Annotated in this window: 49 protein-coding genes and 1 pseudogene (1 of these 50 only partly in view); 13 read left to right on the top strand and 37 right to left on the bottom strand. The window is 42.7% G+C overall.

What is annotated here, in order from left to right:
- Window positions 1-388: 388 nt before the first annotated feature.
- Window positions 389-826: a cupin domain-containing protein gene (locus NI389_RS00500; protein ID WP_308361097.1), complete on the bottom strand. Its 438-nt coding sequence runs from the start codon at window positions 824-826 to the stop codon at window positions 389-391.
- 67 nt (window positions 827-893) lie between these two features.
- A complete protein-coding gene (locus NI389_RS00495) occupies window positions 894-1820 on the bottom strand; it encodes a DUF4062 domain-containing protein (protein ID WP_308361096.1) in 927 nt (308 codons plus the stop codon).
- Window positions 1821-2142: 322 nt separating this feature from the next.
- Here NI389_RS00495 and NI389_RS00490 point away from each other — a divergent pair.
- A pseudogene (locus NI389_RS00490) lies at window positions 2143-3101 on the top strand (integron integrase).
- 453 nt (window positions 3102-3554) lie between these two features.
- On the opposite strand, the gene NI389_RS00485 reads toward NI389_RS00490, so the two are convergent.
- The 4 genes from NI389_RS00485 to NI389_RS00470 all read right to left on the bottom strand — a co-directional run bounded on the left by NI389_RS00485 (window position 3555) and on the right by NI389_RS00470 (window position 8071).
- Window positions 3555-5147 (bottom strand): AbgT family transporter, encoded by a 1593-nt coding sequence (locus tag NI389_RS00485; protein WP_308361095.1) that lies wholly within the window; start codon window positions 5145-5147, stop codon window positions 3555-3557.
- 131 nt (window positions 5148-5278) lie between these two features.
- Window positions 5279-6487, bottom strand: coding sequence for an ABC transporter permease (locus NI389_RS00480; RefSeq protein WP_308361094.1), 1209 nt, complete (start codon window positions 6485-6487; stop codon window positions 5279-5281).
- Window positions 6480-7265 carry an ATP-binding cassette domain-containing protein gene (locus tag NI389_RS00475; RefSeq protein WP_308361093.1) on the bottom strand — a complete coding sequence of 262 codons (786 nt, stop codon included), beginning with the start codon at window positions 7263-7265 and terminating at the stop codon, window positions 6480-6482. Before NI389_RS00475 ends, NI389_RS00480 begins: the two co-directional genes overlap by 8 nt.
- Window positions 7262-8071 carry a DUF3025 domain-containing protein gene (locus NI389_RS00470; protein ID WP_308361092.1) on the bottom strand — a complete coding sequence of 270 codons (810 nt, stop codon included), beginning with the start codon at window positions 8069-8071 and terminating at the stop codon, window positions 7262-7264. Before NI389_RS00470 ends, NI389_RS00475 begins: the two co-directional genes overlap by 4 nt.
- A 153-nt stretch (window positions 8072-8224) precedes the next feature.
- Here NI389_RS00470 and NI389_RS00465 point away from each other — a divergent pair, with 153 nt between their 5' ends.
- On the top strand, window positions 8225-9859 hold the full coding sequence (locus NI389_RS00465) for a M28 family metallopeptidase (RefSeq protein WP_308361091.1): 1635 nt from the start codon (window positions 8225-8227) through the stop codon (window positions 9857-9859).
- 80 nt (window positions 9860-9939) lie between these two features.
- Window positions 9940-11100 carry a putative manganese transporter gene (locus NI389_RS00460; protein ID WP_308361090.1) on the top strand — a complete coding sequence of 387 codons (1161 nt, stop codon included), beginning with the start codon at window positions 9940-9942 and terminating at the stop codon, window positions 11098-11100.
- A gap of 285 nt (window positions 11101-11385) precedes the next feature.
- On the opposite strand, the gene NI389_RS00455 is transcribed toward NI389_RS00460, so the two are convergent.
- The 7 genes from NI389_RS00455 to seqA all read right to left on the bottom strand — a co-directional run bounded on the left by NI389_RS00455 (window position 11386) and on the right by seqA (window position 19523).
- Window positions 11386-11970, bottom strand: coding sequence for a GNAT family N-acetyltransferase (locus tag NI389_RS00455; protein WP_308361089.1), 585 nt, complete (start codon window positions 11968-11970; stop codon window positions 11386-11388).
- A gap of 89 nt (window positions 11971-12059) precedes the next feature.
- The gene (locus NI389_RS00450) at window positions 12060-13616 is read right to left on the bottom strand and encodes a dihydrolipoyllysine-residue acetyltransferase (RefSeq protein ID WP_308361088.1); all 1557 of its coding nucleotides are present in this window, start codon (window positions 13614-13616) and stop codon (window positions 12060-12062) included.
- 9 nt (window positions 13617-13625) lie between these two features.
- On the bottom strand, window positions 13626-14603 hold the full coding sequence (locus tag NI389_RS00445; RefSeq protein ID WP_308361087.1) for an alpha-ketoacid dehydrogenase subunit beta: 978 nt from the start codon (window positions 14601-14603) through the stop codon (window positions 13626-13628).
- Window positions 14603-15820, bottom strand: coding sequence for a thiamine pyrophosphate-dependent dehydrogenase E1 component subunit alpha (locus NI389_RS00440; protein WP_308361086.1), 1218 nt, complete (start codon window positions 15818-15820; stop codon window positions 14603-14605). Before NI389_RS00440 ends, NI389_RS00445 begins: the two co-directional genes overlap by 1 nt.
- Before the next feature lie 379 nt (window positions 15821-16199).
- Window positions 16200-17237 (bottom strand): succinylglutamate desuccinylase, encoded by a 1038-nt coding sequence (gene astE, locus NI389_RS00435; protein ID WP_308361085.1) that lies wholly within the window; start codon window positions 17235-17237, stop codon window positions 16200-16202.
- Between the two features lie 65 nt (window positions 17238-17302).
- Window positions 17303-18943, bottom strand: a complete 1641-nt coding sequence (gene pgm / locus NI389_RS00430) for a phosphoglucomutase (alpha-D-glucose-1,6-bisphosphate-dependent) (protein WP_308361084.1) — start codon at window positions 18941-18943, stop codon at window positions 17303-17305.
- Window positions 18944-18962: 19 nt separating this feature from the next.
- Window positions 18963-19523, bottom strand: a complete 561-nt coding sequence (gene seqA / locus NI389_RS00425) for a replication initiation negative regulator SeqA (protein WP_308361083.1) — start codon at window positions 19521-19523, stop codon at window positions 18963-18965.
- Between the two features lie 132 nt (window positions 19524-19655).
- Between seqA and NI389_RS00420 the strand changes: the two genes are divergently transcribed.
- From NI389_RS00420 to fur, 5 genes are all read left to right on the top strand, one after another.
- Window positions 19656-20432: an alpha/beta fold hydrolase gene (locus tag NI389_RS00420; protein ID WP_308361082.1), complete on the top strand. Its 777-nt coding sequence runs from the start codon at window positions 19656-19658 to the stop codon at window positions 20430-20432.
- A gap of 85 nt (window positions 20433-20517) precedes the next feature.
- Window positions 20518-20739, top strand: coding sequence for a DUF2788 domain-containing protein (locus NI389_RS00415; protein ID WP_208843154.1), 222 nt, complete (start codon window positions 20518-20520; stop codon window positions 20737-20739).
- 2 nt (window positions 20740-20741) lie between these two features.
- The gene (gene ybfE / locus NI389_RS00410) at window positions 20742-21020 is read left to right on the top strand and encodes a LexA regulated protein (RefSeq protein WP_308361081.1); all 279 of its coding nucleotides are present in this window, start codon (window positions 20742-20744) and stop codon (window positions 21018-21020) included.
- 15 nt (window positions 21021-21035) lie between these two features.
- The gene (fldA, locus tag NI389_RS00405; RefSeq protein ID WP_208843153.1) at window positions 21036-21563 is read left to right on the top strand and encodes a flavodoxin FldA; all 528 of its coding nucleotides are present in this window, start codon (window positions 21036-21038) and stop codon (window positions 21561-21563) included.
- A 107-nt stretch (window positions 21564-21670) separates the two neighbouring features.
- Complete coding sequence (gene fur, locus NI389_RS00400; protein ID WP_208843152.1) at window positions 21671-22117, top strand: ferric iron uptake transcriptional regulator; 447 nt, start codon at window positions 21671-21673, stop codon at window positions 22115-22117.
- 96 nt (window positions 22118-22213) lie between these two features.
- Here fur and glnS read toward each other — a convergent pair whose 3' ends face one another.
- Window positions 22214-23881, bottom strand: a complete 1668-nt coding sequence (glnS, locus tag NI389_RS00395; protein ID WP_308361080.1) for a glutamine--tRNA ligase — start codon at window positions 23879-23881, stop codon at window positions 22214-22216.
- A gap of 236 nt (window positions 23882-24117) precedes the next feature.
- Between glnS and NI389_RS00390 the strand changes: the two genes are divergently transcribed.
- On the top strand, window positions 24118-25188 hold the full coding sequence (locus NI389_RS00390; RefSeq protein ID WP_308361079.1) for a DUF3083 family protein: 1071 nt from the start codon (window positions 24118-24120) through the stop codon (window positions 25186-25188).
- A gap of 28 nt (window positions 25189-25216) precedes the next feature.
- Here the strand turns inward: NI389_RS00390 and NI389_RS00385 are convergent, their stop codons facing one another.
- The 9 genes from NI389_RS00385 to sdhC form a co-directional block, all read right to left on the bottom strand.
- The gene (locus NI389_RS00385) at window positions 25217-27073 is read right to left on the bottom strand and encodes a GGDEF domain-containing protein (protein ID WP_308361078.1); all 1857 of its coding nucleotides are present in this window, start codon (window positions 27071-27073) and stop codon (window positions 25217-25219) included.
- Window positions 27074-27154: 81 nt separating this feature from the next.
- On the bottom strand, window positions 27155-28027 hold the full coding sequence (gene sucD, locus NI389_RS00380; RefSeq protein WP_308361077.1) for a succinate--CoA ligase subunit alpha: 873 nt from the start codon (window positions 28025-28027) through the stop codon (window positions 27155-27157).
- Complete coding sequence (sucC, locus tag NI389_RS00375; protein ID WP_208843147.1) at window positions 28027-29193, bottom strand: ADP-forming succinate--CoA ligase subunit beta; 1167 nt, start codon at window positions 29191-29193, stop codon at window positions 28027-28029. Before sucC ends, sucD begins: the two co-directional genes overlap by 1 nt.
- 175 nt (window positions 29194-29368) lie before the next feature.
- Entirely contained in the window at window positions 29369-30853 is a 1485-nt protein-coding gene (odhB, locus tag NI389_RS00370; RefSeq protein WP_308362592.1) for a 2-oxoglutarate dehydrogenase complex dihydrolipoyllysine-residue succinyltransferase, read from the bottom strand.
- A gap of 10 nt (window positions 30854-30863) precedes the next feature.
- Window positions 30864-33677, bottom strand: coding sequence for a 2-oxoglutarate dehydrogenase E1 component (locus tag NI389_RS00365; RefSeq protein WP_308361076.1), 2814 nt, complete (start codon window positions 33675-33677; stop codon window positions 30864-30866).
- An 86-nt stretch (window positions 33678-33763) separates the two neighbouring features.
- Complete coding sequence (locus tag NI389_RS00360) at window positions 33764-34480, bottom strand: succinate dehydrogenase iron-sulfur subunit (RefSeq protein WP_208843145.1); 717 nt, start codon at window positions 34478-34480, stop codon at window positions 33764-33766.
- A 10-nt stretch (window positions 34481-34490) separates the two neighbouring features.
- On the bottom strand, window positions 34491-36263 hold the full coding sequence (gene sdhA, locus NI389_RS00355; protein WP_308361075.1) for a succinate dehydrogenase flavoprotein subunit: 1773 nt from the start codon (window positions 36261-36263) through the stop codon (window positions 34491-34493).
- On the bottom strand, window positions 36264-36611 hold the full coding sequence (gene sdhD, locus NI389_RS00350) for a succinate dehydrogenase, hydrophobic membrane anchor protein (protein ID WP_208843143.1): 348 nt from the start codon (window positions 36609-36611) through the stop codon (window positions 36264-36266).
- Window positions 36602-36979: a succinate dehydrogenase, cytochrome b556 subunit gene (sdhC, locus tag NI389_RS00345; protein ID WP_208843142.1), complete on the bottom strand. Its 378-nt coding sequence runs from the start codon at window positions 36977-36979 to the stop codon at window positions 36602-36604. Before sdhC ends, sdhD begins: the two co-directional genes overlap by 10 nt.
- Before the next feature lie 397 nt (window positions 36980-37376).
- On the opposite strand from sdhC, the gene NI389_RS00340 reads away from it, so the two are divergent.
- The 3 genes from NI389_RS00340 (at window position 37377) to NI389_RS00330 (ending at window position 40383) form a co-directional block, all read left to right on the top strand.
- Window positions 37377-38663 (top strand): citrate synthase, encoded by a 1287-nt coding sequence (locus tag NI389_RS00340; protein ID WP_308361074.1) that lies wholly within the window; start codon window positions 37377-37379, stop codon window positions 38661-38663.
- Between the two features lie 96 nt (window positions 38664-38759).
- On the top strand, window positions 38760-39977 hold the full coding sequence (locus NI389_RS00335) for an aminotransferase class V-fold PLP-dependent enzyme (protein ID WP_308361073.1): 1218 nt from the start codon (window positions 38760-38762) through the stop codon (window positions 39975-39977).
- Window position 39978: 1 nt separating this feature from the next.
- Window positions 39979-40383 carry a SufE family protein gene (locus NI389_RS00330; RefSeq protein ID WP_308361072.1) on the top strand — a complete coding sequence of 135 codons (405 nt, stop codon included), beginning with the start codon at window positions 39979-39981 and terminating at the stop codon, window positions 40381-40383.
- A gap of 18 nt (window positions 40384-40401) precedes the next feature.
- Here NI389_RS00330 and tcdA read toward each other — a convergent pair whose 3' ends face one another.
- The 7 genes from tcdA to NI389_RS00295 are packed head-to-tail and all read right to left on the bottom strand — an operon-like array spanning window position 40402 to window position 47560.
- Window positions 40402-41196, bottom strand: a complete 795-nt coding sequence (tcdA, locus tag NI389_RS00325) for a tRNA cyclic N6-threonylcarbamoyladenosine(37) synthase TcdA (RefSeq protein WP_308361071.1) — start codon at window positions 41194-41196, stop codon at window positions 40402-40404.
- Between the two features lies 1 nt (window position 41197).
- Window positions 41198-41860: a TIGR01621 family pseudouridine synthase gene (locus NI389_RS00320; RefSeq protein WP_308361070.1), complete on the bottom strand. Its 663-nt coding sequence runs from the start codon at window positions 41858-41860 to the stop codon at window positions 41198-41200.
- A complete protein-coding gene (kdsB, locus tag NI389_RS00315; protein ID WP_308361069.1) occupies window positions 41850-42611 on the bottom strand; it encodes a 3-deoxy-manno-octulosonate cytidylyltransferase in 762 nt (253 codons plus the stop codon). Before kdsB ends, NI389_RS00320 begins: the two co-directional genes overlap by 11 nt.
- Entirely contained in the window at window positions 42599-42796 is a 198-nt protein-coding gene (locus tag NI389_RS00310) for a Trm112 family protein (RefSeq protein WP_308361068.1), read from the bottom strand. Before NI389_RS00310 ends, kdsB begins: the two co-directional genes overlap by 13 nt.
- Window positions 42786-43760: a tetraacyldisaccharide 4'-kinase gene (lpxK, locus tag NI389_RS00305; protein WP_308361067.1), complete on the bottom strand. Its 975-nt coding sequence runs from the start codon at window positions 43758-43760 to the stop codon at window positions 42786-42788. Before lpxK ends, NI389_RS00310 begins: the two co-directional genes overlap by 11 nt.
- Window positions 43760-45499, bottom strand: coding sequence for a lipid A export permease/ATP-binding protein MsbA (msbA, locus tag NI389_RS00300; RefSeq protein WP_308361066.1), 1740 nt, complete (start codon window positions 45497-45499; stop codon window positions 43760-43762). The genes lpxK and msbA overlap by 1 nt, the downstream gene beginning before the upstream one ends.
- A gap of 60 nt (window positions 45500-45559) precedes the next feature.
- The gene (locus NI389_RS00295) at window positions 45560-47560 is read right to left on the bottom strand and encodes a DNA internalization-related competence protein ComEC/Rec2 (protein WP_308361065.1); all 2001 of its coding nucleotides are present in this window, start codon (window positions 47558-47560) and stop codon (window positions 45560-45562) included.
- Between the two features lie 228 nt (window positions 47561-47788).
- Here NI389_RS00295 and NI389_RS00290 point away from each other — a divergent pair, with 228 nt between their 5' ends.
- Entirely contained in the window at window positions 47789-48298 is a 510-nt protein-coding gene (locus NI389_RS00290) for a DUF2062 domain-containing protein (protein ID WP_308361064.1), read from the top strand.
- Window positions 48299-48443: 145 nt separating this feature from the next.
- On the opposite strand, the gene NI389_RS00285 is transcribed toward NI389_RS00290, so the two are convergent.
- The 7 genes from NI389_RS00285 to NI389_RS00255 form a co-directional block, all read right to left on the bottom strand.
- Window positions 48444-50183 (bottom strand): DUF3466 family protein, encoded by a 1740-nt coding sequence (locus NI389_RS00285; RefSeq protein ID WP_308361063.1) that lies wholly within the window; start codon window positions 50181-50183, stop codon window positions 48444-48446.
- Between the two features lie 8 nt (window positions 50184-50191).
- A complete protein-coding gene (gene uup, locus NI389_RS00280) occupies window positions 50192-52096 on the bottom strand; it encodes an ATP-binding cassette ATPase Uup (protein WP_308361062.1) in 1905 nt (634 codons plus the stop codon).
- Between the two features lies 1 nt (window position 52097).
- On the bottom strand, window positions 52098-52328 hold the full coding sequence (locus NI389_RS00275) for a glutaredoxin family protein (protein ID WP_308361061.1): 231 nt from the start codon (window positions 52326-52328) through the stop codon (window positions 52098-52100).
- Window positions 52321-54432, bottom strand: coding sequence for a bifunctional 23S rRNA (guanine(2069)-N(7))-methyltransferase RlmK/23S rRNA (guanine(2445)-N(2))-methyltransferase RlmL (rlmKL, locus tag NI389_RS00270; protein ID WP_308361060.1), 2112 nt, complete (start codon window positions 54430-54432; stop codon window positions 52321-52323). The genes NI389_RS00275 and rlmKL overlap by 8 nt, the downstream gene beginning before the upstream one ends.
- Window positions 54433-54555: 123 nt before the next feature.
- Window positions 54556-55086, bottom strand: coding sequence for a cell division protein ZapC domain-containing protein (locus tag NI389_RS00265; protein WP_308362590.1), 531 nt, complete (start codon window positions 55084-55086; stop codon window positions 54556-54558).
- Window positions 55087-55207: 121 nt separating this feature from the next.
- On the bottom strand, window positions 55208-56218 hold the full coding sequence (gene pyrD / locus NI389_RS00260) for a quinone-dependent dihydroorotate dehydrogenase (protein ID WP_308361059.1): 1011 nt from the start codon (window positions 56216-56218) through the stop codon (window positions 55208-55210).
- 135 nt (window positions 56219-56353) lie between these two features.
- Window positions 56354-57671, bottom strand: partial view of an NAD-glutamate dehydrogenase gene (locus tag NI389_RS00255; RefSeq protein WP_308361058.1) — the 3' portion only. It continues 3521 nt past the right edge of the window; the window shows 1318 of its 4839 coding nt (coding positions 3522-4839); its start codon lies beyond the right edge, outside the window; the stop codon is at window positions 56354-56356.

The following is a 57671-nucleotide window of genomic DNA, read 5'->3' as shown; positions in this document are numbered from 1 at the left end:
TTGGCTAAACTTTGCGAGGCACGAGCACAAGCCAAGCTTTTTTGTGTCCGTACTTAATGCGTTTGTTATATGTTTTTACCTTACTTTAGAAAAGGTTGAATGAAAAGCCGATTTAAGAAAGTATGTTAACCAAACCAGCAAGTAACTTCCCCCACAACTATCCAAAACCTGCCTTTTGAGCCGCACTTTTGGAGCAAAAATAGCATCAGATAATGACGGCGAAAAACACATGAACGTGATACTAAACTAGAAAAATAAGCAAATCCCGCAAGCCAAATTACCTAAGAACTTGTGGGGGCATATAACGCCCGCATTTGCAGCTGGTTTGAAACGCAGCAGAAAACCAGTCCGACTGCATGCGCTTGTTAAGCCTAGCATTTCAGTGTGGCTAGACTATATGAATTTTATATTTTTCAATAAACGCCTGTCTGTCTGAATCAGTGGGCGGATTATCATTTGTGAATTTGGATATATCTCTAATAAATCCCTCTGAAGGGCCTGATGGAGCATTGATGACGAGCAAATGGCTGTCTGTAATGGCCTTAAAACGCCTTTTTACGTTAGGGCCTGCAATAACAAGGTCACCTGCATTTGCTACAAATTCCTCGTTTTCTACACCAAACTCAATTTCTCCTGAAATTAGATAAAAGATCTCATCATCAATTTCATGGAAGTGCCAAGGAGCCTCATTCCCTTTGGGAAGCTTGCTATCAAAAATAGATACTCTGTTATCAGTATCAGAACCAGATGCCAGAATGGAGGTGATTTCACCTTGATCAAGATTGTATCTTTCGGCATTGCCGGCTTTGACGTGCTTATATCTCATTTTATATTCTCGATTTATCAAATAGGCTTAACGCCGCATTCAACGGCTTGTCCGTTGCAATGCTTTGTTAACCTATTTCTCTCTTAAGTTCTTCATAGTCCATATTTGCATGTATATGATCTTTCATTTCCGTTACAAACTCATCATCAAATCCAGCTATCTTCAGGAATTCTCCGACTGAGTTCGACTTCTCAAATGCATCATATAACTTAACGATGCCCACTCCTTTAGGTGACTTATCAAGGAAGTAACGAATCATTTCATGATTTCCAAACAGTCGCATATATCTACTCTTCAAAACTTTATTTGACGAAGTGATAATCTGTTCGAAGTTTTCAGGCTGGAGCTTTTCCATAATTGACTCTGTATAGTTTTTAAGAACAGAGCTTAGATCTTTTAATCCAGAAACTTGTGCAGATAGATCCTCGAGATCCTTGTCACGCTTCTTCTCTGACAGCATATCCGCGAAAAGCCCTGCCCATTGATCTTTAAGCCATGAAGATAAATCATCAAACTTCTCGAAATCTCTTATCAAATTATTTCTTTTTTGAGCGTATATCTCATCGATCAGCTTAAAAATATTAACGTTATCAACATGGGCATACTCGATATTTTCATTTTTTCTATTTTTCTTGTAGGTGTGATATTCAGAATGAACATTTTTTTCTATAAACACATAGATTGGAATGTCATTCTTTCGAGCAGTTTCATATTCTTTTTTTGTCACTGAATTGTAAAAATCGAGGCCGCTTTCGATATCCACATCCGACGCAGGGCTGCCATACCTACCACCTATTATCAACACTAGAATATGACAACTCTTAATTTCTTCATAACACGAAACATCTAATGGAGAGTCATGATGAAACGGGATATCTCCCTCTTCATACAAAACCGACTCATACCCCATCCCATCAATAAATGCTTCTAGACTATTTCTAATATGCTTCAAATCATAATATGTAGAAGAAACAAAGATTCTAGGTTTTGCCATGATTATTCCCGGTATGGATGGTTAACATTTTATTAGTGCGCATGCGCGTTTACCTCGTTGGACCAGTGAAAACGCGCACAGTTAACTACTTGTATTGCAAATAACTTATCAGCTTCTCTTCAAATATACCATCCGGAAAAACGCGCATGCGCGTTTTCCAAACCTATTATCTCAAATCGCAAACACATAACATATTGATATAAAATAATTATATGAATTAGCACACGTACAAACGCGCAAAATTTTTTCACTATTTTCCTTGATATCCGGGAATTTCAAATAACACTGTATAAAATAACAGTATTTAAGAGCGAGGGTTATCATGAGTCTAAAAAGCCCATTTCTAAGCGGCCTTCAAGAAGAAATGCGTATGCGTGGTTACAGTATTAGAACGGAAAAAAACTATCTGTATTGGATCAAGGCATTCATTAACTTTCACGACAAGCGTCACCCAGAAACAATGGGAACGGAAGAGGTTACACAATTTTTAACCTTCCTTGCTAACCAACGAAATGTAGCTATCAACACACAAAAAATTGCACTGAATGCGTTAGCCTATTTGTATCAGAAGCATTTGCACCATGAGCTAGGGGATTTAGGTTTTTGCTATGCCACTAAACACAGACATTTACCTACAGTGTTATCTCCATCAGAAATCTCACTAATACTAAATGAATTGATGGCCGCGACAGACTAATAATAGAACTACTCTATGGTAGCGGACTAAGAGTTTCAGAATGCCTCAGGTTACGTATCCAAGATATTGATATTGAAAGCGCTTCGCTGACCGTTAGAGACGGTAAAGGGCATAAAGATAGGCAAACCATCCTCAGCAATAGATGCTCAAAAAAGCTCACTACCTATATTGAAATGGCTATTAAGATTCAACAGAATGACAACCTTCACGGGATAGGTCCATCTATGCCAAATGCATTAGAACGCAAGTATCCCAACGCGTTTAGGCAACATGGTTGGATGTTTATTTTTCCTTCTAGCACTACTTGTATCAATCCTTATACAGGCACACTATGCAGGCACCATTTACATCAAAGTGTTATTCGTAAAGCGCTCGGGAATGCTGTGCGTAATATTCAAATAAATAAACGCGTCACCTGCCATACGTTTAGGCATAGCTTTGCAACCCATTTGCTTCAAGCGGGTCGTGATATAAGAAGTGTTCAAGAATTACTGGGCCACAATGACGTTAGTACCACACAAATCTATACACATGTACTTGGCCAACATTTTGCCGGTACAACGAGCCCGTTAGACACAATATAAGTGTCAGAGCCCTTTCGAAACTCAGTAGCTTTACTAAAATTGGCTCAACGGAAGCTAAAAAAGTTGGTTGCACATCACACTGCTGAATCGAAAAGGGGTATTTTCGATTTAGGAATGGCAGCGTATCGCCTGTGACCGCTGCCACTTTAGAGTGATGCTTTAATACTCAGTATGTATATCTTTATAACTTGGTATGAGACTTTATTACTCTGTCTCCCCTTACTCTATGCGCTTAATCGCGATTTCCGAAAATGTTTGCTGATGACTGACTTTACAAAGTATTGCTCGTCATTTTCTATTTTATTTCGGCGTTTATGTACAAAAGCTAAAAATGAACTTATTTAATCTTACCGTAGAAAAGGCACGCACAAGCGGAAATGTCTGCAAGCTAATGTTGACCAAAAAAGCACAAAGGTTACTTTGTGCTTTTAAAGGTTCGTCAATTAGATTCGATTACGGTGTGAAATAGATAGGCGAGTTGGGTCCTACAGGTAAACCAAACCCGAACACCCAGATATAAAACAGCGCAACCCACCCCACAAAGAAGATCAAGCTATAAGGCAACATCATCGCAACTAACGTACCAATGCCCATGTCTTTTTTGTACTTGGTCGCAACGGCCAATATCAAGCCGAAATAACTCATCATTGGCGTTATTAAGTTTGTTACTGAATCACCAATTCGATAAGCCGCTTGAATTGTTTCCGGGGCGTAGCCGATTAACATTAACATGGGTACAAAAATTGGTGCTGTTACTGCCCATTGTGCGGACGACGAACCTAAACTCAAATTTACCACGGCACACATGAAGATAAATAAGATAAACACTTCTGGACCCGTTAAGTGTAGCGCATGTAAAAGTGCCGCACCGTTTATCGCCATAATGGTCCCGAGATTTGTCCACTTAAAAAAGGCCACAAATTGAGCTGCAAAGAACACAAGTACAATGTACATTCCCATTGAACTCATACTCTTACTCATTGCATTTATAACGTCTTTGTCATTTCTGACTGTGCCAACCGTGCGGCCATATACAAAGCCAGGCACCGCAAAAGAAACAAAAATGAATACCACAATACCTTTTAAGAACGGAGACCCCGCGACTTCTCCCGTTGTCGGATGACGCAATATTCCCTCGTCAGGCACAATTGTTAAAGCAAGAAGTGCACACACCGCAAGTAAAGCCAAACCAGCGTTTCTTAGGCCGCGTTTTTCAATTACCGATAGCTGTTCAATGTTATTTGGAGGAAGATCAGGACCTGCTTCACTTTCGTGGTACTGACCGAGTCTTGGTTCGACTATTTTTTCCGTTACCCACGTGCCAAGCGCTGCAATTAGGAATACAGAAATCATCATAAAATACCAGTTAGCTTCTGGCCCAACTTCATAACTCGGGTCTATCATTTGTGCCGCAGGCGTTGTGATCCCCGCAAGCAATGGGTCGATAGTACCCAGCAGTAAATTCGCACTGTAGCCGCCAGATACCCCAGCAAATGCAGCGGCAAGACCCGCTAAGGGATGGCGTCCCAAACTATGGAAAATCATTGCTGCAAGTGGGATAAGTACAACGTAACCGAGTTCAGATGCCGTGTTTGACAATATGGCAGCCAAAACAATCATAAAGGTCACTAGACGTTTTGATGCACCAACCACCATACCTCGCATTGCAGCAGATAATAAGCCTGAATGCTCAGCAACACTGACGCCAAGCAACGCGACTAACACAGTGCCAAGAGGAGCAAAACCGGTAAAGTTGGTCACAAGCCCGGTTACAATTTTTTGCAGTCCTTCGGCGCTGAGTAAGCTTACAACTTCAATAACGCCGTCAGGGTCTCGACCCCTTGCGCCTTCGGGTCTTGGATCAATAGCGCTGAGCCCTACCCAATCGGCAACGCCACTGATGATCACGATGCCTAGAGCGAACAGAGCAAACAACGTGATTGGATGCGGAAGTAAATTACCCAAATATTCGACTGTTGCCAAAAAGCGATTAAATAGCCCTTTAGGTTCATTAGAATAAGAAGCGGAATGAGAAGTCTGGCTCATATTTAGCCCCCAAATATCAACAAAGCCGCAAATCTATCATTATGGGAACATAGCGTCTTTTAGATTAGATGGGACAACAATTATCAAAGATGAGTAGACAAAATCAGTACGATTTTGTCTACATTTCAAGACTATCTGAATAACACACTTTCGCAACTAAACCAGCGCACACAGCAGACCAATAACACGCCACCAAGTACTGCGGTTGAAGCAAAAATAAGCCACATTGAACCAAAATCGATAGTCCCTTTAATGATGTCTTTAATGGCTAAAGAGACGTTGGTAATTGGAATAAGTGCCGTTGTGCTATTCAACTGCATGTTTGGCATCACCGACGCCATCATCGGCAATATCACCAGCAGATTGAGCGGGCCCATGTAATTTTGGGCTTCTTTAAAGGTTCGTGCGTAAATTGAGATGGCTAATACGAGTGAGGACAAGATTGCCGCCACAGGAAGTAACAACATAAAAATTAACGCAAACTCTTTAACGCCAACACTCGCAAAGGCATTTTTCACGACACCAATTTCGATAAAACTAATTGCAATCCCAACCCACAAACTGAGTGATAAAACCGTAATTATTGCGCTTGAAACAGACGTCGTAAGTAGCGTAAAAAACTTACCAAGCACTAATTGTGTACGAGAAACGGGGGTTAGTAACAAGGTTTCGAGCGTTCCACGCTCCTTTTCACCCGCTCCCATGTCTATCGCAGGATAAATTGCCCCCGCCAAAATTAAAGGAATTAACAGATAAGGAATGATGCCACCGAGTTTTTCGCCTAAATTTTCCCGCTTATCTGCCGTATCCACTTTCTCTAATTGGATTGGGTGCAAGACGGCTTGATGAACGCGTTTTTCGATACCCGCTTTTTCCAAGGCATCACCGACTAAATCATCTGCGAATTTCTTTTGCAGATCTTCAATTCGCGAGTAAATGAAGCTTATGGCCTTAGCGTCGTTAAAAACAATCGACCAAGACGTTTGCTTTCCTTCCGTCATCGCTTGCGTTGGGTCGCCACTGATAAAAATACCAACATCAATTTGATTGGATTTAACTGCTTCAATGAGATCGTCAACACTTTTATATTCGCCCTGCGTTTTGGCCTGTTTAAAACTCTTGTGATAAAAAAGACGCTCTGAAAAGGTCGGGGCAAATTCTGGATTTACAATGGCGAATTGGTGCACTTTTTGCTCAGCACTCATCGCTGCTTGGGAACTTAAAAACGCCATAAAGCCCATGATGAGCGGGAAAATTAACAGGGGTAAAGCAATAACAAAAAACAATGTTTTTTTATCGCGCAATAATTCGAGTAGTTCCTTTTTATATATCTCAAACATGCTGTGATGCTCCCACAATGTTCAAAAACGCCCTATTCATTTCACCGTCTTCACTGTGCGTTTTAAACGACGAGACTGAACCATCGAAACAACTTCTGCCTTTATCGATTACATGTACACGGTCACACAACAGAGCGACTTCATCGAGATGATGCGTTGAAAATATCACCGGCGTTCCGTCACGCTTAAGTCCCTCAATAAAACGAAGTACGGTCTGCTTCGTCATGATATCCAGGCCCGTCGTCGGTTCGTCTAACACGACGATTTTCGGACTGTGCACAACAGCTCGAGCAATGTTAGTTTTTTGCTTCATACCCGTTGAAAGCGTATCTGCACGTTTATCTAAAAAGCTATGCATATCAAGCAAATCAAAGATGCTTTCTAATCTGTCTCTGAGCGCTTGTCCTTTGATTCCATGCAACTTAGCAAAGTAGGTGATGTTTTCTTTTGCGGTAAGTCGCCCATAGAGACCCGTGCTGCCTGATAAAAAGCCGATCATTCGACGCCCTAAAATGGGGTCTTTGACGATACTCTTCCCATCGATGATAATGTCGCCCGCATCCGGCGTCAGCGCCGTTGAAAGCATTCTTAGTGTTGTCGTTTTTCCTGCACCATTTGGGCCTAGCAACCCCAACACTTCACCTTGCGCACAATTAAACGAAACAGCTTCCACTGAGTGGAAAAAGCCGTCGCGCTCACGAGGATCCTTGTTGACCTCAACAGGCTTGCTCTTCACTTGCAGTTTAAATTTCTTTTGTAACTGCGTAAGTTCAATCATTTATGCGTCCTTTTCGGCCTAAAATAGTCAGTATTACTGTAAAATTCTGAATTCTCATTGTCATGCCACCAGCCTGGGATCCCTAAAAGGGGTAGCGGCGACATCGACTTGTTGTTTTTTAGAATGTGCTGAGATGAAATCATCTGAACGAGCTGCTCATCAAGGAACGCATATCGTTCTTTTGTTGATAATGAGAAATACAATTCGTCCACAATTACCGGTAATAACTTACCCGTAAGTCCTTCAAATGGTGCGGTCATCATTTCGTAGTTGGCGTGACCAAACATCACCGCTTCGATTTCTTTTCCCCACTCATCTCTATGCGTGATAAACACATCCTGCCATTGGTGATTTTGCAATTGTTCAATTCGTTTTAAGTTTGTTGTAACGACGAGAACACCGCATTCGTCCCATAATGTAATTGCATTACGCATTGGCGTTCTTGTTTTTAGGCCACTTTGTTGAATATCTTGCATATGCAGTACGTTGAGTAACGCTTTGGTTCTTGGAAATAAACACCAAATCAATGCACCAAAAAGATCATGCCAATTATCTTCTCGGGTAGGTACTTGTCCCGTTTCGTATATAATGGCTTCGTAATAACGTGTTTCATCGACCAGCTTGGCATTTTCAACAAACTCTATCGTATGACCACCGCCAACGGTGGCGTGAGCAAAACAATTCAGCCAATCGCAACTGGGCCAATCAAGCTGTTTGTCGATCTCAAACAGCGCATTTAATGTGGCATAGACTGGATTCAAGAAAACGTCTGGTTGCCATTGTGTACTTGGGTTAAATCGCTTCATCTAAAAAAGGCATGAGAAGTTTTGCCAAATTGTACCTTAAATTCAAATACAAACCTAAACCTAACCTATTACAAAGTGTTTCATGGCATGTTTCTCGAAATCTTTTTTCAAATATGCTTAGATCAATGTTCCTTCACACTAAGAAGCGACAACATGAAAATTAAAATGACATTGAGCGCACTAAGCCTTGCGATTCTAGCGGGCTGTGCGAGCACAACAAGCATGAACGATGCTGCGGCGGTGACTAAAGCCTATGACAGCATCACAGCAGAACAACTTGCGTCTCACATTAAAGTATTGGCTTCCGATGAGTTTGGCGGCCGTGCCCCTTCGTCTGAAGGTGAAAAACTTACACTGGCGTACTTAACCAAGCAATTTAAAGCGCTTGGCTTAGTACCTGGTAATAACGGCAGTTATTTACAAGAAGTCCCGCTGGTCTCAATCGAAGCGGACTCCAACATGAGTTTAAATATTGGTGGGAAAGACTACCAGTATAAAAAAGACATGGTGATGGGCACTGCGCGTATTAGTGAACAGCAATCACTGAACAAATCGCAACTTGTGTTCGTGGGTTATGGTGTTAACGCGCCAGAATACAACTGGAACGACTACGAAGGCCTTGATGTAAAAGGTAAAACGGTTGTAATGCTCGTTAATGACCCTGGTTTTGCGACAAAAGACCCATCGGTGTTTACTGGTGATGCGATGACGTATTACGGGCGCTGGACTTATAAGTTCGAAGAAGCAAGCCGTCAAGGCGCTGCTGGTGCCATTATTATTCACGAAACTGCACCAGCATCCTACCCATGGAGTGTGGTTGAGAATTCTTGGAGTGGTCCACAATTTGGATTCCAAAAAGAAAACAATAATATGGACAGAGTCGCAGTCGAAGGTTGGGTCACTGTAGATGTAGCTAAAGAACTCTTTTCAAAAGCGGGATTGGATTTCGAGCAAGAAAAAGCGAAAGCCGCGATGGGTGCATACCATACTGAGCTTAAAGGTCTAGATGCGTCGATTACCGTCAAAAGCAAAATTAAAAAATCAACCTCTTACAATTTCATCGCTACGTTACCAGGCAGTGAGACACCCGCTGAGCACGTCATTTACAGCGCACACTGGGACCACTTAGGCACAGACCCAAACCGAAAGGGTGACAACATTTATAACGGGGCACACGATAATGCATCAGGAACTGCTGGCTTAATTGAAGTAGCTGAAGCGTTTACTTCGCTTGTGAAGAAGCCATCTCGTTCGATTACCTTTTTAGCGGTAACCGCTGAAGAGCAAGGTTTACTTGGCTCAAAATTTTATGCCGCTCACCCTGTTATCCCGGCAAATCAAACCGTTGCTAATATCAATATGGACAGTTTAAACCTACTTGGTAAAGTCACCGATATTAATGTAGTGGGTATTGGTAAGTCGTCTCTCGACAACACGTTAGCAACAGCAGCAAAAGCCCAAAATAGAACTGTGGCTGGTGATCCTCACCCTGCTTCTGGTGGATACTACCGTTCAGATCACTTTGCGTTTGCGAACATGGGCGTACCAGCAATGTACGCGGGTGGCGGAACAACACCTCGAGATGAAGCCACGGCGAATTATCGCAAACGTATGAGTCTTGTGCTTAAAGGTTGTTATCACCAACCTTGCGATCGTTACCGTGATGAGTGGGATTTATCTGGCGCGGTCCAAGACCTACAGTTGTTTTTCCAAGTAGGTTATGACGTTTCTGAGCAAAAGGAGTGGCCAACGTGGCAAGCTACTTCCGAGTTCCAAAGAAAGCAATAAGACCGATTCATTTTTACGATTGATAATCATTATCATTTGAAATATAGTGCAATGGTGTTCTACTGTTGCGCTATATTTTTATGAATTCAACCGCCGCTAATTTAGTAAAAGCCCCTTCCCGACGCGTTAACCGTTCATCGTTTAGCATCAAGCTTATGCTGCCCGCCATCCTTGCAGTCTTAATTTTCCACACCGATACGCGAGCCATTGTCGTGTCTGCACTTTCAGATGCTTACTATCAAGTTAGCGTGTTTGTCGCCGCGACACTTTATCTGTATCATCAATTGAGTAAACGCTTTAATCAATTTGAACTTGGCTATTTAGCGTTACAGAACCCAACGCTTGAAATTGTTGTCGCTGCAACACTTGGTATATTACCCGGCTGCGGAGGTGCGATTGTCGTTGTAACACAGTACACCAAGAACCAAGCAAGTTTTGGTGCTGTCGTTGCCGTGCTCGTTGCGACGATGGGTGATGCAGCCTTTCTGTTACTTGCACAGCAACCGCTAACGGCGATTTCAATTATGACTATTGGTCTGATCACCGGCGTACTCTGTGGGTTTGTTGCAAATAGAGTACTTCCTACCCCGCAGTACAATACCTCCATAGAAATAGATTTACCGCTCGCTAGATCAACACCACGGTATCTGCAATCCATTGCAGGGCGATTTTGGCAGTGGTCGCTCTTCCCTGCTCTAGCAATTGCGTTACTCAGCGCACTCAATTGGGAATTTGGGGCGTTCAAACCTTATATTGACGCGGTTGGGGTTGCATGTTGCTTTGCCATTTCTTTACTCTGGGCAATCACACCAGCCAACAGCGAAGCGTATCGGGAAGGGTCGTTACATGACAATACAACAGAGCGTTTTGCTTTGATTTCTAAAGATACTCATTTTATTTCTGTTATCGTGCTAAGCAGTTTTATTGCCTTCGCTTTCTTAGAAAGCTTAACGCAATTTGACTTTAAACAATGGTTTACGGCACACGGTATGTTTGCTCCACTGCTGGGTGCGGTTATTGGTCTTATTCCTGGCTGTGGTCCCCAAATTATTGTCACATCAATGTACTTGCAAGGCTTATTACCATTTAGCGCGTTGGCAGCCAATGCTATCAGTAACGATGGCGATGCGTTGTTTCCAGCAATTGCCCTCGCGCCAAAAGCCGCTAGTTTGGCATCGATTTTGACCTTTATACCAGCTCTGGTAGTTGGCTATATTTCATACGGTGTGTTTGGTATTTAAAATCAGAAGCACAATCCCATTTTGCCATGAAGGATTAAAATGAACTTATTTTGACCAATCGAAATTGCCAACTACCCACGGAGGTTTATTGAGGTCTCCAAAATATGAATTCCCGTTGATTCAAAGCCTATGTTGATGGGTTTATAGATAGCGGCAGCGCCTATAGTTATATCTAGCGCGGGTGACCAAGGTGCATCGCCAACAGTACAGGATTACGCCACATAAATTTGGTTTTCCAAAACTCGGGCTTTACTTTAGCTCAACGTTGACGCGATGAAAGCTCAATCACAGCGACTTCATCCAAAATTGCATCGTTTTTGCGGAATCGACTGTTTTATCAATATCCCGCCAAACATACTCGCACGTCAGTTTCGTTTTTGAATAACCTTGCGACATCCAAAAAGGTTCCAGCGATTTATAATCGTTTGGTTTTAATAGGTGTTGTTCTTCTCGCACAACAGCACAAAAGCATACGTGTGTTATCCCCTCTAACTGCTTTGCATAGGCTTCTCGCTCTTCAAAAAAGCGCTTTCCCAATCCGCTTCCTCGATATGCAGAAAGTAATACAGATTCAGCACAATAAAAAATCTCGTCAACGTTATAACCTGCATCGATAAACGGTTGTTTGAACTCAATCGTTTCTTCACTTAACGGTAACCCTGTGGATGCTCCCACCACCTTTCCATTATCGAGAACAAGTACAACAATGGCGTCTTTACTATTAGCGTACGTGCTTAAGTAGGATTTTTCATACTCAAGTGTACCTTCATACAAATACGGGAAGTCTCGGAAGATGGCGATTCGTAGCACTGCCAGCGCATCTAAAAATTCGTTAATTTGCGCACCGGTCACAACCTGAATTTGTGTCATAGCAAGATTCTCTTCTTCTTGTGTATTCAAAGCTCATGATAACAATGGGTTTATGTAACAAAAAAGGAGCTTTCGCTCCTTTTTCATTTTTAGCTCATCGCCATCATCATCTTGGCTGGCTCTTCAAGATAGGCCTTCCAAAGATTGTTGAATCTTGCAATGGTTCCACCATCAATCACACGATGATCTCCAGACCAGCTCACCTGCATAATCGCGCGAGCTTCCACTTCGCCTTTGTCGTTAAAGCGAGGAAGATGCTGCAGTTTACCGAGCGCAACTATTGCGACTTCTGGTTTATTGATGATAGGCGTCGCCGTTGTTCCACCTATTGCACCAATGTTGGAAATGGAAATTGTGCCACCTTTCAAGTCATCCGGTGAAACACGGCCATCACGCGCCGCGTCGGTTAAACGGGTCACTTCGTTTGCAACATCAACGATAGATTTATTTTGGCAGCCTTTGATGTTTGGCACGAGCAAACCAATCTTCGAATCAACCGCCATTCCAATATTATGGTCATCGAAGAATGTGAGTTCAGTGCAGTCGTCGTTCACTTGCGAATTCAATACAGGGAACGCTTTAATGGCTAACGACAATGCTTTGATGAAAAACGGCATCATGGTCAATTTTACGCCTTGCTTCGCGTACTGATCTTTCATACCCGAACGCAGTGCAATGAGATTCGTAAGATCAATTTCATCACTGAAGGTAAAGTGAGGAATAGTAGAGACTGACGCAACCATTTGTTTTGCCATCGCAGCCTTGATACCTTTTATCGGCTCAACGCGTTTTCCACCAGAAACCACTGCTTTAGTCTGTTCTTTACTACTTTGAACTTCGGATGCTGTTTTTTCAACCGTCTTAGTTTGCGGTGCACCTTGACCAGTTAGAAAGTTCGCAATGTCCTCTTTGTAGACCCGACCATTTTTGCCTGTGCCAGGCACCATTCGGATATCAACACCCGCCTCACGTGCTTTACGTCGTACTGCGGGTGACGCTACCGCTTTTTCATTCACGATAGGCGCATTACTTGTCGTCACGTTTGTTGTTGACGTTACAACAGGTTCTGCCACGACCGGTTTTGTCGTTGACGCACTCGATACGTGTCCAGCTTGCGTGACTCGCATTTGGAAAAGTGGGCTGTGTACTTTAGCAATGTCGCCTTTCGCGTAGTAAAGTTTTTCGACTACGCCATCGTATTTTGCAGGGATTTGCACAAGCGCTTTGTCAGTCATCACATCACAAACTGCTTGGTCCTCTTTGATTTCGTCCCCTTCTGCAACAAGCCATTCGACGATTTCACACTCTACGATACCTTCACCAATATCAGGCAATATGAAATCTTCTATTGCGCCATTCGTGTCCGTTGGTGCATCAGCTACGCGGTCGTCATTTGCGACTACTTGACCCGCCACATTCATTTCAAATAGTGGAGAATGCACTTTTGCGACAGCGCCTTTGTCGTAATACAACTTCGTGATCACACCGTCATGAACCGCTGGAATCTGCACTAATGCCTTGTCAGTCATCACGTCACATATTGGCTGATCTTCTTTAACTTCTTCACCTACTGCAACAAGCCACTCAACGATTTCACACTCTACGATGCCTTCACCAATATCTGGTAAGATAAAATCTTGTGCCATGAGAACTCCTTAAAACTCGACTGACTTTTTGATTGCAGCGAAAATTTTCAATGCATCCGGAACGTATTCTTTCTCGAGCGCCAGTGGATAAGGTGTATCAAGACCACAAACACGAAGAATAGGCGATTCAAGATGTAAGAAACACTCTTGTTGAATTGTCGCCGCAATTTCAGCACCGAAACCATTTGTAATCGGAGCTTCATGGCTGATGACTAAACGACCAGTCTTCATCACCGATTGCGCAATCGTTTCAACGTCCCAAGGCAAAATAGTTCTAAGGTCGATCACTTCACACGAAATACCAGCCGATTCTGCTTTGTCTGCTGCTTGCTCAAGAATTTCCATTTGTGCACCCCAAGCAAGAAGTGTGACGTCTTTACCTTCACGTACAATTTCCGCTTTTCCTAATGGGATTGAGTAATCGTCCTCAGGAACTTCACCGACTGAGGCGCGATAAAGACGTTTAGGTTCAAAGAAAATAACGGGGTTGTCGTCTTTGATACATGAACGAAGCAAACCTTTCGCTTGATACGGGTTGCGAGGTACGACTAACTTCAAACCTGGTGTATGAGCGAAATACGCTTCTGGCGATTGAGAATGGTATAAACCACCAGCGATACCGCCACCATATGGGGTACGAATTGTTAAGTTACCCACGTTAAATTCATTACCACTGCGGTAACGGAATTTTGCTGACTCGTTTACGATTTGGTCAAACGCTGGGAAAATGTAGTCCGCGAACTGAATTTCAGCGAGCGCAGGCGCGCCAAATGCGGCTAAACCATTTGCAAAACCAAGAATACCTTGCTCAGTTAACGGCGTGTTAAACACACGATGTTTTCCGTATTTTTCTTGAAGGCCGGATGTCGCTCTAAATACGCCGCCGAAATAACCTACGTCTTCACCGAAAATACACGCTTGCGGGTGTTCTGCCATCGTGATATCCAACGCCGAGTTAATGGCGTGTAGCATGTTCATTTTAGCCATTATTTAATTCTCCCTGCGGTGGTTGGATACGCATCTGGATTCTGCAAAATGTGCTCTTTTAGTTCTTCGTATTGTTTTTGAAGCGCTGGAATTGGCGTGTCATACACGTCTGAAATCAAATCTTCTAATGGTGGCTTTGCAACTTTCTCAGCTACTTTAAGTGCGTTAAGAATGTCTTCACGGAGCTTTTCTTTAACCGCGTCGTCTTCGCTAAGATCAAGCCAACCTTGATTAAGTAACCATTTCTTAAAACGTTCGATTGGGCAGTTGTCTCTAAATTGTGCTTCTTCGTCTTTACTACGATAACCTGAAGGGTCGTCTGATGTTGAATGAGCACCAAGGCGGTAGGCGATAGATTCAATAAGAACCGGTTCACCATTCTTACTTGCTATTTCTCTTGCCAACTTCGTTGCCGCGTAAACCGCAAGCGCATCGCCGCCATCTACACGAATTGTTTTAATGCCATAGCCAACGCCACGAGCTGCGATTCCATCACCTTTAAATTGCTCATCTGCAGGTGTTGAGATTGCATAACCGTTATTGCGCGCAAAAAAGATTACAGGTGAACCATGTACCGCTGCCATGTTTAGACCAGCATGGAAATCACCTTCTGATGCAGCACCTTCTCCAAAATAACAAATCGTGACCGCATCAATTTGCGAGTTTAACTCGCCGGTTTTCGCGTCAATGTGCTTTAGTTTCTGACCGTATGCATAACCCGTTGCTTGAGGTATTTGGGTACCAAGCGGTGATGAAATAGTAAGGTAGTTTAATTCGTTAGAGCCGTAATGAATGGGCATTTGACGGCCTTTACCCAAATCTTTCTCGTTCGAGAACATTTGGTTCATGAACTGCTCTAAGGTAAATCCTCTGTAAGCGAGAGCAGCTTGCTCTCGGTATTGGGCCATAATCATGTCATCGTCTTTAAGCGCCGCTGCACTTGCCGTTACAGCAGCTTCTTCACCTAGACATTGCATGTAAAAACTAATACGTCCTTGACGTTGCGCCGCTTGCATACGCTCATCAAGAAGGCGAATAAAACGCATAGTGTCATAGATACGAAGCGCGGTGTCTTTATCGAGCTCAGGCGCATGCGCACCATCGATTAAGTTACCATTTTGGTCAAGTAACGTAATAGTTGGAATGTTTAGCGCATGACCATCGATAAATTCAAGCGCGTGACTCAGATTTAGCGAAACGTTATTGGGGTTAGTCATAACCTACCTTCTTTTGTTGTCACGATTATTCTGCAACTAAAAATTCAGCTGAACTTCTATCCGCTATTTTGTAAGGATAATCTGTGCGGCAAATGCATAATTATTAAATTAAAGCTTTCGCCACTTTACGTTAACGTAAAGTGTTATTCAACTAATCCTAGTCGAATAACCTTGAAATTGCCCTATTTAACTGGAAAGAATTCAGTACATCTTTGTATTAAAAGACTTTTATTCTGGTATGACCTGTTGTGGTATTTTGTGATTTGGCAGGGAAATGAGATCAATAGAAATGGGTGAAATGTTGCTTGGCATGATTGACTATTCAAGTCTTTTTGTTAGCAATACCAAGCAACACAAAATTCGGTTGGTGATTTGGTCGTTACACAAATCGCTCGTCAATGGTCATTGGCAACACCGTTAAGATAGCACGCTGTCCAATCGCTACACTCGCATTGGGAAAGATAATCGCCTCACCATCCACTTCTGCAAAGATATGATTTTCACCGTCCTTCGCGAGCAATTCACCTTTGTTGAAACTCTCGAAATTAACCACGTCATCCGCAAAGGCAAGTGTAAAGTCGTCTTGCGTTCGGTTTATTGTGCGATGCACGTTGAAAACCTCGTAGTCACCTGCATTAAATTCACCATATTTAATAGCATTTTGGCTAATTAATGCTTCCAACGTTACTTTCGCATCGATGAATTTCACCATGTCATTTTGACCGAACGGCTGCACTTGTCCGAGCTCAACTGTAAACGCGTCCGCACCAAACTCATTTGACGAAAAATAGCTAAATGTCGTTGCTGGTGATTGCATCATCAATACCGTATTCACCCCACATGCACCTAGAAACTGTAATTGGGATTTCTTCCACGGCTTACCATGTAAGTAGGGGTAAACGGCAAACTTTTCGTTTTTTGATCCGCGGATTGCCGTGTGGAGGTCGTAATGGCAACGCACTCTTTCACCATCAACATGAGTAAAGAAATCACGTACATAATCTTCTAATTTTTTCGCACGCTTGCGTTCTTCGTTTACGATTCCTTCGCCTTTACTATGGCTACCACTGAAAAGTCGGTTCATGTTCTCTTCAACAAATCGCTTTTCAATATTCATTGATGCAGGGTTACCAAAAATAAACAATACGCGATGGGCTGCGGTCAGCTCTTCGCGGATGAGCTTTTCAATTAACTCTGCGCAGATTTCAATAGGCGCGGTTTCATTACCATGAATGCCCGATGATAAAACAATGTCTTTATCGCCTAATTTCGCTGGCGTAAACTCAATGACGCCCGTATCACGCACGACCACTTTCGTACCATTGTTAAGTTCAAATTGACTTGCTTCTAAATGCCATTCGTGTTGTCGAGTTAGGGTTAAAAAATCACCCGTTCGTTTTAAATTGTCTAGGTACATACTGTCACCTTGTGTGAGAGATAAAAAAAGGCCATACGAACGTATGGCCTTATTTGTAAATGGAGTTAGCGGATCACGCTATCGACTAGCGCTTTCGCTTCTTTTTCTAGTTCGTTTAAATGAGCTTCTCCTTTAAACGACTCTAAATAGATTTTGTAGATTTCTTCGGTACCGGATGGACGAGCAGCAAACCACCCCGATTCCGTCACAACTTTTAAACCACCAATCGCGCCACCATTACCAGGTGCATGTGTTAAGATTTGAGTGATTTTATCACCAGCCAGTACGTCCGCTTTTACATCTGAAGCGCTTAGTGATTTCAACTTCGCTTTTTGTGATGAACTCGCTGGCGCATCGATCCGTTTATAAAGTGGCGCGCCAAATTTGGCTTCAAACTCACGATAGCGTTCTGATGGAGTCTTTCCTGTTACAGCGAGTATTTCAGCCGCGAGCAGACCGAGAATAAAACCGTCTTTATCGGTGTTCCAAACAGTACCATCTTTACGTAAAAAAGACGCGCCTGCACTCTCTTCACCACCAAACGCTAAAGTACCCTGCGCTAAACCATCTACGAACCACTTAAATCCAACAGGTACTTCGTAAACGTCTTTACCTAGATCTTTGACCACTTTATCTATCATGGCACTGGACACTAACGTTTTACCGACTTTAAGGTTATTTGGCCAGTTCGGTCTGTGGGTCATTAAGTAATCGATGGCCACGGCAAGATAATGGTTTGGATTCATTAGCCCATCTTTCGTCACGATGCCATGACGATCGTAATCAGGATCATTACCAATACCGATATCGTATTCATCTTTTAACGCAATCAAGTTGGCCATTGCGTAAGGCGAAGAACAATCCATACGAATTTTGCCATCTTTGTCCAAAGGCATGAATGCAAATCGAGGGTCGACGTCATCATTGACCACCGTAATGTTTAATCCGTAATGCGTTGCAATCACCGGCCAAAAATTAATGCCTGAACCACCGAGTGGATCAACACCTATCTTTACATTCGCCTGTTTGATCGCATCAAAATCGATGATATTAGAAAGATCTTCGACGTAAGGCGTTATTAAATCTTCGTATTTAATAAAACCTGATCGGCGAGCTTTCGCATAAGGGAATAGTTCAACCTCGACCAAATCTTCTAGTAAAAGCTGGTTGGCTCTGTCTTCAATCCACTTAGTCACCTCTGTATCAGCAGGCCCCCCATTTGGCGGATTGTATTTAAACCCACCATCTTCAGGTGGATTATGTGAAGGCGTGACGACTATCCCATCCGCAAGTTCATGAGGATGAACTTTGTTGTGCGTTACTATGGCATGGCTGATGACAGGTGTTGGCGTGAAATCGTCGTTTTCCTGAGTAATAACCTGAACCTCATTCGCAACAAGCACTTCGATCGCTGAATTAAACGCCGCTTCTGAGAGCGCGTGTGTATCTTTGCCTAAGAACAATGGGCCAAAAATATTGTTGGCTTTGCGATAATCGCAAATAGCTTGAGTTACAGCCAAAATATGCGATTCGTTGAACTTTACATTGTAAGAGCATCCGCGGTGACCCGAGGTGCCAAATTCAACGCATTGTTCTGGAAATTGTTCAAGGTCTGGCTCATTAAGATAATAAGACGATACAAGTTTAGGAATGTTTACCAGTTCTGATTTCGGAGCAGGTTTACCAGCACCAGGGTGAATTGCCATAGTTTGTCCTTTTTAGTCCTTACAGGTAATCGCGGATCTTTTCAGCTTGATCTTCAGAATAGCCTAAAGATAACGCAACCTCATGCAACATCATTTTCTTTCTGGTTGTGTTTGAATTGGTCATGACCCAAAACTCACTGCCTTCAATTTGCTTTGGATTCATACTGCTGCCGCTTTCAAGAAGTTCTTCTTTGCTCATGGCGAAGTAAATGCGATCTCTACCTTTAATATCAAGCACGGATTTGAATGCACCTTTGTGCGTGCGATAAAAAGCAGACAAAATAAATAAGAAACGACCTACCACGCCTTTTTGCATCGCAAGTTCTTCTTTATTTAGCACATTGAATACACTAGCTGCAGGCTTTGACACAGATGTGACAGCCGGCTTTTCTTTTACTTCTTCAACGACCTTAGTTTCTTTTTCTAACCCTACTGTGTCTGGTTCTAGTTTTTTAACAGTTGTTTTAGCTGGGTCTAGATTTAATAAACGACGAAGGATCTGAGAGGCACTTTCTCCAATACTTTGGGTATTGCTTGCAATGTATTGATATAACTCGTCATCTATTTCTATGTTTTTCATTTTATTCCTACTACTGACTTTTACTTTTCAGTTTGATCGATTATATCCTTATTTGATCATTTCCTCTACGGCTTTGAAAAACCGTTTGATACTGGCAAAATAGCGAGTAAATCAAATCTCTGAAATTACGTTATGCTGCTCAACTACAAACTTATCCAAGCAACAAACCAAACATCTACTTTGCCCGTTGTTTTACTGCATGGACTATTTGGATCATTAGAAAACCTGAATATCATTGGCAAGGCGTTAGGCGAGAGCTATGACATAATTAACATGGACTTGAGAAATCACGGGCTCTCCCCACACTCGGCTACTCATAACTACCCGAGCTTAGCGAATGATGTTGTAGAAATCCTTAAAAGCCTAAATATCGAAAAAGCTCATATTGTTGGTCATTCAATGGGTGGGAAAGTCGCTATGCAAATCGCACATAACCACCCAGACATCGTCGAGAAACTGGTTGTTTTGGACATCGCCCCCGTTGCTTATCATAGTCGACATGATGCCATTTTCAGCGCGCTTAACGCGGTTGCCGACGCCACCATCTCAAGCCGCTCTCACGCAGATGAAATAATGGCTGACTATATAAAGGAAATGGGCGTACGCCAATTTTTGTTGAAAAGCTTGCAGAAAAACGAATCGGGTGGATTCAGTTGGCGTTTTAATTTAGATGTACTGACGGCTCAGTATCAAAATATTTTAGCAAATATAGATGCAAATGATTCTTGTTTATGTGAGACTCTGTTTGTGAAGGGAAGTGAATCCGACTACATACTCGCAGAACACCGTGATGTCATCGCTAAATTATTCCCAAATTCCAAAGGCCGGGTGGTTCATGCTGCTGGCCATTGGCTCCACGCGGAGAAGCCATTGGTAGTAAATAAGGCGATTATTGATTTTCTTCAATAATCAAGCTGATTTTACAATCGAAGGTTAAATTTCTCGATTTGAATGTGTTATAGTACGCCGCGTTTTATTTATGGGTTTTTGAAGCATGGTTGACATCTTTATCAACGAAATTGAAACCATTGGCCTATACTTCGGCTTAGCTGGAATATTCTTTCTTATAGGCATGGCAATTCAGGACGTTCTAAAAAAAGGTGATGTGCCGAAATTTGGCCGTCAGATCGTTTGGTTGGTATTGTTCCTCGGCTGTGCTGGGTTCATTGCTAAAGGCCTTATTCAAGTATTTTGGCAAGGTGCGGGTGTCGGTTAACTATGGCCAAGTCGGACGCAGATAGGACTACAATTGACCTATTCGAAAATGAAAAAAGACCTGGTAGGCCAAAAACCAATCCCCTACCAAGGGAAATGCAATTAAAGGTCAACAAACGAAATCAGATGAAGCGAGACAGAGCTCGTGGCCTAAAGCGAATTGAATTCAAGGTCTCATCTGAGTTGTATCAAGCATTAAGTGATATGGCTGAAGCGCAAAATTTGAGTCGAAGTGCGCTTATCGAAACCATATTGCAAGAAAAATTAGCGATTAATAGATAGAAGGTAAACACGTACATGGCTAGTGTAGGTATTTTTTTCGGAAGTGACACAGGCAATACAGAACACGTTGCAAAGATGATTCAAAAAGAACTTGGTAAAAAATTAGTGGATGTTAAAGACATCGCTAAAAGTTCAAAAGAAGACATCGCAGAATTCGACCTGTTACTTTTTGGTATCCCTACTTGGTATTACGGTGAAGCTCAATGTGATTGGGATGATTTCTTCCCTGAACTAGAAGAAATTGACTTCGACGGTAAGCTAGTTGCGATTTTCGGCTGTGGTGACCAAGAAGACTACGCTGAATACTTCCTTGACGCGATGGGTATGGTAAATGACATCGTGACGAAAAAAGGTGCTATCGTAGTTGGTCATTGGCCAACGGACAGCTACAACTTTGAAGCATCTAAAGGCCTTGCTGACGCAAATCACTTTGTTGGTTTAGGTATAGATGAAGACCGTCAACCTGAATTAACGGAAGAGCGCGTTAAATCATGGTGTAAGCAAGTTTACGAAGAAATGTGCTTAAGCGAGCTTGAAGACTAGTTCATTGCATTTTTTGCATATCAAGTCACACCGAGTTATGCTAAGTTGGTCCTGTCGTGCGGACTGACAAAAATAACACTATAAAGATAAAAATTGAGACAGATTTAATGACTGATCATAATTTAGAACTTAAAAAAGCCGGGTTGAAGGTCACACTACCACGCATCAAGATTCTGGAAATCCTCCAGTCTCCTGATAATCAACATATCAGCGCAGAGGATGTATACAAAATCTTGTTGGACAAAGGTGAAGAAATTGGCCTTGCAACGGTTTATCGAGTTCTAAACCAATTCGATGACGCAGGTATTGTGAGTCGTCACCATTTTGAAGGCGGCAAGTCTGTATTCGAACTTTCTGGTTCATCACACCACGATCACCTTGTTTGCCTGAAATGTGGTCGTGTAGTTGAATTTGAAGACGAGGTTATCGAATCACGTCAGGATCAAATCGCGGATAACAATGGCATTCGTTTAACGAACCATTCTTTGTATCTCTACGGTGAATGTACGGATATTGCAGCGTGTAAAAAGTACGCTGAAGAAAATAGCAATTAATTAATTGCTATAAGAAAAACCGGCAGATGCCGGTTTTTTTATATCTGGATAATATACACCGCTCAAACATTCAGTCTGAACGATGTGAATACAGGCTTATTCGCCTTGGTCCATTTTAGCCCATGAATCTCGTAGACCAACAGTTTGGTTAAATACCAAACCATCCGATTTGTTATCACGGCAATAGTAGCCTAAGCGCTCAAACTGATATCCCTGCTCTGCGTTCGCATTTGCAAGCGACGGTTCAACTTTCGCACCTTTAATGATAACTAACGAGTCAGGATTCAACACATCAGTGTAACTGTCCGCCGCTGCCGGATTTGGCACGCTAAATAAACGATCGTATTGACGTACTTCCGCATCAATTGAGTGCGAAGCACTAACCCAATGGATTACGCCTTTTACTTTACGGCCATCACTTGGATTCTTGCCCAGCGTTTCGGCGTCGTAAGTACAATAAATGGTCGTTATGTTACCTTGCTCATCTTCATCAAAGCGCTCAGCTTTAATTACGTAGGCATTACGCAGGCGTACTTCTTTACCCAGTACTAAACGCTTGTAGTGCTTGTTCGCTTCCACACGGAAATCTTCGCTTTCAATGTAAAGCTCCTTCGTGAAAGGTAGTACACGCGAACCCATACTTTCATTATTCGGGTGGTTTGACGCGTTGATCTCTTCAACCTTACCTTCGTCAAAGTTTTCAATAACCACTTTAATTGGGTCGATTACGGCCATCGCACGAGGTGCATGCTCATTCAGATCTTCACGTATACACGCTTCTAACATGCCCATCTCGACCATGTTGTCTTGTTTTGTGATACCAATACGTTTGCAGAATTCGCGCACAGAAGCTGGTGTATAACCACGACGTCGAAGACCTGCAATCGTCGGCATACGCGGATCGTCCCAACCGTCTACTTGGTTATTAACAACTAAGTCGTTTAACTTACGTTTCGACATAACCGTATATTCAAGGTTTAGACGCGAAAATTCGATTTGTTGTGGATGACACTTAATCGAAATATTGTCTAAAACCCAGTCGTATAAACGACGATTATCTTGGAATTCTAATGTACACAATGAATGCGTGATCCCTTCTAACGCATCTGAAATACAGTGTGTGAAGTCATACATTGGGTAGATGCACCATGCATCACCAGTTTGATGATGGTGTGCGAACTTGATACGGTAAATAATTGGATCGCGCAGCACGATAAACGAGCTTGCCATATCAATCTTTGCGCGAAGAACACATTCGCCTTCTTTAAATTCACCATTGCGCATTTTTGCGAACAACGCCAAATTTTCCTCGACTGGCGTATCACGGTAAGGGCTGTTTCTACCTGGTTCAGTCAACGTACCACGATATTCACGCATTTCTTCTGGCGACAAGAAACACACATAAGCAAGACCTTTTTGGATAAGCTCTACAGCGTAATCATGTAACTGTTCAAAATAGTTTGATGAGTAACAGATTTCACCATCCCAATTAAAGCCTAACCACTTCACATCTTCTTGAATCGATTTGACGTAGTTAATATCTTCTTTTTCTGGGTTTGTGTCGTCAAAACGTAAATTACATAGGCCCTGATAATCTTTTGCGATACCAAAGTTCAAACAAATAGACTTTGCGTGACCAATGTGTAAAAAGCCATTTGGCTCTGGCGGAAAACGCGTATGAACGCTCTGGTGTTTTCCACTGTTTAAATCCTCGTCGATAATAGTACGAATGAAGTTACTTGGGCGATTTTCTATCTCCGCCATATGAGAAGCATCCTCTATGCAATGCAAATAAATATCGCCACATTATTACAAAAACTCTGCGCAACATACAGAGCTAAGAATCGATAAAACGCGAAAAGATCCCCTTTTTATTTGACCTTCATTGGATAAATAACAAACAAATGGCAAAAGTGTGACGAATTTTGTTCTAGCGCAATAAAAAAGTCATGCAAACCCAATATAGTGGCGCCAATGAAGACAGCTAGAGGGACAAAATCATGGCTTCAATGAATTTACACCGCGTATACATACCGACTAATGCACGTAATAACCAATACATTCTGGCCGAGTTTAAGCCTGAAGATTCTTTTTATCGTTATTTCGACGACTTGGAAAGTTGTTATGAACGTGTTGCGCGTCAGCTATTCGCACTTTGTGATGAATATGAATTACACAATGTTCATTTAATCGCGAATGACAAATTGCCGGTTGTTCGTTTTCACGAGGAAGCATATGCAATGCAAACAGAAAAGCAGATTCTGTTTTTCTATAATCCTCGTTATCACGAAGCCCATAAAAGCTATTTTGACTCAACATGGAAAGCCCGCAAAATACGCATTTTATTCCTAGCTACCGGTGAGGAGCTTCGAGCACAAGCGGCGAACTTCCATGCAAAGGTCCGTAAGGTACTGACTGAGCTAAAAAGTGTACTTCCGGAATCGAACTTCAATTTTAGGGTTCGTGACCATCAACACTTAACGTATGATTTGTTTTCAAAAGCAAAAGGAAACAAAGAAAGTTACGGTTATAAACTGCGCGCACTCTACCCTCGCTATCAAGCAAGAAATTGCCAACTACCAGTTGAACATTCCGAAATGACTTACGTCACTTTTAGTGTGCCTGTTACTCGTGCCGTAAAAACCGAATTTAATACAAATGCTAACGATGGCAACTACAGCAGTTTTTACAACGAAGTTGCTGATAAATTCCAAACAGCGTGTGCAGGTAGGCAACTAAACCTTTATGCCATGGTAGCAGATGGTAAATTACCTATCATTCGAAGCAGTAAACTCGATAAGTCCGATACCAATCGTGAATTACAAAAGTTAAGTTTTGATACAAATTCCGATGAAAAACAAATCAGTATTATTTTCAACGAACATAAGCTCACTGAAATGATGCATTTCGTGATTGTAGCCAAAGCCTCTGACAAACATGATATGGGCTATGGAAAATTCATGAATAACGTTGAATCAACAATTAGAGATTTTACAAGTCATCTGCCTATTTCACCTGAAAAACAAGACTTGAACGTCCGTTTCTATCAGCACATTAGTTACGACTTCTAACTGACAGTGCACGACAAAAGCCAAAACTCTATGCGATGTTTTGGCTTTTTTGTTTCTTGTTAGAATGCCCGCGAAACGCATTGTCGATTTGCACGAGTAACGTGGTCAGACCTTGATGGGTATAACGTATCACTTTTGTGTTGAATTTCACTTCGTCATCCACCATTTGTTTTGTTTTTACGAGCAACTTTTGTTTGACCGTATCAAGTCGAGCTTCAACACCCGCTGCAGAGGGACTCACACATAAGATAACAAACTCCTCTCCACCGCTTCTTACGATAATATCTTGGGATTCTCTAAAACTTTCCTTCATAGCCGCAGCAAGCTGTCTTAAAACTTCATCGCCAACTAAATACCCATACTTGTCATTGAATTTTTTAAATTCATTTAAATCCAAGGTAACCAAACAAAAACCTTTATGATCAGCGATTAATTTTTCAAGTCTGTTGTGGAGATACAACCGGTTAAATAATCCCGTTAACGGGTCTTTTGAAAAATATTGAACTTTACTCAGTCGGAATTGACGCTGGAAGTACCAAAATATCAACGCACTAAATACAGTCACTATAAACACTAGAATATAGGCAAGTGTTAGCGACTTTTCTTGCTGCAGCTTTTTTAACTCGACGTCTTGAGTTGCCAATTTTTGGTCAGCTAATGCTAATTGCAATTTACGTTGCTCTGCCTCGTAAAAACTTTTCGCTTCTTGCTCAAGTATGGCTTTGGTTTCCAACTCCGTTTCTTCTAACAGATCAATATATTGCGCATAGACATTGGCTGCTCGCTCAAAAGACTTAGCATTTTCTAATACATTGGCTTTTAGACGTAATGTTTGGCGCAAATAACGATTGTTAAGCGGACTGTGATAACTTTCAATGAGTTTTAACGCATCTTCAACTTTGTCGAGTGCTCGACTCGTTTGTTTAAGCGCAGAGTAGGCTTTAGCCTGATTATTCCGCAGTACAATCAAATGGGCAGGATTAACAATAGCTGTATTTTCGTATAATTGAGCCTCTTCAAAATAATTAAGCGCTTTTCTATATTCTTTGTTGGCTAAAGCCACTTTACCAAGTCCTGATGGCGCCCAGAACTTATACCTTGGTAAATCAAATTGCACCGATACATCCTTCATTTCGCTATAGCACTCTTGAGCTTCATGAAGTAACTCTTTTCTTAGCAAGATCATGCACAAATTGTATTTTGCTGGTAATCCATCCAGGATATTATTTGACAACTTCGCCAAACTGTCGGCTTGATAAGCGAGCTCAATGCCCTTTTCGTAATACTTTAGACTTGAATAATAGGCGGTAAGCGCATCAACGACAGTAAGTTTAGTTGTTGCTGAGACATCGTTTCGCAGAATATACGAATGAGCATCTTCTAACACTTTAATAGATTCGGAGTATTCTTCACGCCAGATCAGAATGATGCCTTCGATTGCAGCAACTCGCGCTAACTGTTCAGCGTCATTAAGGCTTTCAAATATACTTTTTGCCGAACTAATCAATGCCTTTGCGTTGTCTAAATTGCCCTGTTCAATATCGAAATATGCCCGGTAAGTATAGAAATAACCAGTGCTCCACCCATCAGATGAGTCAACTACGTATTCTTTTGCTTTATCAAAGTAAATTTTTGCTTTATCAATTTCACCTTTAAAAAAGCTAATTCTCGCGACCAACGTATATAAGTACACTTTTTCAGAATCAGTCAGTTTCGCATTTTCTATCTGATTCAACAGCATCGATTCGCTAACAATAGGCGACGTTAAGACTTGGTGTTCGAGGGTAATTCTTTTAGGCAATTCATCCATACCTGTTGCTGCGCAGCAATCAAAAGCAACACTAAGTAAGAACAAAGCAAGAGAGAGGAATATTTGACGTTGCACAGCCAGACCGATTTGGTTTTTTATGAGTATAGTTGACTGTTTAGAAATGAAAAAGGCCCCGAAGGGCCTTTTACTGGTTGATTACCAACCCGCTTTCTCTTTAAGTGCAGCACCGATGTCTGCAAGAGAACGAACTGTCTTAACGCCAGCAGCTTCAAGAGCAGCAAACTTCTCGTCTGCTGTACCTTTACCACCTGCGATAATCGCACCAGCGTGACCCATACGCTTACCTGCTGGAGCTGTAACACCAGCAATGTAAGATACTACTGGTTTAGTCACGTTGTGCTTGATGAACTCAGCCGCTTCTTCTTCTGCATTACCGCCGATCTCACCGATCATAACGATAGCTTCCGTTTGCGGATCGTCTTGGAACATCTTTAATACGTCGATAAAGTTAGTGCCAGGAATTGGGTCACCACCGATACCAACACACGTTGATTGACCAAAGCCAGCGTCAGTCGTTTGCTTAACCGCTTCGTAAGTAAGAGTACCAGAGCGAGAAACGATACCAACCTTACCTGGAAGGTGGATGTGACCAGGCATGATACCAATCTTACATTGACCAGGAGTGATTACGCCTGGGCAGTTTGGACCAATCATACGAACGCCAGTTTCTTCTAGCTTAACTTTAACGTCAACCATATCAAGTGTTGGGATACCTTCAGTGATACAAACGATCAACTGGATACCAGCGTCGATTGCTTCAAGGATAGCATCTTTACAGAACGCTGCTGGTACGTAGATAACAGACGCTGTAGCGCCCGTTGATTCTACTGCATCACGCACGGTGTTAAATACTGGAAGCCCTAGGTGAGTTGTGCCGCCTTTACCTGGAGAAACACCGCCTACCATTTGCGTACCGTACTGAAGCGCTTGCTCAGAGTGGAACGTACCTTGACCACCAGTGAAACCTTGACAGATTACTTTAGTGTCTTTGTTAATTAAAACTGACATTATTTGCCCTCCGCTGCTGCAACTACTTTCACAGCTGCATCTGTTAGCGACTCAGCAGCGATGATGTCTAGACCTGAGTTAGCTAAAACTTCACGACCTAGTTCTGCGTTCGTACCTTCAAGACGAACAACTACTGGAACGTTAACGCCAACTTCTTTAACTGCACCAATGATACCTTCTGCGATCATGTCACAACGTACAATACCACCGAAGATGTTCACTAGCACTGCTTTAACGTTGTCATCCGATAGGATAATCTTGAATGCTTCAGCAACACGCTCTTTAGTCGCGCCGCCGCCAACGTCTAGGAAGTTAGCTGGTTTACCACCGTGTAGGTTTACGATGTCCATTGTGCCCATTGCAAGGCCTGCACCGTTAACCATACAACCAACGTTACCGTCTAGTGCAACGTAGTTAAGCTCAAAGCTTGCAGCGTGTGCTTCACGAGCATCTTCTTGTGATGGATCGTGGAATTCACGGATTTTTGGCTGACGGAACAGTGCGTTACCATCAACACCGATTTTGCCGTCAAGACAGTGTAGGTTGCCTTGATCTGTGATTACTAGAGGGTTGATTTCTAGAAGTGCGAAATCGTAATCGATAAACATGTTCGCAAGACCCATGAAGATCTTAGTGAACTGTTTAACTTGGTTAGCGTCAAGACCTAGTTTGAATGCTAATTCACGGCCTTGGTATGCTTGAGGACCAACTAATGGATCAATTGCCATTTTGTGGATCAATTCTGGTGTTTCTTCAGCAACTTGCTCGATCTCAACACCACCTTCAGTAGATGCCATGAACACGATACGACGAGTCGAACGGTCTACAACAGCACCTAGGTATAATTCGTTTGCAATATCAGTGCAGCTTTCTACAAGGATCTTAGCAACCGGCTGACCTTTCTCATCTGTTTGATAAGTAACAAGGTTTTTGCCTAGCCATTTTTCAGCGAATGCTCTGATTTCGTCTTTGCTGTCAGCAAGTTTAACGCCGCCAGCTTTACCACGGCCACCCGCGTGAACTTGACATTTAACAACCCACTTGTCACCGCCGATCTTTCCGGCAGCTTCTACCGCTTCTTGAGGGGTATCACAAGCGAAGCCCTCAGACACTGGTAAACCATATTCGGCAAACAGTTGTTTTGCCTGGTACTCATGCAAATTCATGATGCTTTATCCAATTTTTTGTACTAAAAAAGCTGAATATTTATGCAAATAATCAGCTATCCCAAATTGCACGCCTAGTATAGATCCCATAGGCTCTCAAGAAAACCCCAGTTAGACCAAAGGCGCAAAAAAAAGCTGCACATTTTGGTGTGCAGCTTATTTTTCAATCTATTGATTACACATCTAATAGTAGACGTGTTGGATCTTCCAATAGTTCTTTAATCGTCACTAAGAAACCAACGGATTCCTTACCATCGATTTGACGGTGATCGTAGCTAAGTGCTAGATACATCATTGGCAGAATTTCAACTTTACCGTTTACAGCCATTGGACGGTCTTGAATTTTATGCATACCCAAAATCGACGCTTGTGGCATGTTAATGATTGGCGTTGAAAGTAGAGATCCGAAAACACCACCGTTAGTGATTGTAAAATTACCACCAGTCATATCTTCAACAGTCAACTTGCCATCACGACCTTTAATTGCAAGGTCTTTGATACCTTTTTCAATTTCAGCAACTGATAATTTATCACAATCGCGTAGCACAGGTGTTACTAGACCACGTGGTGTAGATACCGCGATGCTCACATCGAAATAGTTGTGGTAAACGATATCGTCACCATCGATTGATGCATTTACTTCTGGGAAGCGCTTAAGTGCTTCAACCACTGCTTTCACGTAGAAAGACATGAAACCCAAACGAATACCGTGACGCTTTTCAAACACATCTTGGTATTGCTTACGAAGGTCCATGATTGGTTTCATGTTCACTTCGTTGAATGTTGTCAACATCGCTGTCGAGTTTTTAGCTTCAAGAAGACGGTTTGCGATTGTCTTACGAAGACGCGTCATAGGAACACGCTTCTGAGTACGCTCACCAAGCGCTACCACTGGTGCTGCAGATTTAGCTGGAGCCGCCTTTGCAGGTGCAGCTGGCGCTTTTAAGAACGCTTCAACGTCTTCTTTAGTGATACGGCCACCTTTACCAGAACCTTTGATTTGAGACGCATCAAGACCTTTCTCTGCGATCATGCGACGTACAGAAGGTGTTAGTACGTCATTGCTGTCATCGCTTGCTGCTGGAGCTGCTGCCGCTGGCGCCGCCGCTGCAGGCGCAGCACCTGCAATCAATTTGCCGATGATCTGCTCAGCAAGTACTGTTTCGCCTTCAGCGTGAATGTGCTCACCCATTACGCCATCTTCAGTCGCAACAACTTCAAGAACAACTTTATCTGTCTCGATGTCGACTAGGTTTTGGTCGCGTTTAACCGCTTCACCTGGTTGTACGTGCCAAGTTGCAATCGTAGCGTCTGCTACTGATTCTGGAAGTACTGGTACTTTAATGTCCACTTCTTTACCTTCTGATGCTGATGCCGCTGCAGGCTGTTCGTTGTTTTTCGCTGGTGCTGCTGGTTTATCGCCCGCAGCGCCCACTAGTGCGATAACTTGTTGGCCAAGTACTGTCGCACCTTCTTCATGTAAAATTTCCGTGATTACGCCAGCTTCTGGCGCAACGACTTCTAAAACTACTTTATCTGTTTCAATATCAACCAAGTTTTGGTCACGTTCAACCGTGTCACCAACGCTTACATGCCACGTTGCAACTGTTGCGTCGGCAACTGACTCTGGTAGCACTGGAACTTTAATTTCAATAGCCATCATCTATCCCTTATTTCTCGATAGTTAGTGCGTCAGCAACCAACGCTGCTTGTTCTTTGTTGTGCGTAGATAAGTAACCACACGCCGGTGCTGCAGATGCTTTGCGACCCGCATACTTAAGCGTCGCACCTTTAGGAATTGCATCCCAGAAATGGTGTTGCGAACAATACCAAGCACCTTGGTTTTGTGGCTCTTCCTGACACCAAACGAAATCGCGTACGTGTTGATAACGCGCCATAATTTCATCCATTTCTTTGTGTGGGAATGGGTATAATTGCTCTACACGCACAATAGCAACGTTGTCTTGCTCTGCTTTACGACGCTCTTGTAACAGGTCGTAGTAAACTTTACCGCTACAGAAAACAACGCGTTCAACTTTCGCTGGGTTAATATCATCGATTTCATCAATCATATTTTGGAATACGCCGTTTGCCAATTCATCCATTGATGAAATTGCCAAAGGATGACGAAGTAACGATTTCGGCGTCATAACAATCAGAGGACGACGCAGAGGGCGTACTGATTGACGACGAAGCATTGCGTACACCTGAGCTGGTGTTGTAGGAACACACACTTGCATATTGTGATCAGCACAAAGTTGTAGGAAACGCTCTAGACGCGCAGAACTGTGTTCTGGACCTTGACCTTCATAACCATGAGGAAGCATGATAGTCAAACCACACAAACGACCCCACTTTTGCTCACCTGAACTTAAGAATTGGTCGAATACGACTTGTGCGCCGTTTGCGAAGTCACCGAACTGAGCTTCCCAAAGTACTAATGACGTTGGTTCCGCTGTCGCGTAGCCATACTCAAACGCTAGTACTGCTTCTTCAGATAACACCGAGTCGTAAACTTCAAAGGCACCTTGTCCATCACGAACGTGTTGCAATGGAATGTAAACAGAGGCGTCTTTTTGGTTATGAACTACCGCGTGGCGGTGGAAGAACGTACCACGTCCTGAGTCCTGACCAGTCATACGAATGTCAATTCCAGCATCAACAAGCGTTGCATAGGCCAACGTTTCTGCCATACCCCAATCAAGCGGCTTTTCACCCGCAGCCATTAATTTACGATCTTCGTAAATTTTAGCAACGCGAGAATGTGCTTTGTGCCCTTCCGGATAGCTCGCTAAGTTTCCACCAATTTCTTTAAGTTTTTCAACTGGTAGAGATGGATTATATGCAGTATCCCAATCATGACCGACAAACTTTGACCAGTCAGATGAATGCTTTGTGTCTTTTTGAATTTCTTCAACCACACAAACGCCAGTATCTAGACCGTTTCGGTAATCTTCAGCAAGTTGTTTTGATGCGTCGGCGCTAATTACGCCTTCAGCAGCCAATTTTTCTGCGTAAATTTCACGTGGCACAGGGTGCTTTTTGATTTTTTGGTACATCAATGGCTGAGTTGCATTTGGCTCATCAGCTTCATTGTGACCATGACGACGGTAACAAACTAAATCGATTACAACGTCACGACGGAATTGGTTACGGAAATCAAGCGCAACTTGAGTCACAAATGCCACCGCTTCTGGGTCGTCAGAATTCACGTGGAAGATTGGTGCCTGAACCATTTTTGCAATGTCAGTACAGTATTCTGTGGAACGAACGTCTTCTTGCTTCGATGTAGTAAAACCTAATTGGTTATTTACAACGATTCGAATAGAGCCGCCTACACCAAAAGCACGTGTCTGTGACAGGTTAAATGTCTCTTGAACAACACCCTGACCAGCGATTGCAGAGTCACCGTGAATAGTTACTGGTAACGCTTTTGAACCTGTTTTACAGTTCAAACGGTCGAGACGAGCACGTACAGAGCCCATAACTACCGGGTTAACAATTTCAAGGTGCGATGGGTTAAATGCAAGTGCCATATGCACGTTGCCACCCTTAGTCGCAAAGTCAGACGAGAAACCCATGTGGTATTTAACGTCACCAGACCCTGCTGACTCACCGTACTTGCCTGCGAACTCATCAAACAACACTTGTGGGTTTTTACCCATAACGTTGATAAGTACGTTTAAACGACCACGGTGTGCCATGCCGATTACAACTTCTTCCTGCCCGCTTTCACCAGCGCGATGGATTAGTTCTTTTAGCATTGGTACAAGCGCATCACCGCCTTCAAGCGAGAAACGTTTTGCACCAGGGAATTTTGCACCGAGGTATTTTTCAAGGCCGTCTGCTGCGGTAAGACCTTTTAAAATACGAAGTTTAGTGTCGGTATCGAATTTAGGCTGAGAAAATGCAGATTCTAGGCGTTGCTGTAACCAGCGTTTTTCTTCGGTAGAAGTAATATGCATGTACTCTGCACCGATAGATCCACAATAGGTCTTCTTCAGCGCATCATACAAGTCCTTCAGCTTCATCGTCTCTTGACCTGAAGCAAAAGAACCAACATTGAATTCTTTTTCGAGGTCTGCGTCAGTTAATTCATGATAATCAAGTTCAAGGTCACGCACACGTTCACGCTTCCAAAGACCAAGTGGGTCTAAATTCGCGTTTTGGTGGCCCCTGAATCTAAAGGCGTTAATTAACTGCAGTACTCTAACTTGTTTCGCATCGCCAGCACCTTCAGATGCTACGATCACTTGCCTGTGCTTATTAGCCGCAAGTTCTGCGAATTGTGCTTTTACTTCCGAATGTTTAACTTCAACATCAACACCCTCAACTCTGGGTAGTTGGTCAAACACCTCTCGCCACTCTACTGGCACAGAAGTCGCATCATCAAGATACGCCTCATACAAATCTTCAACGTAGGCAACGTTACCGCCATATAAATGTGAAGATTCTAGCCATGCCTTCATCACACCTTCGTGCATTTATTAGCCCTTTCTCTAGCGCAGATATTAATCAGACAAAACAAGATGGCAAGCTTAGCTTGCCATCTTACGGTGTTAAATATGTATTAAACCGCTCGGTTTAACAACATAGACTTAATGTGACCGATAGCCTTAGTTGGATTTAGGCCTTTTGGACACACGTTAACACAGTTCATGATACCGTGACAGCGGAAAACGCTGAACGCATCATCTAGACCAGCTAGACGCTCGTCAGTTGCCGTATCACGGCTATCCACTAGAAAACGATATGCATGTAGTAGACCTGCTGGACCGATGAACTTGTCTGGGTTCCACCAGAACGAAGGACAAGACGTCGAACAACAAGCACACAAGATACACTCGTACAAACCATCAAGCTTGTCACGTTCTTCAATAGACTGTAAACGCTCGCCAGCTGCTGGTGTATCGTTAATTAAATACGGCTTAACTTTTTCATATTGTTTGTAGAACTGAGTCATATCAATGACTAAGTCACGAACAACCGGTAAGCCAGGTAATGGACGGATAACAATTTTACCCTTGCCACCTTTTTGTAAAGCTGACACAGGTGTAATACATGCTAGACCATTTTTGCCGTTCATGTTGATGCCGTCCGAACCGCACACACCTTCACGGCATGAACGGCGGAAAGATAATGTTGGATCTTGCTCTTTCAATTTTAAAAGAGCGTCCAAAATCATCATGTCACGGCCTTCTTCCACCTCAAGAGTGTAATCCTGCATATGTGGTGCATTGTCCACATCAGGATTGTAACGATAAACAGAAAATTCTAATGTTGCCATCGTTTAGCTCCTAGTAAGTACGCGCTTTAGGTGGGAATGCTTCACGAGTCACTGGCGAGAAGTTAACTTCACGCTTAGTCATTGACTCAGAACCTGGGTTGTACACTGAGTGACATAACCAGTTCTCATCATCACGATCTGGGAAGTCAAAACGACAATGTGCACCACGGCTTTCTGTACGGAAGTTCGCTGCAACTGCTGTTGCAAACGCCGTTTCCATCAAATTATCTAGTTCAAGACATTCGATACGCTGAGTATTGAATTCCGTAGATTTGTCATCAAGACGCGCATATTGCAGACGCTCACGAATTGTCTTAAGTTGTTCAAGACCTTCGTTCATCGCTTCACCTTCACGGAACACCGAGAAGTTTAATTGCATACACTGCTGTAGATCTTTCTTGATTTGTACTGGGTCTTCACCTTGACCAGGTTTAGACGTTTCCCAACGATTGAAACGAGCAAACGCAGCTTCAAGATCAGATTCAGAAGCATCTTTCGTCGCTTGCGCTTCATTTAGGTAAGTACCTAGGAAATTACCAGCCGCACGGCCGAATACAACAAGGTCAAGTAGAGAGTTACCGCCAAGACGGTTAGCACCATGTACTGACACACACGCAATCTCACCTACTGCGAATAGACCTTCAACTACTTTAGTTTCGCCATTTGCACCAACATTGATAACTTGACCATTAACGTTTGTTGGAACACCACCCATCATGTAGTGACATGTTGGGATTACTGGAATTGGTTCTTTTGCAGGATCAACGTGAGCGAACGTCTTAGAAAGGTCACAAACGCCTGGAAGACGTAAGTTAAGCGTTTCTTCACCTAAGTGGTCAAGCTTAAGTTTAATGTGTGGACCCCAAGGACCATCACAACCACGACCTTCACGGATTTCAGTCATCATTGAACGTGCAACAACGTCACGAGACGCTAGGTCTTTCGCGTTTGGTGCATAACGTTCCATGAAACGCTCGCCGTCTTTGTTTAGAAGATAACCACCTTCACCACGACAACCTTCAGTTACAAGAACACCCGCGCCAGCGATACCCGTTGGGTGGAACTGCCACATTTCCATGTCTTGCAATGAGATGCCTGCACGTGTTGCCATACCAACACCGTCACCCGTGTTGATATGAGCATTGGTAGTCGATGCGTAAATACGACCTGCACCACCTGTTGCAAGAACAACTGCGCGAGATTTGAAGAACACAACTTGACCAGACTCGATGTCGATTGCTGTACAACCAACTACGTCGCCGTTGTCGTTCTTAACTAAGTCTAGTGCATACCATTCAGAGAAAACGTTTGTTTTGTTTTTAACGTTTTGTTGGTATAGGCAGTGTAGCAATGCGTGACCAGTACGGTCAGCTGCTGCCGCTGTACGAGCAGCTTGCTCGCCACCGAAGTTTTTCGATTGACCGCCGAAAGGACGTTGATAAACACGGCCATTCTCAAATCGTGAGAACGGAAGACCCATGTTTTCAAGCTCAGTGATTGCTTCTGGGCCCGTTTTACACATGTATTCGATTGCGTCTTGGTCGCCGATGAAATCAGAACCTTTAACCGTATCGTACATGTGCCACTCCCAGTTATCCTCGTGAGAGTTACCAAGAGCTACCGTAATACCACCTTGAGCAGACACAGTGTGTGAACGTGTTGGAAACACTTTAGAAATAAGCGCACACGTTTTGCCTGACTCAGAAATCGCAAGCGCTGCGCGCATACCAGCACCACCGGCACCGATTACGACAGCATCAAATTCATAGACAGAATAATTCACTTAAACACCCCACAGAACGAATAAACCAACAGCTACGTAAGCAACCGCCATTAGGTTCAAAACGAAGCTCAGAATCGAACGCATTGTGGAACATTTAACATAGTCAGTAAGTACCTGCCAAAGACCAATGCGTGCATGAGCCATGATGCAAACTAACGTCACTAACGTAGCAGCCTTCATAAACAGGTTTGAGAACAAACCAGTCCAAGCTTCGTAAGTAAGTTCAGGAGTTAGTATTAGATAACCAACAATGAAAATCGCGTAAGCCGCGATTACCAATGCAGTAGCACGCAACGACACATAGTCTTGTACGCCATCACGCTTTAGAGTTGCTTGATTTAAGACCATATCCACACTCCAGCTAGGATTGCTAAGATTACCCATAGCGCCAGTGCAGCGATTGCGCTGCTATTGCCTGATTCCAAATCTTCCCAGTAACCCATGTCTTGGATCATATGGCGGAAGCCGCCAATAATGTGATACGCCAAAACAGTCACAGTACCCCAGGCGATGAATTTAGCAATAAAGCCAGTCATTAAGCTTTTTACCAATTCGAAGCCTTCAGCCGAAGATAGAGATTCAGACCATGCCCAGATTACGAACGTTAGAGCGAAGAACATTGCCACACCAGTTACACGGTGCAGGATCGACGCTTTAGCCGTTGGAGGCATTGATATAGTCGTTAGATCTAGATTTACAGGTCTTTGCTTTTTCACAGTTACTTGCCCATCTTGCTCACAAGGAGCTCATCTACTTGTTTTTATAAAACCCATTTGTGTAAAAACAACAAATGGCACACCTTAAATAAACCTAACGAGGAAACACGGTTAGTGCTTCTGTTAAACATCAGGTTTACCCACAGACGATACGGTTTAAAACCACTGACAGTATATAAGCGTACGCACGCTTTTACAATTCTTGTTTAGATTGAGATGCTTGCGAATTAGCCAATGGTATAATATTTAAACGTTATAGAATATTTATTATACATTCATGCATAATTCTTAGAAAAATTGACTTCCCCCCGGTTTCTACGTTACAATGATCGGAATTTGCTTAACATTAGTATCACAACATAACAATCAGAATTGTTATTTCAGAGGAGACACATAAATGGCAGATAAGAAAGCCGTACTCCAGATTGAAGGTCATGACCCAATTGAGTTACCAATTTATTCTGGTACTGCTGGTCAGGACGTCATCGATGTTCGTACACTAGGCGGCCACGGTTATTTCACATTTGACCCTGGTTTCATGTCGACAGGCTCTTGCGAATCGTCAATCACATACATCGACGGCGCAAAAGGCGTTCTACTTCACCGCGGTTACCCAATTGAGCAATTGGCTGAAAAATCTAACTACATTGAGCTTTGCTACCTGCTGTTAAATGGTGAGTTACCAAACGAAGCACAACTAGCTGAGTTTTCTCAGGAAGTGACTCACAACACAATGTTGCATGAAAAAATCGCAGCATTCTTCCAAGGTTTCCGTGTCGATTCTCACCCAATGGCAATGCTATGTGCGGTTGTTGGTGCACTTTCGTCTTTCTACCACGATGACCTAGACATTTCTGATGCAGATCAACGCATGCGTTGTGCCGTTAAGTTGGTTGCTAAACTGCCAACAATCGCTGCAATGTGCTACAAGTACAACGAAGGCCAACCTTTCGTTTACCCACGTAATGATCTTGGTTATGCAGAAAACTTCTTACACATGATGTTCTCTGTGCCGGCTGAAGAATACAAAGTAAGTCCAACGCTTGCGAAAGCAATGGACCGCATTTTCATGCTTCACGCTGATCACGAGCAAAACGCGTCAACGTCAACTGTACGTTTAGCGGGTTCTTCTGGCGCAAACCCTTATGCGTGTATCGCTGCGGGTATCGCATCGCTTTGGGGCCCTGCGCACGGCGGTGCTAACGAAGCGTGTTTGAAGATGCTTGAAGAAATCGGTTCTGTTGACCGTATTGATGAATACGTAGCAAAAGCAAAAGACAAGAACGATCCGTTCCGTTTGATGGGCTTTGGTCACCGTGTTTACAAGAACTTCGACCCACGTGCGACAGTTATGCGTCAAACTTGCCACGAAGTGTTGAAAGAGCTAAACATTCAAGATCCACTTCTTGATGTTGCTATGCGTTTAGAACAAATCGCGCTTGAAGATCCTTACTTCATCGAGAAGAAACTATACCCTAACGTAGACTTCTACTCTGGTATCATCCTTAAAGCGATCGGTATTCCAACAAGCATGTTCACTGTAATTTTTGCAATGTCTCGCACTGTTGGTTGGACATCACATTGGAATGAAATGTTATCTCAAGCAGGTCACAAGATTGGTCGCCCTCGTCAAATGTACACAGGCTACACATCTCGTGATTACGTTGCTCAAGACCAACGTTAATTTCTAAAGAAGGCCGCTAAAGCGGCCTTTTTTCATTGCAACTTCGCCACTTTTCATTAAAATTCTCTCGCTTAATTGGCCGAAGAGTTTTTCCTTATGTTTGACATACAAGCGATCCGTTCCGAATTTCCTATCTTGGAAAGTCAAGTTCATGGTAATCCGCTGGTGTACTTTGATAATGGAGCAACAACACAAAAGCCAAAAATGGTGATTGAAGCCGAGCGCCAATTTTATTTGCAGCACAATGCTAATGTTCACCGTGGTGCGCACTATTTAAGCGCCTGTGCAACTCGTCAATACGAAGAAACACGTTCCAAGCTGGCCGTTTACTTAGAAGTAGAAGCTAAGGAAATTGTGTGGACTAAGGGTGCGACGGAATCCTTAAATCTGATTGCTCATGGCCTACAAAACCATATTGAGAAAAATGAAATTATATTGCTCAGCGAGCTTGAACATCACGCGAATATCGTACCTTGGCAGCAATTAGCAAATAAAACAGGAGCAATTGTTAAGGCGATCCCTGTTGATTCACAGGGTATTATTTCTGTTGATGTTGCCGTCGAATATATTCAGCGCTATAAACCACGTATTTTCGCTATAGCCCATGCTTCCAATGGGCTTGGTAATATTCAACCCGTCGCGCAGCTCCTCGCTGAAGCTAAAAAGCACAACGCTATTTGTATTGTCGATGGTGCTCAAGCCTTTGCCCATTTAGCCCCAAAACCGCTTGAATTAGGTTGTGACTTCTATGTCGGTTCAGCGCACAAAGCGTTTGGGCCGACTGGGGTTGGTTTTTTGTATGGACGTTATGATTTACTAAATAAATTACTGCCTTACCAAACTGGCGGTGAGATGATAGACACCGTGACAATAGAACATACAACATTCAACGACGCTCCAAGTAAATTTGAGGCTGGCACCCCAAATATTGCTGGTGTGGTAGCGTTTGGTGCCGCGTTGAAATTTATGCAAGCGATAGACCGACGCGCTAGTCAAGAGCATGAACATACACTTCGCACTGCCCTCGTCGAAGAGCTTAGGCGAATTCCAAACATCGTTTTATTCGGAGATCATGAACACAATATCGGCACCGTTAGCTTTGTTGTTAATGGAGTACATCCGCTCGATATCGCCACGCTACTCGACCATCAAGGTATTGCCGTTAGAACAGGACATCATTGCAATCAGCCGCTTATGCATAAACTACAAATCAGTGGCACCATAAGAGTCAGTTTCTCGATGTACAATACTTTAGACGAAATAGCCCTTTTCATTACTGCGTTAAACGAATCACTCGATTTACTAAAAGATTAACATGAATACAATAAACAACCTCATCGACGCACTACGAAGCCAACAAGGTTGGCAAGCAAAATACAGACAGATTATGTTATTAGGAAAGCAGCTTCCAACATTACCGGAGATGTTGAAAACTGACGATGTACTAGTAAAAGGTTGTGAAAGTAAGGTGTGGCTTCACTTAGCGTGGGATGACCATTCCGGTTGTTTAGTGGCTGTTGGCGACTCGGATACACGTATAGTGAAAGGACTTCTGGCAATTATTCTCGCATTTTACAATGGCAAACGATGTGATGAGGTTAACCAAATGAACGTCGTTTCACTATTTGAAGAACTCGAACTTATACAGCATTTAAGCCCATCTCGAGGCAATGGCATACACGCCATTAATGAGCAAATTAAAACGTTCACGTCAGCCTAACTGACGCGAACACACCGATTACCTTTCTATACGTGCACGTTTGTCTAAGTATTTTTTAATGGCTTTTGCCGCGGCAAAAAAACCGAACGTGCCCGTTACCATTGTTGCAGAACCAAACCCCGTTGCACAATCCATATTTTTGCTGCCATCAGCCTGTTGCTTCATTTGACAGACCTCTCCTGAGGCTGTTGGATAAACAAGTTGCTCCGTCGAAAATACGCAATCGACATCAAATTTACGTTTAGGGTTATTACTAAAATTGTACTGTTTTCTTAACAAGTAGCGCACTTTAGCCAAAAGAGGGTCATGCGTAGTCTTCGCTACATCCCCATATTGAATTTGACTAGGATCGGTTTGCCCGCCAGCTCCACCCGTTGTGATGACGGGAATTTTATGTCTTTTGCAATGTGCAATTAATGCCGTTTTCTCTTTAACCGCATCAATGCAATCAATTACATAATCGAAGTCTTGAATGAGTTCTCTGTAATTGTCTAGCGTCAAAAAGTCATCGATCACTTCGACCAACACTTCAGGATTGATTAACTCACAACGAGCTTTCATCGCATCTACTTTCGCTTCGCCAATAGTTCCTGACGTCGCATGGATTTGTCGATTTGTGTTGGTTACACAGATATCATCAAGGTCGATTAACGTCACCTTACCAATACCCGTGCGAACGAGCGATTCAACAACCCAACTGCCAACACCACCAATCCCCACGACACAAAAATGAGCTTGTGCGAGCCATTGCAGTTGTTGAGTACCGTATAGTCTGCCAATACCACCAAATCTTAATTCTCTACTCTGACTCATATCACCACTCTAAATTAGTCGGTTGTTGCCAATCATTGAATACTTCACTCGACAGAAAACGCTTGAATAACTCCCCCTCTACTGGAGACGCTTTACAATCAATCGATATTCCATCCCATCTAAACTGGAGATTATATGCATGTAAATATGTACGATCGGCAAGTGAGCCTGCATACAACTCATCGCCGATAATGGGGGCACCTAAGCTTTTTAACGCCACCCTAAGTTGATGGGTTTTGCCTGAAAAGGGTTTGAGGATAACGGCTCTAATCCCAGGCTCAATCGTTTGAGAATAAAACCGAGTGACCGCAGGGTTTTCATTACTCTTTAATAATTTAAATGCACCTCGACGACTTTTTGCCATGTCACCTTTAACCCAACCTTGCTTTTTTTTAGGTTTAGCGTCAATTAACGCAAGATAGAATTTATCTATTTGACGCGACTCAAAAAGTGCGGTTAGTTTCGCTGCGGCTGCTTTGTGCTTGGCTAACACGATAAGACCTGAAGTAACTTTATCTAAGCGATGAACTGGGAAGAGCTTTACATTGAGCTGAGCCTCTAGCATCACGACAAACCCAGGGGAGTCTTCTGAATGAAAACTCACTCCAACTGGTTTGTATGCTATTAGGAAATCGTTGTGATCGAATATGACGTCAAACTGCATTACTTAAATAATCAATTACTTTCTGTAAATCTTCTGGCGTATCAACGCCTGCATGCACAGGAAAGTTCGCTTTTTGAACTTTAATGTCATAACCGTGATATAACACTCGTAATTGTTCGAGTGATTCAAGTATTTCTAACGGTGATACTGGCAGTGCTAAATATTCTTTAATAAACCCTGCACGATATGCATAAATACCCACATGGCGCTGAAACGCCCCAAGTTTCACCGCATTTTTATCCAGATTTAGCATCGAGTCACGCTGGAAAGGTATTGATGCTCTGGAAAAATAGAGGGCGTTATTTTTAGCGTTAGAAACCACTTTCACCGCGTTTGGGTTGAACACTTCATCGATATCATGGATATCAACACTCAGTGTTGCCATGGGTGCATCAGAGTCATGCAACAATTTTGCGACTTGCACAACGTTTTCCGAAGCAAGTAACGGCTCATCACCTTGCACATTAACCACGATTGTCTCTTTCTCGAGAGACAATAAATCCACTACTTCTGCTAGGCGTTCAGTGCCAGATTGGTGGCTATCTTTTGTCATCAAAACATTATGAGTGAATTTTTTAGCTGCATCAAACACTAGCGGGTGATCAGTGGCGATAAACACGTCCTTCGCACCTGACTTAAGTGCTGCTTCGTACACATATTGAAGCATGGGTTTACCTAATATGTCGGCAAGTGGTTTACCCGGTAATCGTGTAGACGCGTAACGAGCAGGAATAACGACTACGAATTCCACTTGTCGACCTCGTCTAGAGACAACTCGCGAGCTTCTGTTTCAAGTAGAACAGGGATATCGTCACGAATTGGATAAGCTAGTTTTGCCGCAGTGCTAATAAGTTCTTTATTTTCTTTATCGTAACGTAACTTACCTTTACACACTGGACAGGCGATAATTTCAAGTAATTTGGTATCAAACGCCATGGAGGATCCCTTTTCTTAATAAAATTGAATTTAATTCGTTCACTAATGCGTCATTTGCACAAGCGTCTACTTTGAGATAATACCAGTTATCTTGCGCAAATGAGCGACATTTAACGGCATCTTTCTCTGTCATTACAATATTCCCCGACCCAAGCTTGTCAAAATCTCTTTCAATAAAAGGATGGTGATCTTCAAAAAAATGAGTAGACAGTATTTGAGTCCCCAACTGCGCTAGGCTTTCAACAAATCGGTTAGGGTTACCAATTGCACTGACAACGTGAGCTTCGTCTATATAGCCCACCTTTACATTATCTTTTACACGAAAAAACCCAGCGTTTACTAGCGTGTAGTGGTACACGCTATTACCGCCATTTTCGATAACAAGATCGACCGTATCAAGCCTAGATTGACGTTCGCGTAGTGGTCCTGATGGCATCAACCATCCATTTCCAAACATTCTGTTTGCGTCCACAATACATAGTTCAACATCTCTGCCCATTTGGTAGTGCTGAAGCCCGTCGTCACTAATCACTACATCAATATTAAGGCCTGCGAGTTTTGAGAAAGCCGCATTACGGTCTGGCGAAATGACAATTGTGCAACCGAGTCTGTCAAACAGCAATTTTGGTTCATCCCCGACTTGCGCAGCTTTATCTTTTTCACTCAAGGTATACGGGTAATATGGTGCGTTTGAACCATAACCTCGACTTACAATCGCTACGTTTTTGCCTTGGCTTTGCAAATATTCAGTCAACCAAATCACAAAGGGTGTCTTACCATTACCACCAACGCTAATGTTACCCACCACGATAATAGGCACGTCATGCTTTACCACTTTCTTAATACCAAGCTGAAAACTCAGCTTACGTAACGTAGATACGGAATAAAACAACAGCGTCAGAGGACTCAATAGCCATGTGATCCAACTGGCCGGTTTATACCAACTTTGCTCTATTCGACTCATTAATGGATTCCAGATTGCATCTGACAAAGCGCGGTATACATACCACCTCGATCAAGCAATTCAGCATGAGAACCTTGTTCAATAATACGCCCTTTGTCCATCACGCAAATAAGATCTGCGTTTTCAATTGTTGAGAGCCTATGCGCAATGACAATAGAGGTTTTACCTACCATGAGACTATCTAGCGCTTTTTGGATTAAACGTTCTGATTCTGTATCTAGCGCTGATGTCGCCTCATCAAGAATAAGAATTGGTGCATCTTTTACTATCGCCCTTGCAATAGCAATTCGCTGGCGTTGCCCACCCGATAACATGACACCATTCTCACCAACAACCGTGTTCAACCCATCAGGTAAGTCTTGAACAAATTCCCATACGTGAGCTTGTTTAGCCACCTGAACGAGTTCGTCTTTCGTCAGCGGCGATTTAGCACCATACATTATGTTGTTGGCAATTGTGTCGTTAAACAACACCACTTGCTGCGAAACCAGTGCAAATTGTGCCCTTAAAGACTTCAGCTGATACTCCGACAGCTCAATTCCATCTAGTTTTATCGTACCTGCTTGGTAGTCGTAAAATCGAGGGAGTAAATTAGATAACGTCGATTTCCCAGAACCAGAACGACCGACTAGGGCAACCGTTTTTCCTGATTGAATGTCTAAGGTTAAACCATGTAATACCGGTTCATCTTTTGTTGGATACGTAAACGTTAAAGAGTTAATTTCAATATTGCCTTGTACACGTTCTACGACTTGCTTCCCGACGTCTTTCTCTTGCTCAACATCCAACACTTCGAAAATACTTTCCGCTGCCGAAATTCCTCGCTGCAAATCACTGTTCACGTTAGCAAGCTGCTTTAAGGGCCTCAACATGAGCATCATAGAAGAAATAAGCGTAACAAACGTGCCAGACGTGACCGTCGCAAGCATCGAAGGCATCGCGATAATGGCTAAAATTACGGCCATCGAACCGGCTGCTAGAATCTGAATAACCGACACACTGAGCGCCTTTGTCGCGTCCATTTTTACACGTTGCTGACGATTGCGGTTATTCACCACATCGAAGTGGCTAATTTCTTTATCTTGCCCACCAAAACCATGGATAACTTTATGACCAGTCAGCATTTGTTCTGAACTACGGGTCACCTCACCCATTGCATCTTGGATATTTTTTGAAATCTTTCGAAAACGCTTAGATACGATGCTAACAATGATTGCAACTAGCGGTGTTACAATCACGAATATCAGAGAGAGCTTCCAAGACGCTTCGAACATTACGATAAGCAAAAATACGACGTAAGCCCCCTCTCGAATTAAAATCTGAAGCGCACGTGTGATGGCTTGCTGAACTTGCTCAGTATCGAAAGTGATTTTAGAGATAAGCTCACCTTTCGAATGCTTATCATGAAAACTCACAGGCATCGCGAGCATATGCTCAAATAACGACTGCCGTAACGTTTTCACAACTTGTGAGCCAACGTAGCTGAGGCAATAGGAAGCCATGTAGTTGAAAATACCGCGACCGATCACTAACGCCATAACAAAGTATGGTGCCAAACTCAGCACTTCAGAATTGCCAGCAGTGAGACCGTCATCAATAAAAGGCTTCATAAGACGAACGAATAACGCATCCATAGCCGAATAGCCCAACATGCCAATCACCGAAAAAATGGCGATAGCTTTGAACGGCTTTACATATAAAAGTAAGCGTTTATATATCTTAAGAGATGATTGCGTCATTGAATTGCCCAACTACTAAAACGACGCATATTGTAGCTTCCTACTAGCAAAAACAAAAATTTAATTGTCATAAAACCACCACGCGCGCACGTCTCGCGCTTTCTCAACTCGCATTTCATTTTCATAAAAGGTGATTTTTATATCTCCATCTAACGCCGTATCTAAAATAGTCGCACCGGCTTCTATGTACCGTGAGGTTACTTGAGGGTGCGGGATGCGCCATGGATTGTAAAACGCCCGAGAAAAGATGGCATATTTTGGTTTTAAATGATTAATGAAAGCATTTGAAGAGGACGTTTTCGAACCATGATGAGGTACTAACAAAACATCCATTTTGTCTAGTTGGTTACTTATCAATTGATTTTCTACTTCTTTTTCAATATCACCAGCGAGCAAAATTCGGTAGTTTTGATGTTCAACTAAAACAACACAGGAGTTGTTATTGTCACCTTTCATTTCTTGGGAACCACGTGGCCAAAGTGGAGTAACGTGGAGTCCGTTCTCTAACCGTACGGCGTTGTCAGGGCATAAAGGTGCCGCTAGCACACGATTACCCGATTGTATAGACTCACTCAAGGATGATTTCAGAAAAGCGTCCAGCCCACCAGTGTGATCTTTATCGTCATGGCTCAATATTAAATACTCAATGGATATGTTCTCTTTTTGGCTAAATGGAAGCAGCACCGAATCAACATAATTAAAACGTTCAAAATAGCTTGGACCTAAATCATAAAGAATTCCTTGATTATTGCGTTCAAGCAACACCATTGTACCGTGTCCAACATCAAATACGACGAGGCTAAATAGCGGTTCTTCTTTAGTAAGAAACTGATGGATTGGAAACGCCAGCATAAGTAGGGCGAAACGACGTAACTTATCAAAGAACAATAGTAAAAGTGCTAAATAACAACTTACCACCGTTTGCCATCTTATTTGCATTACTTCAAGCCACTGCAAATGTTTCGGAATGGTTTCTAGCTTCGTAAACGCAAACTGAAGAACGAAGTCTAAAACGTCGAAAATAAATGGTTGAACATGGAGACAAGAAAGTACGACTTGTAATAACAAACAAGGAAAAAGGACAAAGCTCAAAAATGGGATGGCGACAAGGTTTACCCAAATCCCACTTACGCTAATACCCTGAAAGAAATAAGCTGATATAGGTGCGAGTAAAATAAAACACGCCACTTGAATAATTAATAGCAAGCAGAACCAATTCTTCAGCTGAAAGCGGCGAGCACACTTTAATACTCCAATTATGGCGACGCAGGCTAAATAAGAAAGGTAGAAACCATAATCAAACCATACTGAAGGGGAATACAATACGGTTAAGAACAATGCAAATAATAAGACTTGAAATGATAAGTAGTGGCGCCGCAGAACATAAGCACAAACCATACAACTCAACATGATAAATGCTCGGACTGATGAAACGGCACCACCACTTAAATACACGTATAGCAACGCCACTATTAACGAAAAAAGAGCCGCGAGTCTATTTAGATCTATTCGCTGTAACCTCTTAAACAGTATCGGAATTTGTAAGACTTTCGTCATCCAAAAACAAATGGTATACATGATCCCCACGTGCATACCTGAAATCGCTAACAAATGACTTATTCCATGCTCCTTAAACCGTGTGTTATCTTCCTTTGACATCATCGATTTATCACCCGTTAGTAGGACGTAATAGAGCCAGTCGTATCTAAACCCAACAAGTTGGTTTTTCCACCAAGATCGAAACCGTGTTCTTAGCGATGTTTTCTTTTTATCAGTATCTGAAATTGATAAGACCTTCCCTTTGAAAACGATGCCCTCCAGATACGCTTTTAAAGTGTTATCTCGCCCATAAAAATGACTGGTCGTTCTGAAAGGTTTTAACTTAACCGTCGCAGCGAGTCGTGTATTTTCGTCAATATGTATGCTTTTATTCGGGAAAGTTAAGTATCCGCGTTGGCATTGGTATGGGTATTCGTCTTGGCAGACTTTCGCTTGAGTATAGGAATTTGGCGTAGTCGAAATTATCCGTTCTATTTCAACTTTTACGTCAATTGGTTTCATGTCGAGAGAAAATGTCGTTGTTTGAGATTTTGTTACAATAAAAAAGACATATAAAATCCCTAAAATAAAACCTAACACTAAAGCGGAAATCGTCTTAAAATAGACCGCTAGGAAAAGTAAAGCGACAGTAGTGGTCCAAAAAAACCACGAGCCAAACCCAAACATTGTGCTCGCGCTGCCGTAAAGGAATCCCCAACATATCAGTTTTGAAGTAGATGGTTGCAAACTATGGCTAAAAAAACGATCCAACGCTTAATGCCCGATCACAGTAAAATTAAAGAACAAAAAGCGCTTAAGATTTTTGGATCTTTGTTGCATGATGCCAATTTGTGGCATTTGAATCGTCGCTCAGCTCGTGGCGCTTTCGCAGTAGGTCTCTTTTTCGCGTTCATCCCTGTTCCATTTCAAATGGTTTTAGCCGCTGCACTCGCTATTCCGTTACGAGTGAACTTACCGTTGTCAATTGCATTAGTTTGGCTTACTAACCCGCTTACGATGCCCCCTATTTTTTATGGCGCCTACCTCGTCGGAGTTGCCGTACTCGGCCATGAACAGCAACCGTTTCAATTTGAAGCAAGTTGGCAGTGGCTGACAGAAAGCATTTCCACCATCGGGCCTGCGTTTATTGTCGGATGTCTCGTTTGTGCGACGGTGTCATCGATTGTTGGTTACTTCGGCATCGATTACTTATGGCGTCGTTCTGTTAATAAAGCTTGGGCGGAGCGTACTAAGAAATAACGCTGAGAGTTTAGTCGATTTAAGACGATGAACACGTGAAATAATTGCATGACATAATTTCACGCTATACATCACAAGTTCTATATTTAAGGCGCTGAATTACAATAAAAAAAGCCCTATCGGGCTTTTTTTGAATAATTGCTTTTTAGGCTTTCATTTTGCGGCGTATATGAACCAGAGGCAGCATTAATAACGACAACCAGCCCCAACTTGCAGACTTACGTTCATATTGCTCCACTTCTGGTGCCAGGCACGTTTCTAATTCACCAGCAATTGGCGTTAGAACAACAGGAACGGCGATACTTTCGTATTCTATTTTCCCATCCACATCGGTCACCACTTCACCTTTGGTATTACGTTTCTCCACTGTCTTAGTGGCGATACCATAAATAATATTCCCATCAGTAATCTTGTTCGCTTCAGCGACCGTGTACTTAAAGTTTTCACCCGTAGCTGGGTCTTTACATGGTAATAGATTATTGATGTTGGTAATTTTTTCATCACCCATTTTGTAAATAAAGGCTTCTCGGCGACGATTTGACGTGTTTTTATCTACTTCTGCTTGGCCAACAATGTAGCCTGAGTTATTAATAGACTCTACTGCAACGTCTGAACCTAAGAAGAAACCTCCAATATCCGCTTCAACGTTGTTGTTAATATCAACGTAAAAACCAACAGTACTCGTTCCATTACCTTCGATACGACGGAATTGGTTACCAATTAAAACGTTATTTTCATTAATATCAACCGCTTTACCCGACTCAAAGTCATCATTTACTTTTGGAGCGGCAGTGAAACTGCCATCTTTAAAGTAACCAGCTACGATTTGACCTGATTTTTCATTGTCATTAGTACGTGGAGTACGAATAGGCGAAAAACCGGCGACAATACCATTTTTGTTTACTGCAAGACCGCCTGACACAAATGCATTGTCTTCGTCGTCAAACGGCGTTAAACCTAAACCTAAATCCGTTGCTTCTATTAGATTGAAATTTGCATCAAGTTTCCAAAGGAAAGCGTTAGCATTATAGAAGGTTTCAGAGCGTTGACGTGTCCAGCGACAAACCGCGATAGACTGTGACTCACCTTTACATTGGTCGTCATATAATTCTTGACCGTTTTTCGAGATCGATACCGAGCTTTGACCTGCGACTAAATAACTTCCGTCATCAAGATGTACTACGTCCATCGCTTTGGTATAACCACCAAGCGTTGCTTCTTTTGGATCTAACGTTACTTTCTCACCACTTGGTTTAATGATAATACCGCGCGAAAACCAAGGTGTTTCAAACTGGGTTAGCTGATCACCGTCCGAATTTGTGAACGTTGTTTTAGCAAATGGTGCCGAGCCCCACCCTGCAATTGTGCCGTCTTCAGCAACAGAGTTCAGGAAATTAGAGACAGAACGTGTTAGTCCATCATAATCGCTTGAGGCGGTATCAAAAAGTACTTGTTCTTGTACTTGTTGACCGTTAAAGGTAATCGCAAAACCGTCTACTAGCTTTTGAATTTCGCCATTCGAACCTTGCGCCGTGAGATAACGCATCATAAAAGAATGTGCATCAGCGTTCGTTGCTACTGCATTATTATTTTTTATGTCGTCTAGCGTGAAGGTAATGGTTTTATCAATTAACTCATACTCACGTTTTACTTGGTCATAAAATGATGTGAGGCTGGAATCTTCATAGTCAATGTATGATAAATCAATGGGTAAATTGAACACACCACGTGTTTGACCAATGGCAAAGCCACTCTCGTTTGCGTCTGCAACATAAGTGTGTTTAACACCTTCCATCGAAGGTAGCTCTGTTAACTGATAAGTTGCAGCAAAGGCTTGGCTGCAAAACGCTGCAGCAATACTTGCAGCGAGTGTCGTTCTTTTCATTTTAATCCTTACTGATTCTGTAATGCTTCGAGTTCTTCCCAGCGATTAAATGCGGTTTCGAGCTTCGACTCGAGATCAGCTAAATGGTTCAATGCCGCTTGAGTAGTTTCCGCATCTTGCTTAAAAAACTCAGGATCATTGACAAGCGCCTGTTGTGTTTCTAGCTCTACTTCGAGCGCTTCCACTTTACTTGGTAATGACTCTAATTCAAGTTTTAACTTATAACTTAACTTATTATTTGCCTTTTTCGGCGCAACAGCTTTAACAACTGTTTCATTTTGCACTGGCTTTTCATTTTCTTTTTGGATCGCAGCCTGTTGTCTAAGGTACGCTTCGCAATCGCTATAGCCGCCGACTATCTCCGTTACTTTTCCGTTACCTTCAAACGCCCACACCGCACTACAGGTGTTGTCTATGAACTCTCGGTCATGACTCACGATCAGCACGGTGCCTTGATATTGCTCAATAATTTCTTCCAAAAGCTCGAGCGTTTCAATATCCAAGTCGTTTGTGGGTTCGTCGAGTACAAGCACATTTGACGGCTTAACGAATAGTTTAGCCAGTAGGAGTCGGTTTTTTTCTCCGCCCGAGAGTGCTTTTACAGGCGTTCTAGCCCGAGCTGGCGGGAACAAGAAATCTTGTAAATAACCTAATACATGACGACTTCGTCCGCCCATCATGACTTCTTGTTTGCCTTCAGCAACGTTATCTTGAACTGTCGCTTCTTCGTCGAGCACTTGACGATATTGGTCAAAATAAGCAAATTCGAGGTTTACACCCTGCTTCACTTTACCGCTCTGTGGCTGTAATGAACCAAAGAGCAGTTTTAGCAACGTTGTTTTACCTACACCATTGGGACCAACAAGCCCGATACGATCGCCACGCATCACAATCGTTGAAAAGTCTTTAACAATGCTCTTTTCGCCAAACTCGTGTGAAATGTGCTGAGCTTCAAAAACCAACTTACCCGAACGTTCAGCATTTTCAATGTTGAAGTCGACTTTTCCGACTTGATCAACGCGCGATCGACGCTCTTGACGCAAAGACTTTAGCGCTCTTACGCGGCCTTCATTACGAGTACGACGCGCTTTAATGCCTTGTCGAATCCATGCCTCTTCTTCAGCAAGCTTTTTGTCAAAAAGCGCATTTTGTGTTTCTTCAACTTTGAGATCATGACTTTTCTGTTCAAGGTATTTTTCATAATTACCTGGGTAAGAAATAAGCTGGCCTCGGTCTAGGTCTAGAATACGTGTAGCAACGGCTCGAATAAACGCACGGTCATGCGAGATAAACACGATCCCACCTTTAAAATCTTTAAGCAATTGTTCAAGCCATACCACACTTTGCAAATCAAGATGGTTTGTTGGTTCGTCAAGTAACAACAGGTCAGGGTCACTAACCAGTGCCTTTGCCAAAGCGACCTTTCTTAACCATCCACCAGAAAGTGAGTTAAGTTCCAAGTTTGGTGTCAGTTCTAGCTGCGTTAAAACCAGTTTAATACGGCTTTCAAAACGCCAACCGTCCACCGCCTCGAGGTCTGCAGAGATCCGTTCAAAACGCTTTAGCAACTGTTCCGAATGATTACTCTGCATTTCGTCACTAAGGCGGTGATATTCAATCAGCAATTCCGCAACATCCGGTAGCCCTTGAGCGACATAATCAAAAACAGTACCCGATGCACCGCGCGGTGGATCCTGCTCTAAACGAGATACTTTCAAACCTTGTACACGGTTGATTTCACCGTCGTCTAGCAGCACTTGTCCATCTAACACTTTTAAAAGGGTTGATTTACCCGCACCGTTACGTCCGACGATACAAACACGCTCGCCACTACAGATCACCGCTTCAGCGTCGTCAAGCAGTGGATGTGTACCAAACGCGAGCTGCGCTTTGCTAATTCGAATTAAATCCATACTATGCTAAAAATTCTTCTACTTGTTGTTTATCAAAAGGCCAATACAGTTCTTTTCCGTTGTCCTGCCTTAGTAAAACAGGAATAGAAACCTGATACCGCTCCATTAATTCTGCATCATCAACTATGTCTTGAAGTTGTAATACCGATAAATCGACAACGTCGCTTATCAGGTCATGTGCCATTTCACATAAATGGCAACCTTCAGTATGATACAACGTCAGACTAAGCATGCGTGATCAACCAGCTATTATGTATCTGTTTGTTGCGCTTAAAATCGGGTGAAATGGTTTTATCTGAAATGCATTGTGCTTTTAAGCCCAGTCCCATCAAACCAAGTTCATCGATTTCAAAACCGCGCTTATTGTTCGAAAACAGTAGCGTGCCATTTGAGCTAAGAATTTTCTTAACCCATGAAAACAGCTGAATATGATCTCGCTGTACGTCAAACACGGCTTGCATCCGTTTCGAATTTGAGAACGTTGGCGGGTCTAAAAAGATGAGGTCGTACTGACCTTGTGCATGCTCTAGCCACTTTAAACAATCCGCCTGCTCGAAACGGTAACGTGGGCTTTTTAGGTTATTAAGTGCAAAGTTTTCTTCCGCCCACTTAAGGTAAGTTCGTGACATATCTACCGTCACAACAGACTTTGCCCCGCCGAGTGCTGCATGGACTGAAGCGCTTCCAGTATATGAAAACAGATTGAGGAATCGTTTGTCTTTTGCATTATCTTGGATGTAACGTCTTGCTAAGCGATGATCTAGAAATAACCCTGTATCCAAATAGTCAAATAAATTGACCTTAAACTTCGCGCCGAATTCGTTAACTTCCATTACGCGGTCTTGGCGGCTCAATACCTCGTACTGATTCTCCCCTTTTTGGCGTTTGCGTACTTTAACCGCCACATTCTCAGGCGCCACGTCGAGTGTTTGTGCAGTTAACGTAATAACGTCCTGCAAACGCTTTTCCGCGACTTTTTCATCTACATTTTTTGGTGCCGCATATTCGTAAATAACTGCATGTGATGGATAAACGTCCACCGCGACATTGTACTCAGGAATGTCTGCATCATAAGCACGGTACGCTTCAATGTTATTTTGTTTTACCCAAGATTTAAGACCTTGAAGGTTCTTCTTTAGACGATTAGCAAAAGCTGACGACGTCTCAAAATGTAGCGTATTAGCGCGATTCACTTGTGATACCTGGCGGGCATCAAGTTGATATAGATTGAAAAGTACGTCAAGTGGACCGTTTTTAAACTTATAGGTTTTAGCGCGAACTAGCTTTAGAAGATTAAAGAGGCTCTCGTCAGTACCAAGCAGTGCCACATGCCAATCTTGGAAACATTGTTTAAATGCACCACCTAAATTGCGATACAAATTAACAAGCTCAGCCATACCACCCAAACGCTCACCATAGGGTAAATTCGACACAACGTGGCCGGAGCGTTTCGCAACAGAAGTTAGTTTGTTCGCGTCTGCTACTTTAAATTGGATTTGACCTTCAAATCCTGCACGCGCTGCGTTTTGTTCTGCAACGCTCAAAACACGTTCGTCAATGTCATGGCCAATCAACCAAAGGTTTGGTGTAACCTGTGCATCGCGAAGCGCTTGTTTAATTTCTTTAAATTTTGCATCACGAAAACCAGGTAAATCTTGGAATGCAAATCGTTTTTGAAGTCCGGGAGCTATATTTTGAGCCATGGAAGCAGCTTCGATTAACAAAGTACCTGAACCACAACAAGGGTCAAAAAGTGGTTTTGTTGGGTCTTCCAGCCAACCACTGCGCTTAATCAACGCTGCTGCTAGATGTTCCCTGATTGGCGCTTGGCCCTGTTTTGTACGATAGCCTCTATCTGACAAACGTGGCCCTGAATAATCAACATAAAGCGCACAATCTGATTTATTTAATTTACCAACTACACGTACATTCGGGCTTGTTTTGTCGACGTTCGGACGTTGGCCATTTTTATCATTGAAGTAATCAACAATCGCGTCCTTTACAACCATGCCTGAAAACTGTGAGTTTTTCAGTAATGTGTTAGTACCGTTAAATTCGACTGCGAAACTTTGATTAGGACCAAACCACTCAGCCCATTCAATGTTCTTTGCGAGTTTATACAAGGCATCTTTATCTTTGACGTCATTACTTTGAGAAAGCATCATCATGATCCGCGTTGAAAAACGCGTACTCAAACAAATTTTCTGAGCGAGTAGACTGTCAGCTTCAAAACGAACTGAACCGATCGTTTGCTTTGTAATGGTCGCACCGAATGTTTGCAGTTCTTCTGCGAGTAACGTTTCGACGCCGATGGAGGTTAAAGCGATAAATTGCAACTTGTTAAACCCTAAAATTCAAATTCTTCGGGATTATATCACATGTTGTTTCAATTGAATTAGAGAACTACATATTAATACATTTGTGAGTAGTTACAGATGTACAAAAGTAATAAGCGTTTTTTAAGCTGTTTGTGCTGATTTTTGTATGGCCATTACTGGGTGGATTCGATTATTCAATACTCGGATGGCTTGAAACGGTTCAAGAATTAAATGTTCGTCGAGTCTAAATTCAGCTTGCAGGTTGATGCACAATGACGCTTCTGAACCGCATTCAACAATCAAAAACTCGCCTTGCTGACAGTCACTTTCGAGCACAACTACAGCGTCGTTAATCGCAGTAGCCCCCGAATAAGGCTTAAAAAACCAACTTTTAGGCTGCATGGGGAGTAAATAATGTTTCGCCGCGGTCGCGTTTAATGCTATTTGACAACACACAGCTTCATTCCACACAGCAAACTGTTGCAAATAATAGAAAACTTGATTGTAAAATTCTGCGTCTTGAAGACTAAAATTTGGATTTGCACGAGTATCTTCAGTGAGTAACCGAAGTTTGTAAGGTGTGATTAGTTCCATGTCAGGACCAAGATCCACATGCAATCGATTAGACTCTTCTGAGCGCTTCCATCGCCAGTCTTTAGATGCTTGCAAAATCTGCCCCCGTGCACAATTTTGAAAATTCAAATAGTGCACGAGAGTATAACGCGAAATATCGCGATGTGAAATTTTTTATAATAACAATTTGTTTAGGATCGTTTAGTTATATAGCTGATCCTTATAACGATTCGACGATCTCTTTCACTACTCTTGGGCCTTTATAGATAAAGCCAGTATAAACCTGAACTAGCGACGCACCCGCAGACAATTTTTCTTTTGCGGATCGAGCGTCATCGATCCCACCTACTCCAATGATCGGCAGCTTGCCTTCCGTGATCCGTTTGAGTTCTGAGACCACATGAGTGGATTTTTCGCGTACTGGATGGCCTGACAACCCACCCGCTTCGTCGGCAAATCGTAGTCCTTTTACGGCTTCACGCTCTAATGTCGTGTTTGTCGCGATAACTCCATCAATGCGATTTTTTAGCAACGATTCAGCTATTTGCGCAACTTGAACTGCGTCAATGTCTGGTGCAATCTTTACCAACATAGGAACATTTTTTTGATGCTTAGCCGTCAAGTCCATTTGCTCTGATTTTAAACTTTCTAGTAAGTCATCCAACGCTTCGCCATATTGTAAATCACGCAGGCCTGGTGTATTCGGAGAAGAGATATTTACGGTAATGTAGCTCGCGTGTTCAAACACTTTGCGCATACAGTGAATGTAATCATCCTTACCTTGCTCATTTGGCGTGTCTTTGTTCTTACCAATGTTAATACCTAAAATACCTTTGTATTTTGATGCTTTAACGTTGTTTATTAAATTGTCGACGCCTTTGTTGTTGAATCCCATGCGGTTGATAATTGCATCCGCTTCTGGAAGTCTAAAAATTCGAGGTTTATCGTTGCCCGCCTGTGGTCTTGGAGTAACCGTGCCTACTTCGATAAAACCAAAGCCCATTTGTGCGAATGCGTCGATGCATTCCGCGTTTTTATCTAAACCTGCTGCAAGCCCAACAGGGTTTTTCAATTCTAAACCTAAAAAGTTAACCGGCTTATCTGTTACCGTCTGAGACCAAGCAAGACTCAACGGTGTACCAGAGAAGCGGCGTAAATTATCTAAGGCGAATTCGTGTGCCCATTCGGCATCTTTACTAAACATGAATCGGCGCGCTAAATCATAAAACATGAAAACTCCTTAGTAACTAATCGCATCATTTCTTTTTGTTGAGTCAAAACACGCTTTGTCATCAAAAAGAAAAACATAAACTTTGGGACAAAAAAATACCCCAGTTAAAACTGGGGTATTCTATCGGTTTTGAAATTATTTGGAAGTATCGCAGTTGTGACTAAGAAGCATCAGCTCTCTTAGTGCTACAGAGAACTTCGCAAAGTCATGACTTTGAGAGGTCTTAAACTCAGCCAACATTTGCTTCCAACGTTGTAGCAGCAGGTTTTGTGATTCCATCCAAGTATCAATTTGCGTTTCGACATCTTGAGTTTCTTCAACCGAACTTGCCAACACCACTTCTGAAAGTGAGCGTTGCTGCCAATCCAACTCTTCACGGTATGACGCACGCGCAAGCGCTTGCCAATGGTTTGCCACTGGTTGTTTGGTGATTTGATCAAGGAACCAGTGTAGGCCCATTTTGTTACCAAGTTTAAAGTAAGTTTCAGAAACTAAAGCCACAGGCTTGTTCGTTTTGTGGACCACTTCAGCAAGATCCATCGCAGAGAACAAGCTTGATAGCGACTCGATACGCAACGCAATGTGAGCTGGTACACCTGCTTTTTCAAGATCACGTGCTGCATCAACGATTAACTCGCTTTCGCTAGAAACCATGTAGTTATGTAGATTTGCGGCCAAATCCTTGAACGTCGGTTTGTGGAACTCGATAGTTTCTTGAATCGTCAATGCTTTGTTGCGGTGACGTAAGAACCAACGTGTTGCACGACGAACCGTACGACGAAGTTGATACAACATTTCGGTTTGAATTTCTGAAGAAATCTTGTTGTCTAAACTTGAGATTTCATTCCATGTGTCTTTCATTTCAAACACTTCGCTTGCGATTGAATAACACAATGCAATCTCTGCGTCTGTCGCACCTGTTTCTTCATGCATACGAACCATGAAGTTTAAGCCCATGTCGTTAACAATCGCGTTTGCAAGTTTAGTTGCTATGATTTCGCGACGTAGCGGATGGTTGTCCATCGCTGCATTAAATTTGCTGCGAAGTGGCGCTGGGAATGAATTTACAAGGAATTGTCTGTAATACGGATTGTCTGCAATTTCTTCAACAACCAACGACTCTTTTAATACCATCTTCGAATAAGATACAAGCACAGAGAGTTCTGGACGCGTTAAATCTTTACCCGCAGCCGCACGCTCTGCTAGTTCTTCATCTGACGGAATGAATTCGATAGCACGGTCAAGTTTACCCATTTTTTCAAGAGCATGGATAAAGCGCACTTTCTCTTTCAGTGTATCTGGACCTTTAGACTTAGTGATCGACAAGGTGTGTGTTTGGCGATAACAATCTTTCAACACCAGTTGCGCCACTTCATCAGTCATTGAGTAAAGCAATTCGTCACGTTGTTTGCGTGTTAAATCGCCTTCCGCGACTAAACCGTTTAGTAGGATC

The sequence above is a fragment of the Pseudoalteromonas xiamenensis genome (assembly GCF_030994125.1).
GTDB classification, from domain to species: Bacteria; Pseudomonadota; Gammaproteobacteria; order Enterobacterales; family Alteromonadaceae; genus Pseudoalteromonas; species Pseudoalteromonas xiamenensis_B.
This window is presented reverse-complemented; position numbering and strand designations above follow the sequence as displayed.

Coding starts and splice junctions, on each gene's coding strand:
- NI389_RS00465 (WP_308361091.1), top strand. CDS start 8,225: ATGAAAATTAAAATGACATTGAGCGCACTAAGCCTTGCGATTCTAGCG.
- astE (WP_308361085.1), bottom strand. CDS start 17,237: ATGTACCTAGACAATTTAAAACGAACGGGTGATTTTTTAACCCTAACT.
- NI389_RS00460 (WP_308361090.1), top strand. CDS start 9,940: ATGAATTCAACCGCCGCTAATTTAGTAAAAGCCCCTTCCCGACGCGTT.
- NI389_RS00480 (WP_308361094.1), bottom strand. CDS start 6,487: ATGTTTGAGATATATAAAAAGGAACTACTCGAATTATTGCGCGATAAA.
- NI389_RS00415 (WP_208843154.1), top strand. CDS start 20,518: ATGGTTGACATCTTTATCAACGAAATTGAAACCATTGGCCTATACTTC.
- glnS (WP_308361080.1), bottom strand. CDS start 23,881: ATGGCGGAGATAGAAAATCGCCCAAGTAACTTCATTCGTACTATTATC.
- sdhD (WP_208843143.1), bottom strand. CDS start 36,611: ATGGTCTTAAATCAAGCAACTCTAAAGCGTGATGGCGTACAAGACTAT.
- NI389_RS00320 (WP_308361070.1), bottom strand. CDS start 41,860: ATGCAGTTTGACGTCATATTCGATCACAACGATTTCCTAATAGCATAC.
- uup (WP_308361062.1), bottom strand. CDS start 52,096: ATGGATTTAATTCGAATTAGCAAAGCGCAGCTCGCGTTTGGTACACAT.
- ybfE (WP_308361081.1), top strand. CDS start 20,742: ATGGCCAAGTCGGACGCAGATAGGACTACAATTGACCTATTCGAAAAT.
- NI389_RS00285 (WP_308361063.1), bottom strand. CDS start 50,183: ATGAAAAGAACGACACTCGCTGCAAGTATTGCTGCAGCGTTTTGCAGC.
- NI389_RS00335 (WP_308361073.1), top strand. CDS start 38,760: ATGTTTGACATACAAGCGATCCGTTCCGAATTTCCTATCTTGGAAAGT.
- NI389_RS00475 (WP_308361093.1), bottom strand. CDS start 7,265: ATGATTGAACTTACGCAGTTACAAAAGAAATTTAAACTGCAAGTGAAG.
- NI389_RS00485 (WP_308361095.1), bottom strand. CDS start 5,147: ATGAGCCAGACTTCTCATTCCGCTTCTTATTCTAATGAACCTAAAGGG.
- odhB (WP_308362592.1), bottom strand. CDS start 30,853: ATGGCTATTGAAATTAAAGTTCCAGTGCTACCAGAGTCAGTTGCCGAC.
- NI389_RS00495 (WP_308361096.1), bottom strand. CDS start 1,820: ATGGCAAAACCTAGAATCTTTGTTTCTTCTACATATTATGATTTGAAG.
- NI389_RS00390 (WP_308361079.1), top strand. CDS start 24,118: ATGGCTTCAATGAATTTACACCGCGTATACATACCGACTAATGCACGT.
- NI389_RS00340 (WP_308361074.1), top strand. CDS start 37,377: ATGGCAGATAAGAAAGCCGTACTCCAGATTGAAGGTCATGACCCAATT.
- fldA (WP_208843153.1), top strand. CDS start 21,036: ATGGCTAGTGTAGGTATTTTTTTCGGAAGTGACACAGGCAATACAGAA.
- NI389_RS00455 (WP_308361089.1), bottom strand. CDS start 11,970: ATGACACAAATTCAGGTTGTGACCGGTGCGCAAATTAACGAATTTTTA.
- msbA (WP_308361066.1), bottom strand. CDS start 45,499: ATGACGCAATCATCTCTTAAGATATATAAACGCTTACTTTTATATGTA.
- NI389_RS00310 (WP_308361068.1), bottom strand. CDS start 42,796: ATGGCGTTTGATACCAAATTACTTGAAATTATCGCCTGTCCAGTGTGT.
- sucC (WP_208843147.1), bottom strand. CDS start 29,193: ATGAATTTGCATGAGTACCAGGCAAAACAACTGTTTGCCGAATATGGT.
- tcdA (WP_308361071.1), bottom strand. CDS start 41,196: ATGAGTCAGAGTAGAGAATTAAGATTTGGTGGTATTGGCAGACTATAC.
- NI389_RS00420 (WP_308361082.1), top strand. CDS start 19,656: ATGCTGCTCAACTACAAACTTATCCAAGCAACAAACCAAACATCTACT.
- NI389_RS00360 (WP_208843145.1), bottom strand. CDS start 34,480: ATGGCAACATTAGAATTTTCTGTTTATCGTTACAATCCTGATGTGGAC.
- sucD (WP_308361077.1), bottom strand. CDS start 28,027: ATGTCAGTTTTAATTAACAAAGACACTAAAGTAATCTGTCAAGGTTTC.
- NI389_RS00275 (WP_308361061.1), bottom strand. CDS start 52,328: ATGCTTAGTCTGACGTTGTATCATACTGAAGGTTGCCATTTATGTGAA.
- seqA (WP_308361083.1), bottom strand. CDS start 19,523: ATGAAAAACATAGAAATAGATGACGAGTTATATCAATACATTGCAAGC.
- NI389_RS00470 (WP_308361092.1), bottom strand. CDS start 8,071: ATGAAGCGATTTAACCCAAGTACACAATGGCAACCAGACGTTTTCTTG.
- NI389_RS00290 (WP_308361064.1), top strand. CDS start 47,789: ATGGCTAAAAAAACGATCCAACGCTTAATGCCCGATCACAGTAAAATT.
- NI389_RS00365 (WP_308361076.1), bottom strand. CDS start 33,677: ATGCACGAAGGTGTGATGAAGGCATGGCTAGAATCTTCACATTTATAT.
- NI389_RS00330 (WP_308361072.1), top strand. CDS start 39,979: ATGAATACAATAAACAACCTCATCGACGCACTACGAAGCCAACAAGGT.
- pgm (WP_308361084.1), bottom strand. CDS start 18,943: ATGGCAATTCACCCTGGTGCTGGTAAACCTGCTCCGAAATCAGAACTG.
- lpxK (WP_308361067.1), bottom strand. CDS start 43,760: ATGAGTCGAATAGAGCAAAGTTGGTATAAACCGGCCAGTTGGATCACA.
- NI389_RS00295 (WP_308361065.1), bottom strand. CDS start 47,560: ATGAAACCAATTGACGTAAAAGTTGAAATAGAACGGATAATTTCGACT.
- NI389_RS00500 (WP_308361097.1), bottom strand. CDS start 826: ATGAGATATAAGCACGTCAAAGCCGGCAATGCCGAAAGATACAATCTT.
- pyrD (WP_308361059.1), bottom strand. CDS start 56,218: ATGTTTTATGATTTAGCGCGCCGATTCATGTTTAGTAAAGATGCCGAA.
- NI389_RS00440 (WP_308361086.1), bottom strand. CDS start 15,820: ATGACTAACCCCAATAACGTTTCGCTAAATCTGAGTCACGCGCTTGAA.
- fur (WP_208843152.1), top strand. CDS start 21,671: ATGACTGATCATAATTTAGAACTTAAAAAAGCCGGGTTGAAGGTCACA.
- NI389_RS00445 (WP_308361087.1), bottom strand. CDS start 14,603: ATGGCTAAAATGAACATGCTACACGCCATTAACTCGGCGTTGGATATC.
- NI389_RS00450 (WP_308361088.1), bottom strand. CDS start 13,616: ATGGCACAAGATTTTATCTTACCAGATATTGGTGAAGGCATCGTAGAG.